50 protein-coding genes (2 of these 50 cut by a window edge) are annotated in these 57,671 nt (G+C 61.8%); 39 read left to right on the top strand and 11 right to left on the bottom strand.

What is annotated here, in order from left to right; all coding sequences use genetic code 11:
- A protein-coding gene (locus ACP15P_RS18725) for a nucleotidyltransferase family protein (RefSeq protein ID WP_424930009.1) crosses the window boundary here: on the bottom strand, nucleotides 1-710 show its 5' portion. Its footprint begins 322 nt before the window's first position; only the first 710 of its 1,032 coding nucleotides appear in the window; its start codon is at nucleotides 708-710; its stop codon lies off the left edge, out of view.
- Between the two features lie 219 nt (nucleotides 711-929).
- Here ACP15P_RS18725 and ACP15P_RS18720 point away from each other — a divergent pair, with 219 nt between their 5' ends.
- From ACP15P_RS18720 to ACP15P_RS18710, 3 genes are all read left to right on the top strand, one after another.
- A complete protein-coding gene (locus ACP15P_RS18720) occupies nucleotides 930-1,457 on the top strand; it encodes a dihydrofolate reductase family protein (RefSeq protein WP_424930008.1) in 528 nt (175 codons plus the stop codon).
- 311 nt (nucleotides 1,458-1,768) lie between these two features.
- A complete protein-coding gene (locus ACP15P_RS18715) occupies nucleotides 1,769-3,034 on the top strand; it encodes a PQQ-dependent sugar dehydrogenase (RefSeq protein WP_424930007.1) in 1,266 nt (421 codons plus the stop codon).
- Between the two features lie 11 nt (nucleotides 3,035-3,045).
- The gene (locus tag ACP15P_RS18710; RefSeq protein ID WP_424930006.1) at nucleotides 3,046-3,609 is read left to right on the top strand and encodes a c-type cytochrome; all 564 of its coding nucleotides are present in this window, start codon (nucleotides 3,046-3,048) and stop codon (nucleotides 3,607-3,609) included.
- A 211-nt stretch (nucleotides 3,610-3,820) separates the two neighbouring features.
- Here the strand turns inward: ACP15P_RS18710 and ACP15P_RS18705 are convergent, their stop codons facing one another.
- Both ACP15P_RS18705 and ACP15P_RS18700 read right to left on the bottom strand, forming a co-directional pair.
- Nucleotides 3,821-4,435, bottom strand: coding sequence for an isochorismatase family protein (locus ACP15P_RS18705; protein WP_424930005.1), 615 nt, complete (start codon nucleotides 4,433-4,435; stop codon nucleotides 3,821-3,823).
- 276 nt (nucleotides 4,436-4,711) lie between these two features.
- Nucleotides 4,712-5,260 (bottom strand): Crp/Fnr family transcriptional regulator, encoded by a 549-nt coding sequence (locus ACP15P_RS18700; protein WP_424930004.1) that lies wholly within the window; start codon nucleotides 5,258-5,260, stop codon nucleotides 4,712-4,714.
- 99 nt (nucleotides 5,261-5,359) lie between these two features.
- Here ACP15P_RS18700 and ACP15P_RS18695 point away from each other — a divergent pair, with 99 nt between their 5' ends.
- The 3 genes from ACP15P_RS18695 (at nucleotide 5,360) to ACP15P_RS18685 (ending at nucleotide 8,403) form a co-directional block, all read left to right on the top strand.
- Entirely contained in the window at nucleotides 5,360-5,908 is a 549-nt protein-coding gene (locus tag ACP15P_RS18695) for a hypothetical protein (protein WP_424930003.1), read from the top strand.
- A gap of 185 nt (nucleotides 5,909-6,093) precedes the next feature.
- A complete protein-coding gene (locus ACP15P_RS18690; protein ID WP_424930002.1) occupies nucleotides 6,094-7,299 on the top strand; it encodes a serine hydrolase domain-containing protein in 1,206 nt (401 codons plus the stop codon).
- A gap of 21 nt (nucleotides 7,300-7,320) precedes the next feature.
- A complete protein-coding gene (locus tag ACP15P_RS18685; RefSeq protein ID WP_424930001.1) occupies nucleotides 7,321-8,403 on the top strand; it encodes an AI-2E family transporter in 1,083 nt (360 codons plus the stop codon).
- A 286-nt stretch (nucleotides 8,404-8,689) separates the two neighbouring features.
- Here ACP15P_RS18685 and ACP15P_RS18680 read toward each other — a convergent pair whose 3' ends face one another.
- Nucleotides 8,690-9,562 carry a hypothetical protein gene (locus ACP15P_RS18680; protein WP_424930000.1) on the bottom strand — a complete coding sequence of 291 codons (873 nt, stop codon included), beginning with the start codon at nucleotides 9,560-9,562 and terminating at the stop codon, nucleotides 8,690-8,692.
- 798 nt (nucleotides 9,563-10,360) lie between these two features.
- Between ACP15P_RS18680 and ACP15P_RS18675 the strand changes: the two genes are divergently transcribed.
- Nucleotides 10,361-11,506: a fumarylacetoacetate hydrolase family protein gene (locus tag ACP15P_RS18675; protein ID WP_424929999.1), complete on the top strand. Its 1,146-nt coding sequence runs from the start codon at nucleotides 10,361-10,363 to the stop codon at nucleotides 11,504-11,506.
- 94 nt (nucleotides 11,507-11,600) lie between these two features.
- The gene (locus ACP15P_RS18670; RefSeq protein ID WP_424929998.1) at nucleotides 11,601-11,744 is read left to right on the top strand and encodes a hypothetical protein; all 144 of its coding nucleotides are present in this window, start codon (nucleotides 11,601-11,603) and stop codon (nucleotides 11,742-11,744) included.
- Between the two features lie 106 nt (nucleotides 11,745-11,850).
- On the opposite strand, the gene ACP15P_RS18665 is transcribed toward ACP15P_RS18670, so the two are convergent.
- Complete coding sequence (locus ACP15P_RS18665) at nucleotides 11,851-15,363, bottom strand: Calx-beta domain-containing protein (protein ID WP_424929997.1); 3,513 nt, start codon at nucleotides 15,361-15,363, stop codon at nucleotides 11,851-11,853.
- A gap of 404 nt (nucleotides 15,364-15,767) precedes the next feature.
- Here ACP15P_RS18665 and ACP15P_RS18660 point away from each other — a divergent pair, with 404 nt between their 5' ends.
- Together ACP15P_RS18660 and ACP15P_RS18655 are read left to right on the top strand one after the other, a co-directional pair.
- On the top strand, nucleotides 15,768-16,430 hold the full coding sequence (locus ACP15P_RS18660; protein ID WP_424929996.1) for a GntR family transcriptional regulator: 663 nt from the start codon (nucleotides 15,768-15,770) through the stop codon (nucleotides 16,428-16,430).
- Entirely contained in the window at nucleotides 16,427-17,467 is a 1,041-nt protein-coding gene (locus ACP15P_RS18655; protein WP_424929995.1) for an AbrB family transcriptional regulator, read from the top strand. Before ACP15P_RS18660 ends, ACP15P_RS18655 begins: the two co-directional genes overlap by 4 nt.
- A 3-nt stretch (nucleotides 17,468-17,470) precedes the next feature.
- Here the strand turns inward: ACP15P_RS18655 and ACP15P_RS18650 are convergent, their stop codons facing one another.
- The gene (locus ACP15P_RS18650; RefSeq protein ID WP_424929993.1) at nucleotides 17,471-18,631 is read right to left on the bottom strand and encodes a WD40/YVTN/BNR-like repeat-containing protein; all 1,161 of its coding nucleotides are present in this window, start codon (nucleotides 18,629-18,631) and stop codon (nucleotides 17,471-17,473) included.
- 153 nt (nucleotides 18,632-18,784) lie between these two features.
- Here ACP15P_RS18650 and ACP15P_RS18645 point away from each other — a divergent pair, with 153 nt between their 5' ends.
- A complete protein-coding gene (locus ACP15P_RS18645) occupies nucleotides 18,785-19,633 on the top strand; it encodes a site-specific integrase (RefSeq protein ID WP_424929992.1) in 849 nt (282 codons plus the stop codon).
- Here ACP15P_RS18645 and ACP15P_RS18640 read toward each other — a convergent pair.
- Together ACP15P_RS18640 and ACP15P_RS18635 are read right to left on the bottom strand one after the other, a co-directional pair.
- Entirely contained in the window at nucleotides 19,614-20,558 is a 945-nt protein-coding gene (locus ACP15P_RS18640; RefSeq protein WP_424929991.1) for a 1-phosphofructokinase family hexose kinase, read from the bottom strand. The genes ACP15P_RS18645 and ACP15P_RS18640 overlap by 20 nt on opposite strands.
- Before the next feature lie 56 nt (nucleotides 20,559-20,614).
- Nucleotides 20,615-20,800: a hypothetical protein gene (locus ACP15P_RS18635; RefSeq protein ID WP_424929990.1), complete on the bottom strand. Its 186-nt coding sequence runs from the start codon at nucleotides 20,798-20,800 to the stop codon at nucleotides 20,615-20,617.
- 123 nt (nucleotides 20,801-20,923) lie between these two features.
- On the opposite strand from ACP15P_RS18635, the gene ACP15P_RS18630 reads away from it, so the two are divergent.
- The 8 genes from ACP15P_RS18630 (at nucleotide 20,924) to ACP15P_RS18595 (ending at nucleotide 31,149) form a co-directional block, all read left to right on the top strand.
- The gene (locus tag ACP15P_RS18630) at nucleotides 20,924-22,087 is read left to right on the top strand and encodes an isovaleryl-CoA dehydrogenase (protein WP_424929989.1); all 1,164 of its coding nucleotides are present in this window, start codon (nucleotides 20,924-20,926) and stop codon (nucleotides 22,085-22,087) included.
- Nucleotides 22,087-23,694, top strand: coding sequence for a carboxyl transferase domain-containing protein (locus tag ACP15P_RS18625; protein ID WP_424929988.1), 1,608 nt, complete (start codon nucleotides 22,087-22,089; stop codon nucleotides 23,692-23,694). Before ACP15P_RS18630 ends, ACP15P_RS18625 begins: the two co-directional genes overlap by 1 nt.
- A 12-nt stretch (nucleotides 23,695-23,706) precedes the next feature.
- A complete protein-coding gene (locus tag ACP15P_RS18620) occupies nucleotides 23,707-25,716 on the top strand; it encodes an ATP-binding protein (protein WP_424929987.1) in 2,010 nt (669 codons plus the stop codon).
- A complete protein-coding gene (locus tag ACP15P_RS18615) occupies nucleotides 25,709-26,566 on the top strand; it encodes a hydroxymethylglutaryl-CoA lyase (RefSeq protein WP_424929986.1) in 858 nt (285 codons plus the stop codon). Before ACP15P_RS18620 ends, ACP15P_RS18615 begins: the two co-directional genes overlap by 8 nt.
- Complete coding sequence (locus tag ACP15P_RS18610) at nucleotides 26,563-27,351, top strand: crotonase/enoyl-CoA hydratase family protein (RefSeq protein ID WP_424929985.1); 789 nt, start codon at nucleotides 26,563-26,565, stop codon at nucleotides 27,349-27,351. Before ACP15P_RS18615 ends, ACP15P_RS18610 begins: the two co-directional genes overlap by 4 nt.
- Nucleotides 27,352-27,390: 39 nt before the next feature.
- Nucleotides 27,391-27,687, top strand: a complete 297-nt coding sequence (locus tag ACP15P_RS18605) for a chorismate mutase (RefSeq protein WP_424929984.1) — start codon at nucleotides 27,391-27,393, stop codon at nucleotides 27,685-27,687.
- Nucleotides 27,688-27,781: 94 nt separating this feature from the next.
- Nucleotides 27,782-30,205 carry a GcvT family protein gene (locus tag ACP15P_RS18600; protein WP_424929983.1) on the top strand — a complete coding sequence of 808 codons (2,424 nt, stop codon included), beginning with the start codon at nucleotides 27,782-27,784 and terminating at the stop codon, nucleotides 30,203-30,205.
- A gap of 14 nt (nucleotides 30,206-30,219) precedes the next feature.
- Nucleotides 30,220-31,149 (top strand): phosphotransferase, encoded by a 930-nt coding sequence (locus ACP15P_RS18595; protein WP_424929982.1) that lies wholly within the window; start codon nucleotides 30,220-30,222, stop codon nucleotides 31,147-31,149.
- Between the two features lie 4 nt (nucleotides 31,150-31,153).
- On the opposite strand, the gene ACP15P_RS18590 is transcribed toward ACP15P_RS18595, so the two are convergent.
- A complete protein-coding gene (locus ACP15P_RS18590; protein ID WP_424929981.1) occupies nucleotides 31,154-31,945 on the bottom strand; it encodes a DeoR/GlpR family DNA-binding transcription regulator in 792 nt (263 codons plus the stop codon).
- Nucleotides 31,946-32,159: 214 nt separating this feature from the next.
- Between ACP15P_RS18590 and ACP15P_RS18585 the strand changes: the two genes are divergently transcribed.
- The 20 genes from ACP15P_RS18585 (at nucleotide 32,160) to ACP15P_RS18490 (ending at nucleotide 55,954) form a co-directional block, all read left to right on the top strand.
- Nucleotides 32,160-33,101 (top strand): ABC transporter substrate-binding protein, encoded by a 942-nt coding sequence (locus ACP15P_RS18585; protein WP_424929980.1) that lies wholly within the window; start codon nucleotides 32,160-32,162, stop codon nucleotides 33,099-33,101.
- Between the two features lie 67 nt (nucleotides 33,102-33,168).
- On the top strand, nucleotides 33,169-34,197 hold the full coding sequence (locus tag ACP15P_RS18580; protein ID WP_424929979.1) for a quaternary amine ABC transporter ATP-binding protein: 1,029 nt from the start codon (nucleotides 33,169-33,171) through the stop codon (nucleotides 34,195-34,197).
- Nucleotides 34,194-36,233 carry an ABC transporter permease gene (locus ACP15P_RS18575; protein ID WP_424929978.1) on the top strand — a complete coding sequence of 680 codons (2,040 nt, stop codon included), beginning with the start codon at nucleotides 34,194-34,196 and terminating at the stop codon, nucleotides 36,231-36,233. Before ACP15P_RS18580 ends, ACP15P_RS18575 begins: the two co-directional genes overlap by 4 nt.
- Nucleotides 36,230-37,126, top strand: coding sequence for a phosphotransferase (locus ACP15P_RS18570; protein ID WP_424929976.1), 897 nt, complete (start codon nucleotides 36,230-36,232; stop codon nucleotides 37,124-37,126). Before ACP15P_RS18575 ends, ACP15P_RS18570 begins: the two co-directional genes overlap by 4 nt.
- On the top strand, nucleotides 37,123-39,567 hold the full coding sequence (locus tag ACP15P_RS18565) for a GcvT family protein (protein WP_424929975.1): 2,445 nt from the start codon (nucleotides 37,123-37,125) through the stop codon (nucleotides 39,565-39,567). The genes ACP15P_RS18570 and ACP15P_RS18565 overlap by 4 nt, the downstream gene beginning before the upstream one ends.
- Nucleotides 39,568-39,800: 233 nt before the next feature.
- Nucleotides 39,801-40,931, top strand: a complete 1,131-nt coding sequence (locus ACP15P_RS18560; RefSeq protein ID WP_424929973.1) for a TRAP transporter substrate-binding protein — start codon at nucleotides 39,801-39,803, stop codon at nucleotides 40,929-40,931.
- A gap of 63 nt (nucleotides 40,932-40,994) precedes the next feature.
- On the top strand, nucleotides 40,995-41,579 hold the full coding sequence (locus ACP15P_RS18555; protein WP_424929972.1) for a TRAP transporter small permease subunit: 585 nt from the start codon (nucleotides 40,995-40,997) through the stop codon (nucleotides 41,577-41,579).
- Nucleotides 41,576-42,994, top strand: coding sequence for a TRAP transporter large permease (locus ACP15P_RS18550; protein WP_424929971.1), 1,419 nt, complete (start codon nucleotides 41,576-41,578; stop codon nucleotides 42,992-42,994). The genes ACP15P_RS18555 and ACP15P_RS18550 overlap by 4 nt, the downstream gene beginning before the upstream one ends.
- Nucleotides 42,984-44,324 carry an amidase gene (locus tag ACP15P_RS18545; protein ID WP_424929970.1) on the top strand — a complete coding sequence of 447 codons (1,341 nt, stop codon included), beginning with the start codon at nucleotides 42,984-42,986 and terminating at the stop codon, nucleotides 44,322-44,324. Before ACP15P_RS18550 ends, ACP15P_RS18545 begins: the two co-directional genes overlap by 11 nt.
- A gap of 22 nt (nucleotides 44,325-44,346) precedes the next feature.
- A complete protein-coding gene (locus ACP15P_RS18540) occupies nucleotides 44,347-44,508 on the top strand; it encodes a hypothetical protein (protein WP_424929969.1) in 162 nt (53 codons plus the stop codon).
- Nucleotides 44,509-44,513: 5 nt separating this feature from the next.
- Nucleotides 44,514-45,473, top strand: coding sequence for a 2-hydroxyacid dehydrogenase (locus ACP15P_RS18535; RefSeq protein WP_424929968.1), 960 nt, complete (start codon nucleotides 44,514-44,516; stop codon nucleotides 45,471-45,473).
- An 8-nt stretch (nucleotides 45,474-45,481) separates the two neighbouring features.
- On the top strand, nucleotides 45,482-46,570 hold the full coding sequence (locus ACP15P_RS18530) for a GntR family transcriptional regulator (protein WP_424929967.1): 1,089 nt from the start codon (nucleotides 45,482-45,484) through the stop codon (nucleotides 46,568-46,570).
- 75 nt (nucleotides 46,571-46,645) lie between these two features.
- Nucleotides 46,646-47,899, top strand: coding sequence for a Gfo/Idh/MocA family protein (locus tag ACP15P_RS18525; protein WP_424929966.1), 1,254 nt, complete (start codon nucleotides 46,646-46,648; stop codon nucleotides 47,897-47,899).
- Nucleotides 47,896-49,443 carry a hypothetical protein gene (locus ACP15P_RS18520; protein WP_424929965.1) on the top strand — a complete coding sequence of 516 codons (1,548 nt, stop codon included), beginning with the start codon at nucleotides 47,896-47,898 and terminating at the stop codon, nucleotides 49,441-49,443. The genes ACP15P_RS18525 and ACP15P_RS18520 overlap by 4 nt, the downstream gene beginning before the upstream one ends.
- Nucleotides 49,444-49,490: 47 nt before the next feature.
- Nucleotides 49,491-50,756, top strand: coding sequence for an ABC transporter substrate-binding protein (locus tag ACP15P_RS18515; RefSeq protein ID WP_424929964.1), 1,266 nt, complete (start codon nucleotides 49,491-49,493; stop codon nucleotides 50,754-50,756).
- A gap of 65 nt (nucleotides 50,757-50,821) precedes the next feature.
- A complete protein-coding gene (locus ACP15P_RS18510) occupies nucleotides 50,822-51,763 on the top strand; it encodes a carbohydrate ABC transporter permease (RefSeq protein WP_424929963.1) in 942 nt (313 codons plus the stop codon).
- Complete coding sequence (locus tag ACP15P_RS18505) at nucleotides 51,760-52,590, top strand: carbohydrate ABC transporter permease (RefSeq protein WP_424929962.1); 831 nt, start codon at nucleotides 51,760-51,762, stop codon at nucleotides 52,588-52,590. Before ACP15P_RS18510 ends, ACP15P_RS18505 begins: the two co-directional genes overlap by 4 nt.
- 3 nt (nucleotides 52,591-52,593) lie before the next feature.
- The gene (locus ACP15P_RS18500) at nucleotides 52,594-53,613 is read left to right on the top strand and encodes an ABC transporter ATP-binding protein (protein WP_424929961.1); all 1,020 of its coding nucleotides are present in this window, start codon (nucleotides 52,594-52,596) and stop codon (nucleotides 53,611-53,613) included.
- Entirely contained in the window at nucleotides 53,610-54,557 is a 948-nt protein-coding gene (locus ACP15P_RS18495) for a carbohydrate kinase family protein (RefSeq protein WP_424929960.1), read from the top strand. The genes ACP15P_RS18500 and ACP15P_RS18495 overlap by 4 nt, the downstream gene beginning before the upstream one ends.
- Nucleotides 54,554-55,954: a sulfatase family protein gene (locus tag ACP15P_RS18490; protein ID WP_424929959.1), complete on the top strand. Its 1,401-nt coding sequence runs from the start codon at nucleotides 54,554-54,556 to the stop codon at nucleotides 55,952-55,954. Before ACP15P_RS18495 ends, ACP15P_RS18490 begins: the two co-directional genes overlap by 4 nt.
- On the opposite strand, the gene ACP15P_RS18485 is transcribed toward ACP15P_RS18490, so the two are convergent.
- Both ACP15P_RS18485 and ACP15P_RS18480 read right to left on the bottom strand, forming a co-directional pair.
- Complete coding sequence (locus ACP15P_RS18485; RefSeq protein WP_424929958.1) at nucleotides 55,946-56,962, bottom strand: LacI family DNA-binding transcriptional regulator; 1,017 nt, start codon at nucleotides 56,960-56,962, stop codon at nucleotides 55,946-55,948. The two genes, ACP15P_RS18490 and ACP15P_RS18485, sit on opposite strands and share 9 nt — an antisense overlap.
- Nucleotides 56,963-57,053: 91 nt before the next feature.
- Nucleotides 57,054-57,671: the 3' portion of an ABC transporter permease gene (locus tag ACP15P_RS18480; protein ID WP_424929957.1), read on the bottom strand. It continues 378 nt past the right edge of the window; 618 of the gene's 996 nt are visible here — the last part of the coding sequence; its start codon lies beyond the right edge, outside the window; the stop codon is at nucleotides 57,054-57,056.

Below are 57,671 nucleotides of genomic sequence, written 5' to 3'. Positions count from 1 at the left end.
TTGAGAAAATGCAGGCTCTGCGCACTCACCCCCAGCGCAGCCAGCTCCCGCACCCCCTCCTCCTCACTGAAGGACGGCGTGAGAAACTCGACCAGCGTCTGCCGGTCCGTCTGCCGCCAGCGCCACACCCGCCCGTCCCGGTCCACCGACGGCAGAGGCTCGAATTTCAGGTCGGAAAACACCCCCGCCAACGGCTCGTCCAGCCGGTCATCCAGCACGAGCGACAGCCGCTCAAAACTCGCAACGTCAATGTCATCGGTCATGGCGCTCTGGTCAAACCCGATGCGCACCCCCAACAGCCCCTCATAGGCCCGAAACGCCTGGGTACCCACCAGGGTGCCGCCGAGGCGAAACACCCCGGCCCGGGCCATGGCGGACACGATCTGACCCGTGCCCACATCGGACATCAGGTACCCCTCCGCCTGCAAAACCCGCATCAGCCGCGCCCGCTCCCGCGCCGACCGCTGGTCCCGCGCCCGCATCTCCCCATAACGGTCGAGCCGCGAGCGCAGCTCCGCACCATCCTCGCCAATATACCGGTCCACCGTCTCCGACCCGATCCGGTAATGGTCGTACCAGTAGCCCCGCCCGTTGATGATCTTCATCCGGGGCGTGCCCTTCAGCCCCGACACCTCCCGGTCCCGCAACAGCCGGAGCACCTCCGCCCAGGCCGCCGCACCGATGCCGCTGTGATAGTCATATCCGCTCATACCCCACAAAATAATTTGCGTGGGGTAAGAAAGTCAAGGAACGCGCGGCAACCTCTTACCGCTCCCGAAGGCCCGCCTCCACCCGGCAGCCTGTTGACCGGACACCAAAACTCTGGCTGGATAGACCCCAACCAAGGAGTGCCCTGCCAGTGATCAAATAATTTCCAACACCGTCGGAAGCCCAACGGCATCCAGGGAAATTATGAACAGGAGCACCTCATGCAGCCCATTATCTATGACGTTGCCGTCTCGCTCGACGGCTTCATCTCCGGCACGTCCGGGGACATCTCAAAATTCGCCCACGACGGACGCGTCGTCGACGACTACCTCAAGCGCCTCGGGACCTGTAAAACGGCAATCATCGGCCGAAAAACCTACGAGTTCGGCTATGGTTTCGGACTGGAACCCGGCCGAAACCCCTATCCCCACATGCAGACCACCGTGTTCTCCGACACCCTGAAGGTGCCGGAACCCGCCGAAATCCAGATTTGCCGCCGCCCGACCCCTGACGCGGTCAGGGACCTGGCGCGCACCGCTGATGGCCCCGTATACCTCTGCGGAGGCGGCGACTTCGCGGGCTGGATGCTGGAACAGGGCCTGATCACCCGGCTGATCCTCAAGCGCGCCCCCTGCGTCCTCGGAACCGGCACGCCCCTCTTCGGCGCCTGCGCCCGCCCCGTCAGCATGTCCCGGATCAGAACCGGGACTTACGAAAACGGGTATCTCCTCGAAGAGTTCGAAGCCTGATCAAGGTCGGAAAGCGGACAATCCGCCAAGCCCACCCGGGCACGGAACAGAGGGGCTCCAGCCCCGCCGTGCCCGCGCCGGGCACATGGAAAAGGTCAGGAAGAGTGATCCTAAAAGGAAGATCGAACCGAATTGCAACCTGGGTAAACGAGTTAGTCCAACCAACCCATGGTTCGGTCGCAGGATGGTCTTCGTGTCAAAACTTGTAAAAAAGTTGACAGCTACCGGATCGAAAAGCGAGTATTTTCCAGCGTGGGGCAAAGACGGCGCAAAAGCGTCAAACCACCTCGTAAGAAATATGGGAGGATAATATGACAAATCGGAAGATTTTCCCGAGCCTTCTGCTCGGAACGATGTTGGCTGGGCCGGTTATGGCTCAGGACAACATGAACAAACTCACCAATATGCAGAAGACGGACGCCACATTTACGTTCGTTGACCAGGAAGGCGACCGGGCCGAGGCACTCAGGGCGATCGTCGAGCACATCAATGTGCCCGATGGTTTTGAAGTCAGTCTCTATGCTGTCGTGCCGGATGCACGCTCAATGGCAATGGCGCCGCAGGGCACGGTACTTTTTGCTGGTACGCGAAAGGATAAGGTGTGGTCGATCGTCGACCGTGACCGGGATCGCGTAGCAGATGAGGTCAAGGACTTCGCACCCTCGATCACCTTCGATATACCGAACGGACCCTGTTTCTCTCCCGATGGATTCCTCTACATTGCTGAACGCAACCGGGTTCTCGTCTTACCCGCTGCGGAGTTCTTTTTCGAAGGGCCGGACCCTGCTGTCGGTGTGGTTGTTCCCCAGGGCGAACTGATCCCGGCGGAAGAAGAGAGCTTCAACCACACAGCCCGGGTCTGCGACATCGGTCCGGATGGCAAGCTCTACATCTCGCTCGGTCAGCCGCACAACGTGCAACCGGTCGACAAGATCGAGATGTACGACAGGATTGGAATCGGGGGCATCATCAGGATGAACACCGACGGTTCGGAACGCGAGGTTTACACTCGCGGCGTACGGAATTCGGTCGGGCAGGACTTCAACCCGGAGACAGGAGAGCTTTGGTGGACCGACAACCAGGTTGACGGCATGGGCGACGACATTCCGCCGGGCGAACTGAACCGTCAGACGGCCGCCGGGCAGCATTTCGGCTTTCCCTGGACCAATTCCCGCGTCGAAATCGTCTCCGAAGCTGATGCCCCGCGGCCTGAGGGTGTGGAGTTTATCGAGCCCCAGCTTGAGTTGACCGCGCATGCTGCCGACCTCGGCATGCGATTCTATCACGACGACAGCTTCCCTGCAGAGTACCATGGCGGCATCTTCTGGGCGCAGCACGGTTCGTGGAACCGTACCACTCCAGTGGGCGCGCGCGTGATGTTCACGGCGCTCGATCCTGAAACCGGCGATGCAACGGGGGCACAGGTGTTTGCCGACGGGTGGCTCAACGAGGACACGGGCGAATATCGGGGGCGCCCAATGGATATCGAGTTCCTGCCCGATGGCTCGATGCTGGTGTCCGATGATTTCGCCGGTGCGATATGGCGTATTGCCTATAATCCCGCAGCTGCGGAATGAGATTTGTCGTAATGACCATCCTCGGCGGGTTGATGCTCGCCGGGGGGACTCCGGCCGCCGCTGACGATCCGGCCGCCGGACGCAGGATTGCCAACATGTGCCGCACGTGCCATGGCATTGACGGGTATGCGCAGATCCCAATCGCGCCCCATATAGGCGGTGAACCAAAAGACTACCTGGAAGCCCAACTTATGGCGTTCAAGACCGGTGCGCGCGAGCACGAGATGATGTCTGTTGTAACGGCTGGCCTTTCGGCCCAGCAGATTTCGGATGTGGCTGCCTGGTACGCATCCCACGAAGCGATTGCGACACTGCCGGAAGGCGCACGTGAAGACGACGCTCCCGACGCCTGCGTTTCCTGTCACGGGGCCGATGGCATCTCCGTTCTTCTCGACGCGCCAAATCTGGCGGGCGAAGTGAATATTTACATCGACACCCAACTGAAGTCGTTTCGGAATGGGAAGCGGGAGCACGAGATCATGTCTGCGATCGCAGCGGATTTGACCGACGTGGAAATCCGCGAGGTCGCGGATTGGTATTCGAAAGTGCAACTGGAGATCCAGACCGCCGAATAGGCGCAAGGGCAGGTTTGTTTCATTTTGCGTGAGGGACAAAAAGCCGTCGCCGACAGCTTCTCGAACAAATGTGGATTTTCGTCCCTCACTTGTCCCGAAGTGATGCTGCAAATACGAAGCATCCAGCGGGCCTGGAAGTCGACAATGCGCAGTAAGCGGGCCTTTGTCGTCCGGCGAACAATGGCGACGACAGTCCACCAAACCCGGCCCTTCAGGCTAACAAGGCATCAAGCTCCCCCGATGTAACAAGGTTCGCGTACTTTTGCCGCATGTCGAAAAGGTTCGCCTCGTGAGGCCCCAGGGCGCGATCCCCGACACAGTCCGTTATGACGGTTGGCCGGAAATTGGCGCTGATCGCATCAACCACCGTGGCCCGCACACACCCGCTCGTGGTCGCTCCCGCCACGGCAACGGCATCCACGTTGAGACCGCGCAGCAGTGAACCGAGGTTGGTGTCAAAGAAGGCCGATGCCTGCGTTTTGCGGATGACGGTTTCACCCGCGCGCGGTTTGAGCATGTCGATCACATGGCTGGCCGGACTGGAGTCGGTCAGTTCACGCAGCCTTGGCACTTTCTCACACCAGATCCCCGCATCCGAGCCGTCATCGGCATAAACAATGCGCGTAAACACGACCGGCAGGTTCCGCGCCCGAAATGCCTCCAGCACGGGGACCGTTGCTTCCGCCGCGTCGCGTGTGTTCCCGCCCCCGAAGACCTCGGGATCAATGAACCCGTTTACAAAATCGACAATGATCAATGCGGTGCGCCGACCTTTGCCGATCATCCCGCCCATCTTCTGGTTTCGGTAGATGTCCGTATCGTTCATGGCGGTCCCCTCCCGCCGAAAAGCCTATATCGAACGCACCGGATTTCAAACGAAACCTCCACGCCAGCACCCCCCGAGCACGGAACAGGGGGCTCCAGCCCCGCCGTGCCCGCGCCGGTCCGGCCCCAAGGGCCGGCGCAGTCACGGCTCCACTCGTCGGCCAACATGTCTGAACGGAGACCGGTTGCTCCCAAACCGCGAAACGGTCTCGAAGCCCAATGACGGCTTCGAGCCTCTTTGACCGATGCTGCAAGACGCGCGAAAGTCAGCTTTCCGTCATTTGTAGCCGGTGCGTAAACGGCTCATGGTGACAGGTGTGATCCCTAAAAAGGATGCAATCAAAACATGGGGAAAGATGTCTTCGTAGCCGGGAAATGCCTGGCGAAACCATGTGAGCCTCTCAGCCCCTTTCAGCGCGGCGAGGCACCACTCCCGATCCACCTTCCGGCTTAGCGCGTCCCGTAGAACACCATTGGCCCAGTTTCGGATGGGTTCAGATGAAATCATCCGATCTGAAAGCAGATCGCTGTCGATCCTTGCGAGCCGCGCATCGGTTGTTGCCACAATGGACACGAGCGACACCCCGTTACGCGCCCGGGCAATATTTGGCGTGATAACGCAGGGACCCACATAAAACCCGACGCTGACTTCTTTGCCTTCTCGGTCACAAATACTGCTCACCAGGCACCCCTCCAAAAGAACGAACTCATCTGTTTCGGGTTGTTCCTGCCGGGTAAGGTGCGCCCCTTTGTCCAAACGCCTTGGTTTCCATTCAGATGCAAAACCGTCTGCGCAAGCCACATCTGACAGGTCGGGAGACTGCATCAGGAACGTCCGTAAATCCATCTCTGCGTGCCTTATCAAATGATAATGCGGGTGACCACATATGAGGGCATTTGTGCCACGGATCAGGGAGTTGGCAAAATGACGAACGGAATATTCGCAAAGCATATCGGAAAACTTGCGGTTGGCGCCGGGATGACAGGTGCATCGATCTATTTGCTGATGATCAATTTTACACTCGCCCATATCGAAGCGGTCTCAGGGCACGTCCCATTCGACATGCGTCCTTCCGGCTATGGCCCCGCTGAGGCGGCGACGCTTCTTGAAGCGTTGGGAGTGCAAGGGCGCGCGTATTATCTCAGTCACCAAATCGCTTTGGACACACTTTATCCACTCATGCTCACGTTGACCTTGATCGCCACGATCTGCTGGCTTGGGCAACGCATGCCAAACGGAAAACCTGTCCGCTTTGGCATTGCCCTTTCGGTGGGTAGCGCTCTGTTCGACTATCTCGAAAACCTCGGTATCGCAGCAATGATTTGGAGTTGGCCGGAGATTTCCGCTCCACTTGTTTATGCCACCAGCTCAGCCACAATTCTTAAATCCGCCTTAACAACCCTGGCTGTGCTCCTGACGCTTCTGGTGGGGTTTAAATGGACACGTCTCCCTGAAGCGGACGTTCGTCGGTAAGTGGACAACTGCAACTTTGTCCACGTTCCCGACGCTCAAAGCCCAAATGACCTGGCACGGTCACGGCTCCACCCCAACGCCCAAAACCCACACCCCCCAAATTTCCCCCTCCACCCCCCACAAAACATCCGCTACCCTCCCCACCACGGCACCACCCACACAGGCCACGTGAGGACCCCCGACCCGTGACACCAGCAGAGCGGATCTTCGGACGAACACTGGCGGGCCGGGCCCTGCGCGTCCTGGGCCTCCTGCTCACCGCCGCCGCGGGCGGCGCGGTCTGGCTGGTGTCGACCCTGGCGGATGAGGCCACACCCCTGTCGATCTCCTCCGACGCCACCACGCTCAAAGCCCTGATCGACGACTGGGCCGCGGACGGTGCCATCCCCGGCGTCATCCTGCGCGTCGACCGGAACGGCGAAACCCTCTACGAACACGCCAGCGGCACGCTGGCGAACGGCTCGGACACACCCGTCACCCCCGACACGCCCTTCCACACCGCCAGCGTTGGCAAGCTGTTCACCGCGGCCGCCATGCTGCGCCTGTCCGAGCGCGGCCTCGTCGATCTCGACGCCCCCGTGGTGTCGTATCTCGGGCGGGACAGCCTCGACAGCTTCCTCAACATCAACGGCCGCTTCTACGGCGCCCAGGTCACCGTCAGGCACCTGCTCGCCCACCGGGCGGGCTTCGGCAACACCGACAGCGACACCCGCTTCGCCCTGACCGTACTCCTGAACAAAAACAAAAAGTTCACGCCCGACGAGCTTCTGGCCATCGCCGCCCGCGTCCCGGCGGTGGGCCGGCCAGGCGAGCGCATGTCCTACGCCTCCCCCGGCTACTACCTCGCGGGCCTGGTGCTGGAGAAGGTCGCGGGCCGGCCCTACCACGAGGTCGTGCGCGCCGAGATCTTCGACCGGCTCGGCATGGGCGCCACGGTCGAAGCCAACGCCGAATGGGACCGCGGCTCCGACCACCTCCACCACTATGCCGGGCGCATCGACCTCTCGGAACGCGACCCGGGCTTCGAGTTTGCCGATGGCGGTTTCGTCACCACCGCGGGTGACATGGCGATCTTCGGCCAGGCCATCATCGACGGCAAACTCTTCGACGAGGCCGCCACCGCCCGCGCCTTCACCGCCCCCTGGCCCGGCGACGAAAACGAGACCTTCCACCAGGCCATGGGCCCCGGCGTCAAACGCGTGGGCAACCGGCCGGTGCTGATCTCCCACCGCGGCTACTGGGGGGTTTACTTCCTCGTCTACCCCCGCTCCCAAACCGTCGTCACCCTCACCCTCGCCCAGTCCCGCGCCGACACCAACGCCTTCTGGTCAGAGGCCCGCCCTCTGATCGAGGCGCTCGACGGCACCGACCTCGAAACGGGCGAAACCTGAACCGAAGGGACCCACGGCCTTATGCGGAATAACCCACTCCTTAACCTGGCGCTCGCCCTGTTCATTCTGCTGGCAACGGGGTGGCTGCTTTACATCGGGCGCCCCATTATCCTGCCGCTCGTCACCGCCCTGATCACGGTCTACGTGATGATCTCCGCATCGAACGCCCTGCACCGCCAGCCCCTGTTTCGCAGACTGCCCCAGCCCGTTCTGCGGTTCTTTCTGGTCACGGTGTTTGCCGGTGTCATCATGTCCCTGGCCGTGATCTCGGCGACCACCATCCGCGAAATCGCCTCCCTGGCACCGGTCTACGAGGCGAATATCGACGGTATGCTGGAAACGGTTGCCGTCCGGTTCGGTCTCGACCGCCAGGCCATGTGGGACGAGCTGCGCCAGGTCACCATCGAGGCCTTCAACCTGCGCACCCTGTTCCTCGGTCTGCTGGGCGGCTTCACCGATATTGGCGGCACCCTGTTCCTGATCGTTCTCTACACCGCATTTCTCATCAGCGAACGCGGCGGTTTCGAGACCAAGGTCGCCGCCGCCTTCAAAGCCGAGGGCCAGGCGCAAAAAGTCCTCGACGTCACCCGCACCATCAACAGCCGGGTCCGGGATTACCTGGCCATCAAAACCCTGATCAACGTCATCCTCGCGACCATTTCCTTTGTCGTGCTCTGGCTGCACGGCACCGACTTCGCCCTGTTCTGGGCGCTTCTGATCGGGCTTCTGAACTACATCCCCTATATCGGCTCCTATGTCGGCGTGTTCTTCCCCGTGGTGCTCTCGGTCGCACAGTTCGCCTCGCTCCCCATGACCCTGTCACTCACCCTGTTCCTGACCCTCGCCCAGGTCATGGTCGGCAGCTACCTGGAGCCGAAACTGGTGGGCCGCCAGGTCAATCTCAGCCCCATCGTCGTCCTCGTCGCCCTGTCCGTCTGGACAGCACTCTGGGGCGTCCCCGGCGCCATCCTCGCCGTCCCCATGACCTCCGTCCTGGCCATCATCCTTGCCAACTTCGAAGAGACAAAACCCTTCGCCATCCTGCTCGCGGACACCGTCACGGGTGCGGAGGAGTCGGGGGGCCGGGAGGGGACGCGACCGTAACACACGGCCCACCAGCACCCCTCCTGCCCACCGGACGGATGCTGCGCGCCGACTATTTCTTCATAGCCCCTGTCACTTTTGGAATAAGCCTTATCGCGGGAGCACTCCGGGGCTACTTCGGCCGCAACAGCCGGTGAGCGCGGCCTGCTGACCGGTAAACTTTTTTCGTCATCCGCTGCGGCTCCCCAGGATGGCCTGTCGTAGCCGAAAAACCCTCACCCGGAACGGACGAGGTTTTCGGGATCGCACCAGGATCCAACCGATCCGCGCTCTTGACCTGGTGTACTCATTCCAGCGGTTCCCTTGCGGGGACGTCATATTCAGGGGTGCGCTGCGACTGGATCCAGGCGCGGATCTGGAGGTCGAATGTAGCCATGTCTTCCGGCGGCACGACCGCATCGCTGAATTTTATGACAACACCAAGGTCGCCTTCGATGTTGTACCGGCTCTGGCAGTCACGTGATCCGCCCGGGTGGAAGGCACCGAAGCATAGCACGGCATAACGCCTGCCCTCGTATTCGGGGTGCATGCCAGGACGGGCGACAAGAAAGGATGTCCAATCACTCTGGTCCGGCAGATTGGGATCTTTTAGACGGCAATCCAGCAGGACGGGGGATACGTTCACCAAAACCCCCCTTTGCGTTGCAGGTTCGTCCTCTGCACCGTGCCGCCTGTTTCCGCTCGGTTCACCGCAATATCTCCTGAAAAATTTCAGATCCGAGTCCTGGATCACCACCGGCCCACCGCCACCCGGATTACTGATCAGCTGCAGCACCCTCGGATGCCATTCCGTATTGACCTGGGCATCCGATCCCAAAGGTGCCGTCGCCCGGTATGTAACCACGACGCCCTGCGACACGATGGGATGCAGCGGACACCCCTCCGGCTCGGACGGATCGGCGAATTCCTCATCCGGCCAGCCCGGACGCCCGCGGAAGAAAATGAAATCATACGCCGGAAACGCAAACGCCTGCCCGTTCATAAGCCGCACAAACACCCGCCCATCCGTGGGCGTGGCGCAGCTGTCCGGGTCATAGGTGATGCGCGTCGATGGTTTCGGCGTGCTTCGCACCGGCCCCGGATGAATGGAATCCTCATAAAACCACAACCCGGTGGTCACCAGGACAAAAACGATCGTGGCAATGATGACCTGTTTCACGGTTGATCACCAATAATCGCCTTTCCGCAAATCCTGTGGCCACGGGAAACCCCCATTGTTGAACTGACCTGCACGTAAGGCGCTGGTGCACCTGTCCAACCAGGTTCATATCCAGAACCAGTGTCTAACAGATCGACACTTTGGGTTTTCAATTTCACGCTCCGGGCATCACATTTCCTTCCGCAAATCCAATAGGCGACATCTCGCGGAAATCGAACGTTCGTGATTCAATGCAGTTAACCTGAGGCCGAAACTCCGGCTACATTTCTCCGGTGACCGGAACACTCCTCAAACCTTCGGTCTCCGGGTCGATCACCCTTACTGTTGGAGAGTTGCGATACCGCGACAAAGATACGAACGCTTCGTCTTTTGGAGGCGGCCGGTCCGGCTGAACCTCACGCAATACAAATTCCAGGCGATGGAGATTATGGCTGACGACAGGAGCCGCGCCATCGCCGGGAGTATTCCGACCATTCATTCAGCCGGCCTTTACCCCACAAACTAATTCCCGTGGGGTATTCCCCAACCCGTAATTTACCCCACAAAAAATAATACGTGGGGTAAAATCGAGGTTTTTTGGCCCCAAAACGGATCCAAATTCCTCCGTTTTGACCCGCAGAACCGGCCAAATCCGGCCCCAGGGGGGCCAGATTGCGCCATTCCGGCAGCAATCTGTGCCATTTGACTCACAATCTGTGCCACTTTTTGACCCAAAAGGACACCCAGGGCACCCATTTGACATTGCCCAAAAATTGCTCCGTAACTGCCCCCAAAACAAAACCCCAAGAGAGGAAAGCCATGCTTCCGAACCCGGAAACCTCCCCCAAACTTGTTGGCCGTGTCTGGCGTCCCGAAGCTGAAGGCCCCTCCGTGGTGATCGTCCGCGACGGAAAAGTCATTGATGTCACTGAACAATTCCCGACGATGAGCGACCTGCTCGATGCGAACATCGCCTCCGGGTTCGACACCCTGAACGGCGAGTTGCTCGGCCCCGTCGAGAACTTCATCCACGACCCCGCCGACATGCGCAACGGCTCCCTCAAGCCCTGCCTCCTCGCCCCCTGCGACCTCCAGGCCCTCAAAGCCTGCGGCGTCACCTTCGCCAAATCCATGACCGAACGCGTCATCGACGAACGCACCTCCGGCGACCCCGCGAGGGCCGATGAGATCCGAAAACGCATCGGAGAACTGATCGGCGGAAGCCTCTCAAACATCAGGGCGGGCTCGGAAAAAGCGCAGCAGGTCAAGGAGGCTCTGCAGCAGGAAAACCTTTGGTCTCAATACCTTGAGGTGGGTATCGGCCCGGATGCGGAGGTCTTCACCAAGTCCCAGCCCATGTCCGCCGTGGGCTATGGCGCCGAGGTCGGCATTAACCCGATCTCCAAATGGAACAACCCCGAACCGGAGATCGTGATGGTCGTTGACGGCTCTGGCACCATCGTCGGCGCCACCCTCGGCAACGACGTCAACCTGCGCGATGTCGAAGGCCGCTCCGCCCTCCTGCTCGGCAAGGCCAAGGACAACAACGCGTCGTGCAGCGTCGGCCCCTTCATCCGTCTTTTCGATGACCAGTTCACCATGGCCGACATCGAATCCGCCAGTCTTTCCATGACGATACGCGGAACTGACGGGTTTGAAATTACCGGCACCTCCAACATGTCCGAGATCAGCCGCACCCCCGCCGATCTGGTTTCCCAGACCCGCAACGCCAACCACCAGTACCCCGACGGCTTCCTGCTCTTCACCGGCACCATGTTCGCCCCCAACCAGGACCGCGGAGACCCCGGCAGCGGTTTCACCCACCACGAGGGCGACATCGTCGAAATCACCACCCCAACCCTCGGCACCCTGCGCAACACCGTGACCCGCTCCGACAAGGCCCCGCCCTGGAAATTCGGGACGCGCGCCCTGATGAGGAACCTCGCGAAACGTGGTTTTATATAGTTATACCAATGTATTAAAGGGGGCGAAGGGTCAGCACGTATGAGGATGAGGAACACGCCTGACGTTGCCCCCACTGCGGCGGAAAACCGTGTTCATGCATGTCAGGTTCAATCGCAAAAAGAACCCGCGCCTGTTGCCCTCGTCATGGGTTCATCTCTGCGGCGAGTGCAACTTCATGGCCTACCTGTCCGGCGATCCGGAGATCGACCGGGATGCGCCAAACGTGCTGGACATGTGAAACACGGGGCAGGACGAGACCCGCTCCGTGCCCATGTTTCGCGTCCAGTAACCGCGCCGACGGCACCTGGATCGGATGTTCGGCCATCTGAGACCGTAGCTGTCATTCACACGAACAAAAAGTCATCCCGTGACAGGTCGTCAGCCTCAACATCTTCCAAAACAATTGTTGTATCGGCGAAAGAAACTACCGCACCGGCCCGGTTCTCGGAGATGTCGAGATCCCTGAACGCATTGGCACCCTTGTTAATTTTGATAACATCATTTCCCAAATCAAAATCCGTTATCGTGTCCCGTCCATCCGACTTGCCAAAGATAAAGACGTCATCACCGTTTCCGCCGGAAATCTTGTCCTTACCCTTGCCACCTTCGATACGATCGCTGTCATTCCCGCCGCTTATGGTATCGTCGCCCTCGTCACCGAGCAGCTTGTCCTTACCGGACCCGCCTTTCAGCTTGTCGTCACCTTTTCCGGCAACCAACGTATCCTTGTGCTTGTTGCCATAAAGACGGTCGGCCCCTTTTCCTCCCTTAAGCACATCATCTCCGTCTCCGCCTTTCAGCGTGTCTTTTCCCGAGCCTCCGAGAATGATGTCGTCGCCGTCCTTTCCGCTTGCCCTGTCATTTCCACCCATAACGACAATAACGTCGCCAAAATCGGTGCCGGTCGTCACGTCCGAACCCTTTGTTCCTGCAATGGAACCGTCGTGGATGGTGGCAACGCCAATTGACGTATTGGTCAAAAAGTCCGGCGCATCGATCGACAGGCTGAAACTCTCGGTTTTCTCGACGTCAGCATCCGGTTTGATTTTCACAACCAAAGATGCGGTGGACTGGCCTTCGACAAAACGGATCTTGCCGGACGCGGGTTTGTAGTCATCGCCGGCTTCCGTGGAGATATCGATGGTTTCATATTTTACGCTGAAGTTTTTCGGGGCGGGTCGGGAAAGTGATATTTCAAACTCTACTTCGCGCGGGTCCGAACCGTTTTCGACCACGGTTGGGCTTGAAACGAACAGAGCAAGCGGATCTGTCGAACCATCATCGCTCAGTATCCAGCTTGCACTTTGTAATGATGGCGCGTTGTTGGCAAAGACCGCCCCATTGTTGGTGTTAAACAACTCCAGCACAATAGTCTCATCAGGCTCGGCATCCTGTTCCGCGTTAATGCGAAAATACAGCTCCTTGGACCTCTCGCCTTCCGAAAAAGTGAGGGTTCCGCTGTTCGAATACGGATATCCATCCGCATCGCTGGAACCGTACAACCCGGCAGTCCCGGTCCCTGACAGAAATCTGTATTCGACGCTCACATCGTCAATCGCAGGCTCCGACAGCGTCACCGTCCATCTCAGATAATTGTAATTTCCCGAGTCACCTTCCATTGTCGATGAACCCTGCACGGAGACTACGGGCAGGTTGGTCTCCGATCCCGCGTCGTCGTCCAATATGATGGCCTCACCGAAACCTGTCTCAGCCACAATGTCCGGTGTATCGAAGGCCAGCGTGAAGCCCTCGTCGGCTTCAACATGCCTGTCACCATATATCGTTACGCTAACGGACGCGCTGCTCTGGCCTTCGCTGAATTTGATTTTCCCGCTTTTTTCCTTGAAATCCTCTCCAGCCTTCGCTGAACCATCAACGGTTTCGTATTCGACAACGAAATCCTCAGGCGCAGGCCTTGAGAGAGACACTTCGAAAACCGCCGTTCGTCGTCCGGAGTCACCCTCCATTACCACGGGGCTGGCCACGTACAGAGCCAGCTTGTCAGCTGAACCATCGTCGCTCTGGATCCAGGCGGACGATCGCAGGACGGGCATATCATCCGGAAGGACCGCACCACCCGTTGGATTGTATACCTCCAGCAAAATCGACTCATCCGGCTCGGCATTCTGTTCCGCGTCAATTCGCAGGAACACCGTCTTGGACTGTTCGCCGGGTTTAAAAGTAACGGAACTTACAGTACTTGACGAATAGGCATCACCACCACCGTTAGAGCTGTACACAAGATCGCCCGTGCCCGACACATATCGGTAGTCCACGGTAACCGTGTCTGATGCCGCTTCAGACAAAGTGATCGTCCAGGCCAGGAAGTCAGAGTCGGAAATGTCACCCTCGATTGACCTCGTTCCCTGAACCGACACGCTGGGACCCGATGTCGATGCTGCCGTGTCGTCATCGAGTATGGTGGCTTCGCCAACCGTTTTTTCGGCGACCGTGTCCGGGGCGTCGACGACCAGAGTAAAGGTCTCGTTGGGTTCAATGTCAGCATCACCGATTATGGCAATCGCTACGGTTGCCGAAGTCTGGCCCTCGGAAAAACTTATCTCCCCACTAAGCGCTTCGTAGTCTTTTCCTGCCCTTCCGGAACCGTTAACCGTTTTGAAGTCGACGGAGAATGCCTCGGTAGCCGGGCGAGAAAGAGAGATCTCAAAGACCGCCTCCCGGTTTCCGTTGTTTCCCTCGGTTACAACCGGACTGGAGACAAACATGGCCTGATGATTGGTCGAACCATCATCACTTCTGATCCAACTCATGGTCCGCATGACCGGCACGCCGCCCGCAAGAGAGGCACCTCCGGTTGGATTGTAGACTTCCATGACAATGGCTTCATCAGCCTCTGCGTCATCATCCGCCACGATGCGCAGGTCTATGGTCTTGGATTGCTCCCCCTCGGCGAAAATTACCGTACCTTCAGTCCTGGAGACATAGGCATCCGGATCGCCGTAGTAGCTGTTTCCGAAAATTGCAGTACCGGACACAAACCTGTAGCTTACCGTGACAGGATCAGCGGGTGCCTCGGAGAGTGTCAGCGTCCAAACAAGTTCATTGTAACTTGATCCATCACCTTCGATCGAATAGGAGCCGGTCGCCGATATCGAGGGCATGTTGACGTCTGCTGCCGCGTCGTCATCAAGGATGACCACCGGTTCAACGGTGGCCTCGGAAACGCCATCGGGTACATCAATCGAGAGAGAAAAGCTCTCGTCGGACTCGATTTTTGTATCACCGAGAATGTCGACGCTGACAATCGCGGTGGTCTGGTTGGGTGCAAAACTTATCGTGCCGGTCTTCGCCTCATAGTCTTCTCCAGCAATGGCTGAACCGTCTACGGTCGAATAATCGAAGGAAAACCCACTTGGCGCGGGTTGTGAAAGCGAGATTTCGAATTCCGCGGTCTGTTTGCCGCTGTCTCCTTCAACAAACCTTGGACTGGCGACATAGACGGAAAGCTTGTTGCCACTTCCATCATCGTCCCTAATCCAGTTAATGGACCGCAACAGAGGACCAAGGGACTCGAAAGTGCCTTCTCCGGTAGGATTAAACAATTCCAACAGGACAGCTTCATCCTGTTCAGATTCGGAATCCGGGATAACTCTCAACGAAAGCGTCTTGATCTGTTCGCCTTCTGCAAAGGTGACACTACCGGTGGTTCGCGACGCATAGGCATCTCCGTCAACGTAATAGTTAGTACCGACGAGGGCGGAACCGCTCAAATACCTGTAGTCGATTGAAATCGGATCTACAGCTGGTTCGGACAACGAGATTGTCCACTCAAGATAATTTCTCGCGGAACCGTCACCTTCAACCGCGTATGAACTGTCAACCGAAATAGTCGCCATGACTTCCTCCCAGAATGTCTTGAATTCCGGAATGTGTCACGAGTGGAACATCGGAATTCCATTAAATCGCTTCGTGTCAATTCTGTGCAGTGCTGGAATCGGCTCGGGTAAAATCAACCGCGGAATGCGGGCAACCAAAAATTCACAAAAGCATTAGACGAATAGAAAATGCCCTTACCGATAATAACAATGCCAAACACTATAATGAACCTGAGTCCGATCGGAACTTTCTCAGGTATTTACACAAATTCCAACACCTAATTTCTGTTTCAAACGTTTCTCCACTTTGGCAACGCAACTGGCGTGCCAAACCCGGGTGCCCAACACTCCAAACGCAAAGGACAGCACCTGTTTGACATTCCGCGCCTGCGGCCCTATCTCTATTGTATCCAAAAGGATGCAATATGGACAAACCAATGCCCGAACCGGACATCAAGGACCTCTCGCAGGGTGGGATTGCCTATGAAAAGCTGCTCGCGGCCATTCGGTCGGGTGAGTACCAGCCCGGCGACCGCCTGCGGGAGCTGGAGGTGGCGGATCGGCTGAAGCTGTCGCGGACGCCAGTGCGGGAAGCGCTGCGGCGGCTGGAGGCCGAGGCGATCATTGAGCACCGTCCGCGCATCGGTGCGGTGATCCGCAAGCTCGATCATACTGAAGTCGTTGAACTTTATGAGATGCGGGTGGTTCTGGAACGCACCGCCGCCGGCATGGCCGCGAAGCACGCGAGCGAGGCCGAGACCGATGAAATGGAGGCGATCAACAAAGCGCTCGCCGCGTCGGTGTCGGACCGTCAGAAGGCCGTCACGCTCAACCAGGGGTTCCACCGGTGCCTCTATCTCGCCACGCGCAACCGGTTCCTGCTGGAATCCGCGCGGGCGCTCAACAACGCCCTGATGCTGCTCGGCCCCACGACGCTGGCCGATGAGGAGCGGATCAAAGCCGTCTGTGCGCAGCATGCGGACATTATCAACGCCATTCGCGCCGGGGACGTGGAAGCCGCTGAAAAAGCAGCGGAAAACCATCTTCAAACCTCCCTGCGCCAAAGGCTGAAAGCGATGCGGGAATGATCCGATATCTCACACCCATTTTGATTGCGGCCATTGGCGTGGCCGTCTTCATCTCCCTCGACCTGCCCCTGCCCTGGCTTCTGGGCCCGATTTTCGCCTGCCTTCTCGCGGCCCTGTTCGGCGTGCCCATGAAGGGCAACAAGACCCTGAATGACGGGATGCGGACCATTCTCGGCGTGGCGGTCGGTGCGACCTTCACCACCGCGCTGGTGGCCTCCATGGCGGCCATGTGGCCCACGCTGCTGATGATCCCGGTCATGGTGGCCTGCATCGGGGCCGTGGGCGTTCCGTATTTTCAGCGGATCTGGGGCTATGATTTTGCCACCAGCTACTATTCGGCCATGCCAGGCGGGCTTCAGGACATGCTGGTGTTTGGCGAGGAGGCGGGCGGCAATGTGCGGACGCTGTCGCTCATTCACGCCACGCGGATCATGGTTGTCGTCGTGACGCTGCCGTTCCTGCTGCAATGGGTGTGGGACGCGGATCTGAGCAATCCGCCGGGCGATCCGCTCCTCACGATTGAGCCGTTTCAGCTGCTCGTGATGGTCTTTTGCGGCATCGCGGGCTGGCGGCTGGCGAAGCGCGTCGGCATGTTCGGCGCGTCCATTCTGGGCCCGATGATCCTGGCCACGCTGATGTCGCTCACGGGCATTCTGCAGCACCGTCCTCCGGCGGAGGCCATATGGGCGGCGCAGTTCTTCATCGGCATGACGGTCGGCACGAAATACGCGGGCGTGACCATCACGGAGGTGCGCCGGGATGTGACCGCCGCGCTTGGCTACTGTGTTTTACTTCTTATCATCACGGCGGTTTTTTCCGAAATAGTTCAGTTACTTGACCTGGCACCGCCGCTGGAGACCATTCTGGCCTTTACCCCGGGCGGGCAGGCTGAAATGACGGTGCTTGCCCTGATCGTCGGGGCGGACATGGCCTTTGTCATCGCGCATCACGTGCTGCGGGTGATCATCGTGATCCTGGGCGCGCCGCTGGCGGCACGTCTGTTCGCAACCAGGGCGCCGGACGGGCCAAAGGCCTGAGCGTCAGGCCGTTTCCAGCACCTCAACGGCCAGGATCGTCGGCAGGTGACGGGCGATTTCAGCCCAGCTGTCGCCCTCATTGGTGCTGGCGAAAACCGATCCGCTGTTGGTGCCGAAGTATATGCCGGCCGGATCGGCGGTATCCCCTGCCATGGCCTGGCGCAGCACCGTGAAATAGCAGCTTTCCTGCGGCAGCCCGTCGCGCAGATCCTGCCATGTTTCCCCCCCGTCGCGGGACCGCCAGACGGCTGCGGCGGCATCCGGCGGGAAGCGGCCGATGCTGTCACCGTTCAGGGGCAGGGTCCAGATGGTCTGCGGATCGCGGGGATGCACCCGGATGGGAAAGCCGAAGGTCGAGGGCAGCCCCGCATTGATATCCTCCCAGCTGCGCCCGCCATCGCGCGAGCGCCAGACCCCGTGGTGGTTCTGCTGGTAGAGCAGGTCGCTTTCGCCTGGCGCGCGCATCATGTTGTGGACACAGTGGCCGGTCTGGCCGTCCCGTGGCGCGGCCGGATGGTCGTGTCCAGCGCAGGCCTCAGCGTTGGACAGACGGTTGCGCCGCTCCCAGGAGCCGCCGCCATCCTCGGTGGCGAACACGCCCGCCGCCGAGATGCCAAGCCACATTTTGCGCGGGTCGCCCGGATCGGCCACAATGGTATGCAGCACCAGTCCGGCCGCCCCTGGATGCCAGCTGTCGGCGGAGGGATGCTCCGAGAGGCTTTTGACCTCTTCCCAGGTGTCGCCACCGTCGCGGCTCGTCAGAAGTTTTGCGGGCTTGGTTCCGGCGTAGAGCACACCGTCGAAATAGCCCATCGACCAGATCTGCGAAAACTCCGCGCCGAAGGGCAGCGGCTCCCCGGTCCAGCCGATCATTTTGGCGAAATCGGGATCGTTCGCGGCCCAGTCGTCCATTTGCCCGGACGTCAGCCGCGTGACCTGCCATGATGCGCCGCCATCACCGGTTTTCCACACACCCGCGCCGGACCATTCACCGCCGCCCCCGGCCCAGACGGTGCCGGTGTCCGGGTCGCCCGCCAGGTGATTGATCGGCCAGCCGTCGCAATGGGGGCCGGTGATTTTCCAGCCCGTCCGGTCCGCCTCCGAGGTTATGAAAAACGCGCCCTTGGTGGTTCCCACCAGAACCGTTGTGCCGCCGGATGCCATCCTCCGCTCCTCCCGTTGCCCGGCCGCATGGTACCACCAAATCCGAAAATGACCTAAGAATTGCTGCCCCGGGCCGTCTCCGTGGCTAAAAAACCGGTGTTCGCATGTCCAATAAGATTGCAAAGGCGCGGGGTAAAAATATACTCCGCGCCCATGAACACGGATGCAAAGACCGCAGCAACTGGCTCGCGGAACACTTCCCTCGCCTATCGGGCGGACTGGACCCATTTCAGCGCCTGGTGCCGGCGACGCGGGGTTGCGCCCCTGCCGCCTGATGCGGGGTGGATTGCACGATACCTGGAGGACTGCGCCGAGCCGGACCCGACCGGACCGGGCCGGGTCGCCGCGCCGCTGTCCCTGGCAACGATTGAGCGGCGGCTGGCGGGTCTGGCCTGGCATTGCCGGCAGCGCGGGTTTCCCGTTGACCGCGCGGATGACCGGATCGTGGAGGCCATGGAGCTGGTCCGGGAAAAGGCGGCGCGACCGCCACGCAGGACCGAGGCCCTGATGGCGGAGGACATTGCCGCGATGGTCGAAACCCTGTCGTTTTCCCTGCGGGATCTGCGTGATCGGGCGATTTTGCTGCTGGGGTTTGCGGGCGGCTTCCGGCGCACGGAGATCGTGGCGCTGGACGTCCCGCGGGAGTTTCAGCCGGGCGCGAAATTCGTGATCCTGGGCGTGCCGGACCGCTCGGGACTGCGGGAGGTGCGCGTTGATCGTGAGGCGCGCGAGCGGGCCTGCCCGGTCGCGGCGCTGGAGGCCTGGCTGCATTACGGACGGCTCACGCACGGCCCGCTGTTCCGGCGGATCAGCCGCGACAACAAACGCGTGCTCGACCAGCGGCTGTCGGACCGGCATGTGGCGCGGCTGATCAAACGCACCGCCGTCGCCGCCAATATCCGACCCGACCTGTCCGACCGCGAGCGCGAGGCGCTGTTCTCCGGGCATTCGCTTAGAACCGGCCACCTGGCCAGTCAGGCCGTTACAGGGGCGTCCGGGTAACCTGGGTCACGAAACGCTCCACATCGTCGCGCAGGCACAGGGCCGTGCCGGGCGTTGTCACTGCCGAGGCGGCCGAGGCGGTGCCCTGGATGCAGGCCTCCACCGGATCGGCGTTCTGCGTGAGTGAAAGCGCGTAGCCACCCACGAAGCTGTCCCCCGCCCCGACCTTGGACAGGGGAACGACGAAGGGCGGGCGGGTGAGGCCGGTCCATTCGGCGCAGGTGATCACCGTACCTTCCGCCCCTGCCGCGATCATCACGATCTCCGCGGCTTTTGCGGCGCGCAGTTCGCGGGCGAGTTCCGCGACCTCCTCGATCCGCAGCAGGGGCCGGTCGGAAAGCTCACGCGCCTCCTCAAGATCCATGCGCAGTGTGAACAGCTCCGCCCCCGCGCCCGCCACCCGTTCAAGTGTCGCGCCGGAGGTGTCGAGGATCATGCGCGCCCCGGCGGTTTTGACTTCCGTATTCAGCGAGAGGAAAAACTCCTCGGGCAGGCCAGGCGGGGTCGAGCCGGAAGGGATCACCAGGTCACCCTCCCGCACGTTGTCCATGATGGTGCGCCGCGCGGTTTCGCAGTCCTCTGCCGTCCAGGCCGGTCCTGGCATCATGTAGCGGTACTGAAGCCCGGTGGCCGCATCCCGCACGGTCAGGGACTGGCGGGTGTCGTAGTCGATGCCCAGCGACACGGGCTCCAGCCCCTCGCCGCGCAACTCGCGCACCAGCATCTCACCGGTCGGACCGCCATAGGCCACCAGCATCCGGCTGGTCCCGCCCAGATTGGAGATGGCCCGGCTGACATTCACGCCGCCACCGCCTGGATGCACCAGGGGCGGGCCACAGCGCAGCTTGCGGTCGGGCACAACGGCCGGGGCCTCGGTGGAGAGATCAAGCGCGGGGTTAACGGTTATGGTCAGAATCGATGTCATTGCGTCCATTCCTGTCTGACTGTTCCGGGAGGTTGTGGCATTCCAGGAAGGACGGGTCAAACGGGGTGGGGGTCGTTTCGCGGGAAGAGGCCGATGCCGTTGATCCAGCCCGGCAAAGGCGCGGTGCCGCCGCAACCGCTCACGCCCGGCGGCAACGCCGGGCAGCGCTGACCTCCCCCATGGGAGGCGCTGGCGCGCCACCCGAGGTCCGCGATGCCCTCATCGATTATCCTCCAGTTCAAAATTGATCATCCCCCGGCACCCCACCAATGCGTTCCAAAGATATTTTTCCCCTCCCGGTCAGGGAACGGCTGGTCAAACGGGGCGGAAAGCCGTCTAATCGGCAAAAAACTGGGGAGGATTCCGTGTTCAACGCTTCCATGAGTTTCGACCTGGGCGAGGATGTGAACGCCCTGCGCGAGGCAGTGCACCGCTGGGCCCAGGACAGGGTCAAACCCATTGCCGCCGATGTGGACAAATCCAACAGTTTTCCGGCGGATCTGTGGCGGGAGATGGGTGATTTGGGCCTTCTGGGCCTGACCGTGCCGGAGGCCGATGGCGGCACCGGCATGGGGTATCTGGCCCATGTCGTCGCGGTGGAAGAAATCGCGCGGGCCTCGGCCAGCGTGTCGCTCAGCTATGGCGCGCATTCGAACCTCTGCGTCAACCAGATCAACCTCAATGGCAACGCGGAGCAGAAAGCGAAATACCTGCCGCCGCTGATCTCCGGCGAACACGTGGGCGCGCTCGCGATGTCCGAGGCGGGCGCGGGGTCGGACGTGGTGGGCATGAAGCTGCGCGCCGAGAAGAAAAACGACCGGTTCGTGCTGAACGGCAACAAGTTCTGGATCACCAATGGCGGTGAGGCGAACACGCTGGTGGTCTATGCCAAGACCGATCCCGATGCCGGCTCGCGGGGGATTACGGCCTTTCTGATTGAGAAAACCATGCTCGGTTTCAGCCAGTCGACCCATTTCGACAAGCTTGGCATGCGCGGGTCGAACACGGTGGAGCTGGTGTTTGAGGACGTCGAGGTGCCGTTTGAGAACATCCTTGGCGAGGAAGGCCGGGGCGTGCGGGTGCTGATGTCCGGTCTCGACTATGAGCGCGTGGTTCTGTCGGGCATTGGCACGGGGATCATGGCGGCCTGTCTCGATGAGATCATGCCCTACATGGCCGAGCGCAAACAGTTTGGCCAGGCCATCGGGGATTTCCAGCTGATGCAGGGCAAAATCGCGGACATGTACACCAAGCTGAACACCGCACGGGCCTATGTCTATGAGGTTGCACGGGCCTGCGACCGCGGTACGGTGACGCGCCAGGATGCGGCGGCCTGCGTGCTCTATGCCTCCGAGGAAGCCATGACCGTGGCCCACCAGGCGGTGCAGGCCATGGGCGGGGCCGGGTTCATGAATGACAGCCCGGTCAGCCGGATTTTCCGGGATGCAAAGCTGATGGAGATCGGCGCGGGCACGTCGGAGATCCGGCGCATGCTGATCGGGCGGGAACTGATGGGAACCATGCGGTAATGGCGGTCCTCTCGTCATCCGCCTCGCCCGGTTCGGCCACGTTTGCCGCCAATACGGCAGCGCACGAGGAGGCCATGGCAGTGGTGCGTGAGGCCGCCGACCTGGCCCTGGCCGGCGGCGGGGAGAAGGCGCGTCAGAGGCATCTGGACCGCGGCAAGATCCTGCCACGGGAACGGGTCGCGCGACTACTCGATCCAGGCTCGCCATTCCTGGAGGTCGGCATGTTCGCGGCCCACGGCATGTATGACAGGGCGAGCCCGTCAGCCGGGGCGGTGGCGGGTGTGGGGCGCGTCAATGGCCGCGAGGTCATGGTCGTGTGCAACGACGCCACGGTGAAGGGCGGCACGTATTACCCGATGACGGTGAAAAAGCACCTGCGCGCCCAGGAGATCGCGGAGGCAAACTACCTGCCCTGCGTTTACCTGGTGGACAGCGGCGGGGCGAACCTGCCCAACCAGGATGAGGTCTTTCCCGACCGGGACCATTTCGGGCGCATCTTCTTCAATCAGGCCAATATGAGCGCGAAGGGCATCCCCCAGATCGCGGTGGTCATGGGTTCCTGCACGGCGGGCGGGGCCTATGTGCCAGCGATGTCGGACGTGACGATCATCGTGCGCGACCAGGGCACGATATTTCTGGCCGGTCCGCCGCTGGTGAAGGCCGCCACGGGCGAGGTCGTAACGGCGGAGGATCTGGGTGGCGGCGATGTGCACACGCGCCTGTCCGGGGTGGCGGATTACCTGGCGGATAATGACACCCATGCGCTGGCGCTCGCGCGGGAGGCGGTGGGAAATCTCAACCGGGTAAAGCCCGCGCAACTGGACATACGCACGCCGGAGCCACCGGTTTATGACCCGGCGGAGATCACCGGTATCGTCCCGGCGGGTCTGCGCACGCCCTATGACGTGCGGGAGGTGATTGCGCGCACGGTGGATGGCTCGCGATTTGATGAGTTCAAGATGCGCTACGGCACCACTCTCGTCTGCGGCTTTGCCCATGTGATGGGGATGCCGGTGGGTATTCTGGCCAATAACGGCGTGCTGTTCTCCGAGGCCGCGCTCAAGGGCGCGCATTTCGTTGAGCTTTGTTCCCAACGGAAAATTCCGCTGGTATTTTTGCAGAACATCACCGGTTTCATGGTTGGCCGGGCCTATGAAAACGCCGGGATAGCGAAGGACGGCGCGAAGCTGGTGACGGCGGTGGCGACGTCGAAGGTCCCCAAGATTACCTTCCTGATCGGTGGCTCTTTCGGGGCCGGAAACTACGGCATGTGCGGACGCGCCTATTCGCCGCGCTTCCTTTGGACCTGGCCCAATTCACGGATTTCCGTGATGGGTGGGGAACAGGCGGCCGGTGTGCTGGCGACGGTCCGGCGCGACGCGATTGAGCGCGGCGGCGGGTCCTGGTCGCGGGAGGAGGAGGCCGACTTCAAACAGCCCACAATTGACCAGTTCGAACACCAGGCCCACCCGCTCTACGCCTCGGCGCGGCTCTGGGATGACGGGATCATCGACCCGCGCAAGACGCGGGAGGTCCTGGCCCTGTCGCTGTCGGCCTGTCTGAACGCTCCGGTTGAGGACACGTCGTTCGGCGTGTTCCGCATGTAGGAGGGCGCGGGCATGTTCAGTAAAATCCTGATCGCCAACCGTGGGGAGATCGCCTGTCGCGTCATGGCGACCTGTCGGCGCCTCGGTGTCAAGACGGTGGCCGTGTATTCGGATGCGGATGCGGGCGCACGGCATGTGGCGATGGCGGATGAGGCGGTGCATATCGGCCCGCCCGCGGTGGCTGAAAGTTACCTCCAGGGTGCGCGGATCATTGATGCGGCCCTCGCCACCGGGGCGGAGGCCATCCATCCGGGTTACGGGTTCCTCTCCGAGAACCCGGATTTCGTGGAGGCCGTGGGCGCGGCCGGGCTGGTGTTCATTGGCCCGGATGCCGCGGCCATCCGCGCGATGGGGCTGAAGGACGCGGCCAAGGACGTGATGGCGAAAGCGGGTGTGCCGGTTGTGCCGGGATACCACGGAGAACACCAGGAGCCGGATTTCCTGGCCGAGCAGGCGGAGGCGATTGGCTACCCCGTTCTGATCAAGGCGCGTGCGGGCGGTGGCGGCAAGGGAATGCGGCTGGTCGAACGGCCGGAGGAATTCGCGCGACAACTCGAGGGCGCGCAGCGGGAGGCGCAGGCCAGTTTCGGGGATCCGGTCTGTCTGCTCGAGAAATACGTGACCTCGCCGCGGCATATCGAGATCCAGGTGTTTGGCGACGGCTATGGCAACGCGGTGCATCTGTTCGAGCGGGACTGCTCCCTGCAACGCCGCCATCAGAAGGTCATCGAGGAGGCCCCTGCCCCCGGCATGTCCGACGCGGTACGCGCGGCGATGGGGGAAGCCGCGGTAAACGCGGCGCGGGCCATCGGGTACTCCGGAGCCGGGACGGTGGAGTTCATCGCGGACGGCTCGGGCGCGCTGCGCGAGGACGGGTTCTGGTTCATGGAAATGAACACGCGTTTGCAGGTCGAACATCCGGTGTCCGAAGCAATTACCGGTCTTGATTTTGTGGAACTGCAGCTTCGCGTCGCCTCCGGGGAACCGCTGCCCTTTGAGCAGGATGATCTTGCCATTGATGGCTGGGCCTTCGAGGCGCGGGTCTATGCAGAGGACGTGCCGAAAGGGTTTCTGCCCGCCACCGGCAGTCTTGCGCATCTGTCCTTCCCGGCGGCGGCCGAGTTTGCGCCGGGGGAGACCCGCATCGACAGTGGCGTGCGGCAGGGCGGTGAGATCAGCCCGTGGTACGACCCGATGATTGCCAAGGTGATCTGCCACGGACCGACGCGGGAGACGGCGCTGAACCGGTTGTCCCAGGCTTTGGAGGCCAGCCATGTCGTGGGCTGCGTCACCAATCTGGAGTTTCTGGGCGCACTGGCCCGGCATGCCGGGTTTGCAGGGGGCGAGGTCGATACGGGACTGATCGCGCGGGACCTGGACGGGTTGATGCCGGCGCGGGACGTTCCGCCCGAAATGACCGCTCTGGCCGCGCTCCAGGCGGCGGGTCTGCTGGACGGGCCGACGGGCGACGACCCCTGGGAGCAACTGACCGGCTGGCGGCACTGGGATGCGGCGCGGGTGCATGTGGACCTGGTGCATGCCGGGGAACCGGTGCAACGGGACATCACCATTCTCGCGCACGGGCATTTCCGGGTGGACGATCCGGCGGAAGGCGGGGGCGTTGAGCTTCGTGTCGCAGCCGTATCGGGGACCACCTGCGCGGTTACGGTTGCGGGTAAAACACTGCGCGCGAATGTGATCAGGGCCGGTCATATTGTTTCGGTCAATCAGAGCGGGCGCAGTGTGGAGTTCTCCGTGCCCGATCCGCTGGCGTCCTCGGTCGACGATGCAACGGGCGGAAACGCCATAACAGCCCCGATGCCAGGACTGGTGAAAGTGGTCTCCGCCGGGGCCGGTGAGAGCGTCAAACGCGGCGACGGGCTGGTGGTGCTGGAAGCCATGAAAATGGAGCACACCCTGACCGCACCGCGCGACGGAACCGTGGCGGAGGTCATGGTGGCCGTGGGGGACCAGGTCAGTGACGGGACGGTCCTGGTCGTGCTGGAGGCCGGGGATGAGTGAGCATGTCACCCTGTTCGAGATGGGCCCGCGCGACGGGTTGCAGAACGAGAAGGTGATGATCTCCACCGCCGACAAAATCCGGCTGGTGGACATGCTGACGGCGTGCGGCATCGAGAAGATCGAGGTCGCAAGTTTCGTAAATCCGAAAGTCGTACCGCAGATGGCCGACGGGGCGGAGGTTCTGGCTGGGATCAACCGGCGCGAGGGCGTGGTGTATTCCGCGCTCACGCCCAACCTGCGCGGTTTTGAGCGGGCGCTGGCCGCCGGTGCTGACGAGGTCGCGGTGTTTGCCTCGGCCTCGGAAGGGTTCAGCCGACACAATATCAACTGCTCCATTGCCGAAAGCCTGGAGCGGTTTGACCCGGTGATGGAGGCGGCGCGACAGGCGGAAACTCCCGTGCGCGGCTATGTCTCCTGCGTCGTCGAATGCCCCTATGACGGGCCGACGCCGCCGGAGAACTTGGCCAGTGTTGCGCGAAAACTGATGGAGATGGGCTGTTATGAGATCAGCCTCGGGGACACCATCGGTGCGGGCGTGCCGGAGACGGTGGCACCGATGCTCAAAGCGGTGCTGGGCGACATTCCGGCATCACGGCTTGCAGGTCATTTCCATGACACCAGGGGCCGTGCGCTCGACAATATCGCGTGTTCGCTCGACCACGGTCTGCGGGTGTTCGATGCCTCGGTCGGGGGGCTTGGCGGATGTCCGTTCGCGCCGGGATCGAAGGGAAACGTGGCGAGCGAAGCGGTTGTCGATCTGCTGCACGACCGGGGCTTTGCGACCGGCATTGACCCGGACGCTTTGCGGGAGACGGCGGCTTTCGCCAAGACCTTGAGGAGTGGGGAATGACCGAGTGGCAAACGCTGGATGTCAACCTGGATGACCGCGGGGTGGTCTATGTCACGCTGAACCGGCCGGAGAAGCGCAACGCCCTGTCGGCGCGGATGATCGAGGAACTTACCGAAACCGCCTCGGTCTTTGGAGGTGACAGCTCGATCCGGGCCATGGTCCTGTCCGGCGCCGGCGAGACATTCTGCGCAGGTGGTGATCTGAACTGGATGCGCGAGCAGATCGACGCGGACCGGGAAACGCGGATGCGGGAGGCGCGGCGGCTGGCGATGATGCTCAGGGCGCTCAACGAGATGCCGGTTCCCCTGATCGGCCGCATTCATGGCGCGGCCCTGGGTGGTGGCGTTGGCATGGCCTGTGTCTGTGACATTGCGCTCGCGGACCGGGAGACGCGGTTCGGTTTGACGGAAACCCGCCTTGGCCTGATCCCCGCGACGATTGGGCCATATGTCCTCGCGCGGCTTGGCGAAGGCCGGGCGCGGCGGGTGTTCATGTCCTCCGCGATTTTTGGCGCGGACAGGGCGGTCGAGCTGGGCATGGTAGCGGCGGCTGTGGACCCGGACGGTCTTGACGAGGCCGTTGAGGCCGAAATCCGGCCCTACCTGTCGGCGGCACCGGGCGCTGTGGGACGGGCGAAGGCCATGGCACGGGCACTTGGGCCGGCGATTGATGAGGCGGTTATTGACGGGTCCATCGAACGTCTGGCCGACGCATGGGAGACCGATGAGGCAAAACAGGGCATTTCCGCGTTTCTTGACCGTGCAAAGCCGCCCTGGGTGTCGTAAACAGGGTCCTGGTAATTCCAGTACAGGGTGAAAAGCATAATGGACCTCAGACCTCCCGAAGCCTGCACCTCCATGGCGGAACTGCGGAAGGAAATTGACGCGCTCGACGAGAGCCTCGTCAAAATGCTGGCGCTGCGCAGCACCTATATCGACCGGGCAATCGAGCTGAAACCAGACGAGGGTATCCCGGCCAGGGCCAACGACCGCGTCGAGGAGGTCGTGCGCAGGGTTCGCGCCGCCGCCGACCGCAACGGCCTCGACCCCGCACTGGTTGAAACGCTCTGGCGCGACCTGATCGAATGGTCCATCGCCCGCGAACAGGAAAAAATCAGCTAGAGCCCGCCCGGGCATACCATCGCAATACGTCTATTGTTTTGTGTCCAAACATTCCCCATTCTGAGCCGGTTGCGGCAGAGGGAGGGGAGCGCAAATGGCAAAACACGCGGCGAAACACCTGATTGTTGGTGGCGGGATCATTGGCTGCTCGACCGCGTATCACCTTGCCCGCAATGGCGAAAAAGATGTCGTTCTGCTTGAGCGAGCCCACCTGACCGAGGGGGCGACGTGGCATGCCGCCGGCCTTGTCGGGCAGTTGCGCTCATCACGCAACACGACACGGATGCTGCAAAAGTCGGTTGCCATGTATGACCGGCTGGAGGCCGAAACCGGCATGGCCTTCGACTGGAAGAAGGTCGGATCGCTGCGTCTGGCGGCCACTAGGGAGCGCATGCTTGAGGCGAAGCGGCTGGCCACCATGGCGCGCAGTTTTGGGCTGGAGATGAACATCATTTCCCCCGATGAGGCGTATGATCTGTTCCCGCTGATCGACCCGGCGGGGTTGGAAGGGGCGGCCTTTATTCCGTCCGACGGGCATGTGGACCCGGCAAGCCTGTGCCAGGCCATTGCCCATGCTGCCCGGCAGGACGGGGCCACAATCCGGCAGGGCGTTGAGGTTCTCGACTTTGAAGTGCGCGACGGGCGTATCACCAGGGTCATGACCTCGGAGGGCGGTTACGAGGCCGAGGTTGTCGTTTTGGCGGCGGGTATGTGGAGCCGGGAGCTGGGGCGGAAACTTGGCCTGCGGGTGCCGGCCTGTGCTGTGGAACATCAGTATATCGTCACCGAACCCCTGTCTGACCCGGAAATGGTCAAAAACCTTCCCAGCATGCGCGATCCGGAGCGGCTCGTATACTACAAGCCCGACGCCGGTGGGCGCATGGTTGTGGGCGGATATGAGGACGACACCCTGCCCTTCGGCGACCGGGGCATTCCGGGCGATTTCGTACGGCAGTTGCTACCCGACGATCTCGACCGTTTCGCGCCACTGGCCGAGCTTGCGGCGCAGGTCACACCGGTGCTGAACGAGGTCGGCATACGCCAGGTCATCAACGGGCCGATCCCGTACTCCGCAGACGGTGACTTTGTCATGGGCTGGGCGCCGGAGTTTGACAACCTGATGATGGCGACCGGGTTTCTCTATGGCATCGCCGCGGGAGGTGGTGCGGGTGAGATGATCGCGGAATGGATTGTGGAAGGGCGGCCCTCGCTTGACCTTTGGCCCCTCGATGTACGGAGGTTCGGCCCGCATCACGGCACCCGGGCCTTCATGTATCCCCGCGCGATTGAGCATTACGCGCATCATTACAAGATGCGCTATCCCGGTCAGGAAGCCAACTCGGCCCGTGGTCTGCGTCGTTCGCCGCTCCATGACACTCTGAAAAGCAAAGGTGCTGTGTTTGGTTTCAAGAACGGTTGGGAACGCCCCCTGTGGTTTGCGCCGGAGGGCGTTGAGCCGGTGGACCAGCTGGATTTTCTCGACCCCGGCTGGCACCGGTTCGCGGCGGAGGAACATCGGATCGTGCGGGAGAGTGTGGCCCTGATCGACCAGACGAGTTTCGCGAAATTCGAAATGTTTGGGCCAGGGACCCTAGACGTCCTGCAGCGGCTGGCCGCCTGCAACATGGACCGTCCGGTGGGCAGTGTGATTTATGCACAGCTTTGCAACGAGCACGGCGGTATTGAAGCGGACCTGACGGTCACACGGCTCGGTCCCGACCATTTCTACATCGTCACCGGGTCCGGCTTTGGCACCCATGACAGCGACTGGATCCGCCGTCATATCCCGAAGTCCTCAGGCATCCACCTGATCGAGGTTACCTCGGCGCGGGCGGTCATCAACATCTGTGGTCCAAAAGCCCGCGACGTGCTGCAGAAGGTAAGCGAGGAAGACCTTTCGAACGCCGTCTTCCCGTTTGGTACGGCTCGGGAGATCACGGTCGGGGCCGCACCGGTCCGGGCCGTTCGTATAGGGTTTGTCGGTGAACTGGGGTGGGAGCTGCACATTCCCATGGAGTTCGCAGCGTATGTATATGAGACGCTTTGGGAAGCCGGCGCGCCATATCGGATCCGCGATGTGGGCTACCGCGCCATCGACAGTCTGCGGCTTGAGAAGGGCTATCTCTACTGGTCGGGCGACATTTCACCGGACTCAACCCCGGTTGAGGCGGGCCTGGGGTTCAGGGTTCACCTGAAATCAGGCGGGCCGTTCCTGGGGCGGGATGTCCTGGCGCGTCAGAAGGAAAACGGACCGGACCGGCGACTTTGTACCTTTGTCAGCGATGCCAAACTGCCCCTGTTCGGAGGCGAGGCAATTCTGTTGGGCGACCAGGTCGTGTCGCTCGCGACCTCGACCGGGTTTGGGCATACGGTGGGACAGAGCATTCTGTTCGGATATCTGGAACGGGAGCTTTGGGATGAGACGGGCTTCGAGGTCGAGGTGTTTGGTGAACGGCACAGCATTACCAAAACCGTCGGGCCTCTTTACGACCCGACAAACGAGAGACTGAAAGCGTAGGGAGGACATGGATATTGGAGGAAAATCGGGACCGGGTGATCGGGGAACTTCGGCAGCTTGAGGCATTTGCAAACATTCCGGAGGCGGAAATAAGGGTCACCCGCATGGGTGGTCTGACGAATCTGGTCTACCGCGCGGATGCACCGGGAGAAAGCGTGGTGGTGCGCATTCCTGGCGAGGGAACGGAGGAATACATCGACCGAAAGGTTGAGGCCCACAATGCCGAGGCGGCATGGCGGGCAGGGATTTCGCCGAAGGTCCTGATGGTGACACCCGACTCGGGAGTGATGATCACGGAAACCATTCCGAATGTCACCACCATGACACCCGCAGGGTTCGCGGAAATCCCCGGAGCAGCTGAACGTGCCGGCAAAGCGATGGCGCAGCTGCACGGGTCCGGTCAGAGGTTTGATTTCCACTTTGAGCTGTTTGCGATGATCGAGGACTATCTGGGCGTACTCGGGAAGCGGGACACCACCCTGCCCGAGGGATACCACGAAACGGTCAAGGCCGCGGAACCGGTCAAGGCAGCCCTTGCCGCGCATCCCGTGCATCTCGCGCCCTGTCACTGCGACCCGCTTTCAGAGAACTTTCTGGATGACGGTGCAAAGATGTGGATGGTCGACTGGGAATATTCCGGGATGAACGACCCGCTTTGGGATGTGGGCGACCTGGCCGTTGAGGCCGAACTGTCGCCGGAGGGTGAAGCGGAGTTGTTGCAGGGATATTTCGGCCGCGACGCGACGGATTTTGAGATGGGACGGTTTGTGATCTACAAGGCGATGTGCGATCTGCTCTGGACGCTTTGGGGTCTGATCCAGCACTCGGACGGCAACACGGCGGAGGATTTCTGGGCCTATTCAACCGGACGTTTTGATCGGTGCAGGGCGCTGATCAATTCTCGGGAATTTTCAACGCACGTAGCCAATGTGGCAAAAGGCTGACGCGTCAGCCGGGGTCGGATACCACGATCTCCATGCCCCATTTCTCAGCGGCCGCAAGTATGTCCGGCGGCGGGGCGGCCTCGGTAACGAGACAGTCGACCAGTGACGGCTCTCCAATGACAATGGGGGCTTCAACGCCAAACTTGCTGGCGTCGGCCGCGATGATCCGGCGGCCGGCGTTTTTCATAATAAGCCGGGAAAACCGGGCCTCTTCCAGATCAAACAGCGAAAATCCGGCGGCAGCGGTGATCCCGGCGGAGGAAAACACCGCGTAGTCGGTGTTGAAATTTGCCGCGAACTCCATCGCGTCATGGCCAAACGCGCCGCCATCATGGGCGCGCAGTTCGCCTCCCGCCATAAACACCCGGTTGTCGTTTACCGTGGCAAGACGCCAGGCTACATAAACACTGTTCGTGACGATCAAAAGTCCGCGCCTTTCACGCAGGGCATCGGCAATATGGGCCGTGGTGCTGCCGATATCGAGAAACAGCGAGGACCCGTCCGGGATCATGTCCGCAACCGTCCTGGCGATCCGGCGCTTGGCGGCGGTGTTCTTGCCAAAACGCTGGTGAAAATCACCCTCGGCCTCGTGGGCATTATCCGCCGCGCCCTGAAGCCGCACACCCCCGTGGGTTTTTTCAACCAGCCCGTCCCGCGCCAGCCCACGCAGGTTTCTACGAACGGTCTCATCCGTAACCTTGAGCGTTGCGGCGATGGCCTGAACGCGCATGGACCCCCCGGCCTGGCGAAGCGCGTCGAGGATTTCCTGCTGTCTGTGATTGGCTCTGACGTCCATGCTTCCCCGGTTTTGGGCAGGCTGATCAAATTGCCCGTATTACACTGTCTACCTGTTCATGAATCGGGCAAAAACCACAAAAAGCAACATTTTAGTTCGAACTATCCAAAATTTTTGGAATTTTCGTTGCTTTTTCGTGAATTTCGACAAATCATGACCTGCCCCACCACAAAAAAATGACGAACGGGCGCAAGACCAGCAAGGAGGCTGACCGATGAATCCTACGAAAATGATGACTGCGGGCGTGCTGCTCGCCCTCTCGACGGCAGGAGCGTCCGCGGAAGTAGAATCCACCGACCCGATAAAACTCACCACACATGACTGGACCGGCCAAATCATCACCACGACCCTGATGGGCGAAGTGCTGAAGGATGCGGGATACAATATTGAATATGTCCAGGCGGACTACATTGCCCAGTTTGCGGGCCTGAAAACCGGTGACCTCCATGTTGCAATGGAGATCTGGGAGACCACCGGCAAGGAAGCCATGGACGAGGCGATTGCCACGGGGAACGTGGTCAGCGCCGGACCCACGGGGATGAAAGCGATCGAGGAATGGTGGTATCCCGCCTATATGGCCGACCGCTGCCCTGGCCTGCCGGACTGGGAAGCGCTGAACGACTGCGCGGGCGAATTCGCCACGGCGGAAACCGCGCCGCTTGGCCGCTACCTGGGCGGTCCAGTGACCTGGGGTGGCTTCGATGAGGAGCGCATCGAGGCCCTCGGGCTGGATTTCGAGGTCGTCCACGCGGGGACCGATGCCGCCCTGTTCGCGGAGCTTGAAGCCGCCTATCAGCGCGAGGACCCGATTGTGCTGTGGATATACTCCCCGCATTGGGCACCGGCAAAGTATGAAGGCGAGTTCGTCGAGTTCCCGCCCTATTCCGAGGAGTGCTACAACGATCCCTCGGTCGGGGTGAATCCGGATATGGCCTACGATTGCGGCAAGCCGCGCGGGGACATTTTCAAGGTGGCCTGGAGCGGCGTGGCGGAAAAATGGCCGGGCGCGTCCAAAGCGATTGAGGCCTTCCACATCACCAGCGACGAAATGGGTGGCCTGGTTTCCGAGGTCGACCTCGATGGCAAATCCGTGGACGAGGTCGTGGCCGCCTGGATGAGCGCCAACGAGTCTACCTGGAAATCCTGGATCCAGTAAACGCCGATACCTACCGGATGGCGCGCGCCGCCATCCGGTCAAGACTTTCCGAAGGATACGTACCAACATGTCAAGCGAGGTCCTGCTCGACTGCAAGGGTGTCTGGAAGCTGTACGGCGCCGACCTGCAGACATTCCTGACGCGCCACGCAAATGCGCCGTCTGATCAGGACCTTGCGGATCACAACATTATTGGTGCCGTGCGGGGCGTGGATGTGGCCATCCGCAAGGGCGAGATCTTCGTGATCATGGGCCTGTCCGGGTCAGGCAAGTCGACGCTTGTGCGCTGTCTGTCGCGTCTGATCGAGCCAAATGCCGGCACAATCGGCTATGAGGGTCGTGATCTTCTGGCCATGTCGGATGCGGAACTGATTGAGGTGCGGCGGCGCAAGATGGGCATGGTGTTCCAGCATTTTGCGCTCCTGCCCCATCTGACGGTTTTGCAAAATGTGGCATTCCCGCTCGAGGTTCAGGGAGTTGACCGCAAGCGCCGGGAGACCGACGCGATGCGTATGATTGAAACCGTCGGCCTCTCCGGGCGGGAGGGCAACTACCCGCGGCAGCTTTCCGGCGGCCAGCAGCAGAGGGTGGGCATTGCCCGGTCACTCGTCACCAACCCGGAGCTTTGGTTCCTCGACGAGCCGTTCTCCGCACTCGACCCGCTTATCCGACGTGAAATGCAGGACGAGTTCATCCGGCTGCAGTCCATGCTGCGCAAGACCATTGTCTTCATCACCCATGACTTTGACGAGGCCATTCGCCTCGCGGATCGGATCGCAGTCCTGAAAGACGGACGGATTGAGCAGACGGCAACACCGGAGGAGCTGATGACCAATCCCGCCACACCCTACGTAGCCGAGTTCACCCGGCATGTGGACAGGGCGAAGGTCGTTCGGCTGCAATCCATCATGACACCGTTTACCGGCGACGGACCCTGGTCCGGCGCGCTCCCTGGCAAACTGACGGTCGCGGAAACGGTGGCGCAGATCGACGCGGGAGAACATCCGTTTCAGGTGCTGGATGACGCCGGGAAACCCGTGGGCATGGTCAGCGCCCGCCAGGCCATCGACGTCATGATCGGCCGACCCGCACAATGAGCGACGAAACCGTCAATATGACACCGGTGATTGAAACCGGGAGACCGGAAAAAGGCTCAGGGGGCGCCTGGGTGTTCTGGACGGTTCTTTTCGCCGCCACCTGGGCGCTCTCCACCTGGTCGTTTGCGCTATACAAGGCTCTCGATGCCCGCTGGATCATTCGCTTTCCTGCCAGATTTGCCCTCAACCTGGACACCTGGATCACGGATGCGGTCAACTGGCTGGTCGAGGACCTGAGTTTCGGCCTTTTCACATTTCGGGACACGACACGGTTTCTCGCAGCGATTATTGAAGCCCCCTACGACATTGTGCGCGCCCTGCTGATCGACGGGTTTCAAAGCGGTCAGGGGCAACAGGCGGTGGAGATGTTCCCGCCACTCAGTTGGCTTGCGGTCATCGCCGTGATGGTGGCACTGGCGCGGTATGCGCGGGACTGGAGCCTGGCGGCACTGGTCGGTGGGTGTTTCGCCTATCTCGCCATATTTGGGCAGTGGGAGAGTGCCATGATCACGCTGGCCTCTGTCCTTATTGCGGTGCCAATCGGTGGGGTTGGCGGGTTGCTGCTGGGGGTCGCGTCCTACCGGTCCGACCGGTTTGAGCGTGCGCTCCGGCCGGTGCTGGACCTGATGCAGACCGTGCCGGTTTTTGCGTATCTCGTCCCAATTCTCGTGCTGTTCGGTTTTGGACCGGTGGCAGCACTGATCGCCACGGTGATCTACGCCATGCCGCCCATGGTGCGGAACACGACGGTAGCCCTGCAATCCGTACCGGAAGAGGTCATCGAGGCCGGGCGCATGATGGGCTGTGGGGAACGCCAACTGATGTGGAAAGTGCTGATCCCGACCGCGTTGCCCTCGATCATGGTAGGCGTCAACCAGGTCATCATGCTGACACTGAACATGGTGATTATTGCCTCGATGATTGGCGCCGGGGGCCTGGGGTATGACGTTCTGACCGCGCTACGCCGTCTGGATATTGGCGGCGGCATTGAGGCGGGTGTGGCAATTGTGGTCATGGCGATTGCGCTTGACCGCCTGAGCCAGGCCTTTGCCGAGCGACGCCTGCGTCCACTGCCGGACCCGTCCCTGCCACTTCACCGGCGCCATCCCCTGGCAACGGGAACCCTGGCCGTGGTGGTTCTGACGACCCTGTCGGGTTTTTTCGTGGACGGGCTGCGGACCTATCCGGAAGCCCTGACCGTCACCACCGGTGACTTCTGGGCCACGGGTATTGAGTGGATCAATGTGAACTTCTTCGATGCGATCGACGCGGCCAAAAATCTGCTGCTGACCTGGGTCATGCTGCCGGTCAAACAGTTTTTCTCCGGCATTCCCTGGTTCTGGGGCATCGCCGTCGTCGGCCTCGCGGCAGGCAGGCTGGGAGGCTGGAAGCTCGGTCTGATGGCTGCGGCCATGATGGCGTTTATTGCGGCCTCCGGTCTTTGGGGGAAGGCCATGACGACCGTCTATCTCACCACGGTTGCCGTGTTTCTCGCGAGCCTGATTGGCATCCCGCTTGGCATCTGGGCCGGGCAAAACGCGCGCGCCAACTCGATCCTTGGCGCCATTATCGACACGCTTCAGACCCTGCCAAGTTTTGTTTATCTGATCCCGGTGGTCATGCTCTTTCGCGTCGGGGATTTCTCGGCCCTCATTGCGATGGTGCTTTATGCACTTGCGCCCGCCGTGCGCTATGCGGCGCATGGCATCCGCAGCATTGATCCCGAACTGATCGAGGCCGGGCGGGTTTCAGGCTGCACAAGGAGACAGATGCTGCGCCGGATCCGGGTGCCACTGGCCGCGCCTTCGCTCCTGCTGGGGCTCAACCAGACCATCATGCTTGCCCTCTCGATGCTGGTTATCACAGCTCTGGTGGGCACGCGCGACCTGGGCCAGGAGGTCTACATCGCGCTCACCAAAGCCAATGTCGGCCAGGGCCTCGTAGCTGGCATCTCTGTTGCCTTCATCGCCATCATTGCCGACCGGGTGGTGAACGCACTTGCACGCTCCACGCGGGAAAGGCTCGGGATAAAATGACGCTTACCGATACCTTGCGCAGCCGAATCGCCTCCCTGCCCTGTTTTGACGCACCGGCAGGGATTGAGCCACTTGGGGGCGGGATCACCAACATCAATGTCACGGTCGAGGACGGGGACCGGAAATACGTGGTGCGTGTGGGCAGTGACATTCCAGAGCACGGAATATTGCGCTGGAACGAACTTTCGATTGCGAGGGCCGCCGCGGCCTGTGGCCTGTCACCCAAGGTGCGTCACGCCGAACCGGATATCATGGTGATTGACTATGTCGACGCGGAACCACTTGAGGAAGCCGACCTGCATGACGAGACCACACTCCGGGACACGACCGCACTGATCCGTCGGGTCCATGATGAGGTCACGCAACAGCTGCACGGTCCGGTCCTGGCCTTTAACGTGTTTCATGTGCTGAATACCTATGCGGCATTTCTGCGCGACCGGAAATCCACCCATATCCCGCTGATCCCCGATCTGATGAATGATGCGGCCAGACTGAAATCGGCCGTTGGTCCGGTGGATCTCGTACTGGGCCACAACGACCTTCTGCCCGCCAACATCCTGCGCGGCAAAAATGGCATTTGGTTGGTGGACTGGGAATATGGCGGTTTCAATTCACCGCTTTTCGATCTGGGTGGGCTTGCCACCAATGCGGACCTGCCGCGCGACGCGGAACTTATACTGCTTACCACCTATTTCGGGACCGAACCGGACACTGGGCTGTTGCACCGATACGACGCCATGAAATGCGCGTCGCTCCTGCGTGAGACCATGTGGAGCATGGTGTCGGAAATCACGTCAGAGATCGAATTCGACTATTCCGAATACTCCGCAAAAAACCTCGAGCGGTTCCGGACCGCCCTGACCGACTTCAATGCCAACGGAGACCGTACATGACGGACTTTCCCACCAGCGCCCGCGCCGTCATCATCGGTGGCGGAATTATCGGCTGTTCCACGGCCTATCACCTCGCCAAGCTCGGCTGGGACGTTGTGCTGCTTGAGCGGAGGAAACTGACCTCCGGCACGACATTCCACGCGGCGGGTCTCGTGGGACAGCTTCGGTCGAGCGCCAACATCACACAGATGCTGGGATACTCCGTCGATCTCTACAAATCCCTGGAAGAGGAAACCGGTCTCGGGACGGGCTGGAAAATGAATGGCGGATTGCGGCTTGCCTGTAATGAGGAACGCTGGACGGAAGTAAAACGCCAGGCCACCACCGCTCATTCCTTCGGTCTGGAAATGCAGTTGATGAGCCCGAAGGAGGCACAGGACCTTTGGCCGCTGATGACGGTGGATGACGTGGTCGGGGCCGCGTTCCTGCCCACGGACGGGCAGGCGAACCCGTCGGACATTACCCAGGCTTTGGCGAAGGGTGCCCGGATGGCCGGCGCGCGTATATACGAGGACACGAAGGTTCTCTCGATCAATGTCGAGAAAGGCGTGATCAAATCGGTTGAGACCGAAAAGGGTCGTATAGAGACGCCTGTTGTGGTTGCCTGTGCCGGTCAATGGACCCGGGCGCTGGCGAAAACCGTGGGCGTCAACGTGCCCCTGGTTCCGATGGAGCACCAGTACATGGTGACCGAGCGGATTGAGGGCATGCCCGCGAATCTGCCGACCCTGCGTGATCCGGACAGGTTGACCTATTACAAGGAGGAGGTCGGCGGTCTGGTCATGGGCGGCTATGAGCCAAACCCCAAACCCTGGGCCACCGACGGCATTCCACCGGGGTTTCACTACACCCTGCTTGACAGCGACTATGACCATTTCCAGCAGATCATGGAACTGTCCCTCGGCCGTGTCCCCGCGCTTGAAACGGCCGGCATCAAGGAACTGGTCAATGGGCCCGAGAGCTTCACGCCGGATGGCAATTTCATTTTGGGAGAAGCGCCGGAGTTGCGGAATTTCTATGTGGGTGCGGGGTTCAACGCTTTCGGCATCGCATCCGGCGGGGGGGCGGGCATGGCACTCGCGGAATGGGTTGCACGTGGCGAGCCGCCCTACGACCTCTGGCCAGTGGATATCCGTCGGTTTGGCCGCCCGCATTTTGACGATGACTGGATCCGCAAGCGAACGGTCGAGGCCTATGGTAAACACTACACGATGGCCTGGCCGTCGGAAGAACATGACAGCGCCCGCCCCTGCCGCAAATCTCCGCTTTACGAGCTTCTGAAGGCCGATGGCGCGGTGTTCGGTGAAAAACTCGGCTGGGAGCGGCCAAACTGGTATGCCGATACGGCGGCGGGTGAGGTTCAGCACGACATTTACAGCTTCCAGCGCCCCAACTGGCACGAGGCCGTGGCGCGGGAGCACAGAGCCGCGCGCGAGGCCGCGGTTCTGTTCGATCAGACCTCTTTCGCCAAATTTGCGCTGAAAGGCCCGGATGCGGAGGCCGCGCTCAACTGGATCGCTTCCAACAACGTGGCGCGACCGGTTGGGTCGCTGATCTACACCCAGATGCTCAATGACCGGAGCGGGATCGAATGCGACCTGACGGTCGTACGCGTCGCGGAAGACGAATTCTACATCGTGACCGGCACCGGCTTCGCGACCCACGATTTCGACTGGATTTCGCGGAACATTCCCGAAGGCATGAATGCCCAGCTTTTTGACATTACATCCGGTTCTGCGGTGCTGTCGCTTATGGGCCCGAAATCCCGCGACATACTCCAAGCCGTCACCCGTGCCGACGTGAGCAACGCCGCGTTCCCGTTCGCGACATCGCAAATCATCGGAATCGCGGGATGTCCCGTTCGGGCCATGCGTGTGACATATGTGGGTGAACTGGGCTGGGAACTGCATCTGCCGGTTGAATATGCCACCGCCGTGTACGCCGCACTTCATGAGGCCGGCGCAAAACACGGGCTGCGCAATGCCGGATACCGGGCCATTGAAACCCTGCGACTCGAAAAAGGCTACCGGGCCTGGCCGTCCGATATTGGCCCGGATCAAACCCCGGACCAGGCCGGACTTGGCTGGGCAGTGAAAATGAAATCCAATATCGACTTCAGGGGGCGCGCAGCCATCCAGGAACAGCGTACCAAACCGTTGCCCAAGATGCTTGCAACCTTCACGGCGGACCCGGAGGTGGTGCTCTCCGGCAGGGAAACCATTTACCGGAACGGGGAGCGGGTCGGCTGGCTGAGTTCGGGCGGTTTTGGGCATACGGTCAACAAATCAATTGGTCTTGGATACGTTCGCAACCCGGAGGGCGTCACCGCGGACTACATCCGCTCCGGGTCCTGGGAGCTTGAGGTTGCGACCGTGCGGGTTCCGGCGGAGGCCACACTCGACCCGCTCCATGACCCAAAAATGCAGCGCGTAAGGGCCTGATCCAATTCGCGGGGCCTGAGTCCTCCTCTTTCCCCCGCCGCCCGACCGAAACCGACCCTACAACCGGATGTTGAGTTCGGGCGGGGCAGGCTGTGGAAATTGCTGACAATTTCGTTTTGTGATGGAAATGGAGGTTGCGCGGAACGGTCAGGCGGGTAACGTTACGGCGCTAGTATACCACCCGGACAACAGGGTTGGGCCGGGCGGAACGTGCCCAAAGGGAGGAAAATTCAATGACTGAGAAACCAAATCTGGACCGCAGGTCCTTTCTGAAGAAGTCGGCCCTGGCCGGTGGTGCGTCCGCCGGCGGCGTGCTGGCCGCTCCGGCGGTTCTGGCCCAGGCGCCCATCGTGATGAAGATGCAGACGTCCTGGGGCGCATCCAATATCTGGGACGAGTTCGCCAAGGACTATGCCCACCGCGTTGAGGAAATGTCCGGTGGCCGCCTGAAAATCGACGTGCTGCCCGCGGGTGCGGTTGTGGCCGCGTTCCAGGTGCTTGATGCCGTGAATGACGGCGTGATCGACGCCGCCCATTCCGTGCCGGTGTACTGGTACGGCAAGAACAAGGCCGCATCGCTCTTCGGCACCGGCCCCGTGTTCGGCGGCTCGGCGACCACGATGCTGTCGTGGTTCTATGAAGGTGGCGGCGCGGAACTCTACCGCGAGCTGACCCAGGACATCATGGGGCTCGACGTGATCGGTTACATGGGCTTCCCGATGTTCGCGCAGCCCTTCGGCTGGTTCAAGGGCGAGGTCAACACGGTGGCGGACCTTGACGGGTTCAAATACCGCACCGTGGGTCTGGCCGCCGACCTTCTGACGAAGCTTGGCATGTCGGTCGCACAGCTGCCGGGCGGTGAGATCGTACCGGCGATGGAGCGCGGCGTGATCGACGCGTTCGAGTTCAACAACCCGTCCTCGGACAAGGATTTCGGTGCGCAGGACGTGGCGAAAAACTACTACCTGTCCTCCTATCACCAGGCGTCGGAGAGCTTCGAGTTCCTGTTCTCCCGCACCTTCGTTGAGGATCTGGACCCGGATCTGCAGGCCATCCTGAAATACGGCGTTGAGGCGGCGTCCACCGCCAACACGGCGAAAGCCATGCGGCGCTATTCGGACGACCTTCAGTGGCTCCAGGATGAGGCCGGTGTGACCGTTCACCGCACCTCGACGGAGATTCTGGACGCGCAGATCCAGGCCTGGGACGAGCTGATCCCGACACTGGAAGAGGATCCCTTCATGAAGAAGACCCTCGACAGCCAGCGCGAGTGGGTTGAGAAGGTCGGCTTCTACGAGCTGATGAACGCACCGGATTACGCTCTGGCCTACGAGCACTACTTCCCGGGCAAGCTCAAGCTCTGATCCAACCGGCAATAAAGCCTCCGGTGACCTCACCGGGGGCGTTTTCCGCTAAACGGGGGCGAAATGATTGGCTTCATAAAATTCGCTGACAGCCTGTCGGCGTGGTTCGGCAAGGCGTTCGCCTGGCTGATTATTCTCATGTCGGTCGGCACGGGATATGAGGTGTTTGTGCGCTACGTGCTCAACAGCCCCACGGCCTGGGCGCTGGACGTGTCCTTCATCATGTATGGCACGCTATTCATGATGGGCGGGGCCTATACCCTTTCCCGGGGCGGGCATGTGCGGGGTGATTTTCTCTACCGTCTCTGGCAGCCGCGCACCCAGGCCAAGGTCGATTTCGTTCTCTACATCCTGTTTTTCTTCCCCGGCGTCACGGCCCTCATCCTCGCCGGATGGAAATACGCCGCCCGATCCTGGCAGTACGGTGAGGTCTCCGTAAACAGCCCGGCCGGGGTTCCCATCTACCAGTTCAAAACCGTCATCGTCGCGGCGGGTATCCTGTTGTTTATTCAGGGGCTCGCCCAGGTCTGCCGCTGCATCCATGCCATGCGCACAAATGTCTGGCTTGAGGCCGACGAGGACGTGTTCGAGACGGAGGATCTGCTCATGAAGCAGGTCAACGAGGCCGAGAAAGGGCATACGCCGTGACCGACCCCCAAATCGCCCTGATGATGCTCGGGCTGTTCATTGTCTTTGTATTTCTCGGATTCCCGATTGCCTTCACGCTCATGGCCATGGGCATCGGCTTTGGCTACTACGCCTATTTCGACGAGCGCCGGATGTGGCGCGATTTCAACCGTCTGGAGGAGAACGCCGGAAGCTGGGAACAATGGTCGACCTGGTTTGAGGGGTTCTTCAACAACCGAATATTCGACCTCTTTGTGAACCAGACCTTCACGGTGATGTCGAACGAGGTTCTGACCGCCGTGCCGCTGTTCCTCTTCATGGGCTATATCGTGGAGCGGGCCAACATCGTTGACCGCCTGTTCTCGACCCTGAACATCGCGTCGAAAAACATGCCTGGCTCCATGGGTATTGCGGCCCTGATCACCTGTGCTTTGTTTGCGACCGCGACGGGCATTGTGGGTGCTGTTGTGACGCTGATGGGTCTGCTCGCCCTGCCCGCCATGCTCAAGGCCCGCTATGAGCCGTCCTTTGCCAGCGGCATTATCTGCGCGGGCGGAACGCTTGGCATTCTGATCCCGCCGTCGATCATGCTGATCGTCTACGCCGCCGCCTCCAACGTCTCGATCGTGCGGCTCTACGCGGCCGCTTTGCTGCCTGGTCTGACGCTTGTGGGACTGTATCTGGTCTATATCGTGGGCCGGTCCATCCTTCAGCCCAGTGTGGCGCCGAAGCCCACGAGTGAGGAAGTCCCCGACATGCCGATGGGGAAGCTGATGCTGATGATCGTCACATCGTTCCTGCCGCTCGCGTTCCTGATCTTCGCGGTTCTGGGGTCGATCCTGTTTGGACTGGCGACGCCCACCGAGGCCGCGTCCATCGGGGCGCTTGGCGGCATGCTGCTGGCCGTGCTCTACCGCGCCATGACCTGGCAGAGGCTGCGGGAAAGCGTGTATCTGACCGTGCGGACCACCGCGATGGTCTGCTGGCTCTTCGTGGGCTCCTACACCTTCTCGGCCGTGTTCTCCTACCTTGGTGGCGAGACCGTGATTGCCGAGTTCGTCGAGGGGCTGAACCTGTCACCAATCATGTTCCTGATCCTGGCGCAGCTCATCATTTTCCTGCTGGGCTGGCCGCTGGAATGGTCGGAGATCATCATCATCTTCGTACCGATCTTCCTGCCGCTGCTGGCGTTCTTTGACATTGATCCGCTGTTCTTCGGCATCCTGGTTGCCCTGAACCTGCAGACCAGTTTCCTGACGCCACCCATGGCCATGTCGGCCTATTACCTGAAGGGGATCGCACCGCCGGGCATCAAGCTGACGCATATCTTCAAGGGCGTGATGCCGTTCCTCTTCTGCGTCATCCTTTCCATGGTCCTGATGTATGCCTTCCCGCAGATCGTGTTCTACCTGCCGGAGCTGTTTTATGGAGGGTAGCCTGCCCACATCCGGAACGCCCGACACGGTCGATCTGCGCGACCGGCTGGCGAGCGGGGCCTTGAGCGCGGTCGACCTGGTGGAGATCTGCATCGCGCGGATCGAGGCCCGCGAACCGGAGGTTCAGGCCTGGGCCTGGTTCGACCCGGAATTCGCGCGGCACCAGGCGCGCGGTCTGGACGCCCACCGCAAATCCGGCCGCCCCGTCGGCCCGCTGCACGGTCTTCCCGTTGGGCTGAAGGACATCATCGACACCGCCAAAATCCCAACGGAAAACGGCTGTCCGGTGGACGCGGGCCGGATTCCGACGGCGGATGCCTGGGTGGTTGAGCGTCTGCGCCAGGCTGGCGCGGTGATCATGGGCAAGACCACCTCGACGGAACTTGCCTATCTGCACCCGAGCAAAACCCGCAACCCGCACGACACCGGCCACACGCCGGGCGGTTCATCCGCCGGGTCCGCGGCCGCGGTGGCGGATGGCATGATCCCGCTGGCCGTGGGAACGCAGACCGGCGGATCGGTCATCCGTCCCGCCTCCTATTGCGGCGTGACCGGGTTCAAGCCGAGTTTTGGCGCCATTCCCCGTCGCGGCATTCTGATGCAGTCGCACACGCTCGACACGGTTGGCGTCTTCGCCCGCGATCCGCTCGGCACCGCCCTGATCGCGGACGTGCTTTTCGGCCATGATCCGGCAGACCGGCAGACATCGCTCGCCCCGGCGCCCCGCCTGCTGGAAACCGGGCGGTCGGAGCCGCCCCTGAAACCGGTCTTTGCCTTCGTACGCCCGCCTGGTTGGGATGATGCGCATCCGGACGTCCATGCAGCCTTTGGCGAACTGGTTGAGGCACTGGGCGACCAGGTCTTCGAGGTTGATCTTCCATCCCTTTTCGACAGCGCCGCCGAACAGCGTATGATCGTCAATTTCGCGGAGATGTCGCGCTACTACTACCGCTATTTCCGCGATGGTCTCGACAGGCTCGGCCCGGAGACCGTCAAGGCACTGGAGACCGGCAACGCGATCCCCGCACGGGACTACCTGGCCGCGCTGGACTGGCAAAAGCTCCTGAACGCCGCGCTCGAGGAGATTTTCGAACGCTGCGACGCCATTCTCTGCCCCTCCGCCACCGGCCCGGCTCCGGAGGGCCTCGGGAGCACCGGCAACCCGATCTTCAACGGGGTCTGGACCCTTTGCGGCACACCGGCCATCAGCCTGCCGCTGCTGACCGCCTCCAACGGACTGCCGCTGGGCGTGCAGCTGGTGGGGAGCCCCGGTAATGACGGGCGACTGCTGCGCTCCGCGAACTGGCTCAACACCTGGGCGGATCAATGAAACAAACGCGATTGGACCTCACATGAACCGGATACTCGCCCTGTTTGCTTTCGTCATTTTCGCGATATTCGTCGGCATCCTCGCCTACCGCGTGCCGAGCCCGGACCTGGTCGCGGTGATCGTCCTGACACTCCTGCTCGTGGGCTACGACTTCCTGACATCCAGCGGCAAAAAGCGGGACTGAGCCTTATGTCACGACCGGTCATCTGGATCCCGCGCAGGCTCTCGGACGCCACACTGGACCGCGCCCGCCGCGACTATGAGGTGATCCTCAAGGATGAGGACACGGCCGGCACCGCCGACGAGATCATCGCCTTGAGCGCGAAGGTCGACGGCATGATTCCCTGCCATTCCGAGCATTTCAGCGCCGATGTGGTCGGCCGCCTCGACCCGCGCCTGAAGATCGTGGCGAACCATTCCGTGGGGCTCGACCACTGCGACATTCCCGCCCTGAAATCGAAGGGCATCACGGTCACCAATACGCCCGACGTTCTGACCGATGCCACGGCCGAGCTTGCCATGCTGCTGATGCTCGGCGCGGCGCGTCACGCGGTTGCGGGCGACCGGGTTGTGCGCTCCGGCGCATGGGATTTCTGGTCGCCGGCCTTCATGGTCGGAAAACAGGTCACGGGCTCCCGCCTCGGCATCGTCGGCATGGGTGGCGTGGGACGCGCCCTGGCCCGCAAGGCCCGTGGGTTGGACATGGAGATCCACTACCACAACCGCACAAGGCTCGCCCCCGAACTGGAAGGCGGCGCGACGTATCACGACAGTCTCGACAGCCTTCTGGAGGTGTCGGATTTCCTGTCCCTGAACTGCCCGGCCACGGCCGAGAGTACAGGCATGATGAATGCCGAACGCCTGGCGAAACTGCCGGCGGGGGCGGTTCTGGTGAATGCCGCACGGGGCAGCCTGGTGGATGAGACCGCCCTGGTGGAGGCCATTGAAAGCGGTCATCTTGCCGCCGCAGGTCTCGACTGCTTTGTCACCGAACCGGGCGGGAACCCGGATTTCGCCCGCTTCGACAACATCTTCATGATGCCCCATGTAGGCAGCGCCACGGTCAAAACCCGCGACGCAATGGGCTTCCGCGCCCTGGACAACCTCGACGCCTTCTATCGCGGCGAGACACCAGGGGACGCTCAGTAGCCGCCCCCATGAAGCGCACGGCCGTCGACGACAAAATCCGCGATGCCGTCCTCGAACTGATTGCCGGGGGAAAACCAGGCCAGAGACTGCCGCGCGTTCGCGATCTGATGGCGCGGTACCACACATCCCAGCGTGTGGTGCAACGGGCCCTTGCGCCACTGCGCGAGCAGGGCCTGGTCTCGATCCGGCGTGGTGCGGGGCTGACCATTGCCGATGGCCCGGCCCCGTCACGTGAATACGATTCCGACTGCCAGATCCTTTACCGCAGTTCCGAGAGCCGTCTCGCCCGCAACCTGCTGATGGAACTGGTGAAACGCCTCAAACGCAGCGGCCTGCGCGTGGGCATGATTGGGTTCACGGATGAAATGGCGGCTTTGGAGAAACTGAAAGCACGTGGCCAGGCGAGGTGCTGTCTCCTGCAGACCAACTTTGAGATTGTCTCCGTCAGGTTTCTCGCCGGCATCATGGATCACGCGGACCGGGTTGTCATCGACGGCGTCTCCGTCACTGGTATTGATGCGGATGTGATCGGCACCAACTGGCGCGAGGCGCTGTCCGTGGCCTACCGAAAGCTGCGCGAGCGTGGCCACGAACATATTTCGTTCCTCACATCCTCCCACGGTGCCCGCCAAATCGCCATGGCGCGACGTGAATTCGACCTCCTGAGCGGATGGACCGGGCCAGATCCGAACCCGCAGCTGTTCCAGGTCGATCGTCTGCCCGGTTCCTACCGGCCGGAGGACGTGCTCCGGGCTCTGCCGGTTGCTGCCGATACCGGTCCGAACCGCCCAACCGCGCTGATCATCTGGGGTCTGGTGGATGGCTACATGCTGGATGCGGCACTGAGAGAGCGGGGCATCCGGCCGGGCAGTGGCTTCAGCATCCTGCTGCTCGGCAGTATCGACATGCTGTCCGAACACGTGGACCAGTTCGATGTGGTGGGGAACTCGAACGCTGAAAAACTCGATCTGTTTGAGCGCGTCGTGCGCGCACGGATTAATGGTGACGCCTCGGACGCGCGAACCCACTATTTTCCCATCTATCACCTTGAGAACGGCTCGATTGAGGTTCTGTCCCCGGATGACCAAATCGGCTGACTGAATATAATACCTCTATTTCCCAACATTATACTCACATACAGTCAACCCAATTCGGGTGTCAGTGGGACTTGCATGAAGAATCAGGAAACGACCGGAGTGGTGATCGTCGGCGCTGGCGAGCGGGGTGTTTACTTCATCGGAAGCCGTATGGCCGAAGCCGCCGCCGACACCGACCTGCGCATCACCGGGGTGGTGGACCGGCTGCCCGACCGGGCAACCCTGGCCGCCCGCCACCTAGAGGAGGTCTACGCCGGCGCCGGTGTCAGCCACCCGGTCCGGGTCTATGCCTCGATGGATGAGGCGATGGCCGATCCGGCCGTGAAAATGGTGATCGTCACCACCCATACCGACAGCCACCGCGAGCCGGTTCGCCTGGCCGCCGAGGCGGGCAAACGCATCTACCTCGATAAGCCCATCTCGGTCTCGCTTGAGGATGCCAACGCCATTGCGCGGAGCGAAACCGCGTCGGGGCAGCCCGTGATGATGGGCTTCACCCGCCGCTATGAGCGCCCCTGGATCGAGGCGGTCAAGCTCGCCCATGGCGACCGGATCGGCACGCCCCGCATGGTACTGTTGCGCTCGGTCATTCCCTACACCCGGTATCTGCAACTCTGGCATCGCGACCAGGCCCGGTCCGGGGGGGCTCTGAACGACAAGGGCTCCCACCATTTTGATGTGCTGAACTGGATCGCCGATGGCGCCAGACCGGTCAGCGTCACCGCAACCGGCGGCCGGTCGGGCATTTTCGCACCGGATCCAGATGCGCCCGTCCGCTGCCGCGATTGCGACCGCGACTGTCCCTACCGCCGTCACGAGACACTGATCGACCGGTTTGAGGGCGTCGGGCGCGTGCCAAACGAAAGCTGGACCACAGCCCGCGACATTCTCGACCGCAACGACACCTGCGTTTACCAGCCTGGTTCGGACATAGACGATCATGCCGTTGTCACGGTCCGCTACGACAGCGGCCTGGTCGCCACGCTGTTCTTCAGCATTTTCGGCCCCTGGTCGGAGGATCAGGAGACCCTGGAAATCGTGGGCGACAGCGGAAGGCTGCGCATGGAGCGCCACAGCGGCGAGATCGACCTCGTCGAAAATCACGGCCGCGCCCGCTCCACAATACGCTTCCCAAATCCGGACGCCGGCTCCTCGCATTTCGGTGCGGACCGGGAGGTCGTGCGCCGCATGAGCCGCTTCATGAAGGGTGAACTGCCCCCCGTCGGCGTTGCGGAGGGTGTCGCCTCACTCCGCCTCGTCAGAGCCGCGCAGATCAGCCTGCGCAACGGCTCCCAACCCGTCGACCCCCTGGCGGAGGACCTGACATGATCAACGCTCCCCTGCCCCCGCGCCTGCGGCCTCTGGCGAATGACCTGGACCTGCAGCCCTTCTACGGCGACATCCACAACCATTCCGATCTGTCCTACGGTCACGGACCGTTTCCGGACGCGCTGAAAAAGGCGGCCCTCCAGCTCGATTTCGTCTCGGTCACCGGCCACGCGCACTGGCCCGACATGCCGGTCGACGACCCCTCGGTCGCGCATATCGTGGATTTCCACATCAAGGGTTTCGCGAAACTGCGCGCCGGATGGAACGATCATTTTGACGTTTTGCGCTCGGCGGAAAAGCCTGGCGCGCTTGCCGTTTTTCCGGGCTACGAGATCCACTCAAACGCCCATGGCGACTACACCATCGTCCTGGCCGACCTGGACGGCGGCCCGCTTTGCCTCGAGGATACGCCGGAAGAACTGAAGAACGCCCTACGGCAGACCTACGGTGCCCGGGCGATGGCGTTTCCCCATCACATTGGCTACCGACAGGGACGGCGCGGCATAAACTGGGACACCTTTGACCCGGAGCTGTCCCCGTTTGTGGAAATGAATTCCATGCATGGATGCGCCGAACGCTCGGAATCTCCGCGCGGCTACCTGCACTCGATGGGTCCGGTCGACGGTCACTCCACGATGGCGCACGGCCTCGCGTTAGGCAAAGTGTTTGGCATCGTCGGGAACACCGATCACCACAGTGGGTTCCCTGGCTCCTGGGGCCACGGGCGCATGGCGCTCTATGCGCCTTCCCATGATCGAAACGCGTTTTGGGACGCCATGCTGGCGCGGACAACCAACGCGCTGACCGGCGACCGCATACATCTGCTTACCGCCATCAACGGAACCATTCAGGGCGGTGTGATCCCCGCGACGGCAGACGCCACCCTCAACATTGAGGCCGTGGCCGGCGGCGCCATCGACCATATCGACGTCATCCGCAACGGGCGCCTGGCGCAGCGCATCAGCCCCACGCTCACGCCGTCTCCGGTTGACCCGACGCAGCCAGATGAGACGCTCATCCATCTTGAGCTGGGCTGGGGGGCGCGCGGATCATCCCACCACTGGGACGGCAGCCTGGAGATCAGCGGGGGGGAGATGCTGGCGGTTGAACCCCGGTTCCGGGGGCCGGAAATCGTCTCGCCGCTGGAAGGCGAGGACACCGGACACCCGCTGCCGCGGATTTCCGCGAGCGGCAACCAGGTGGATTTCGCCGTGACCGCCGAGGCCAACCCCAACAACACCACCTCCGCGACCCAGGGCCTCATGGTGCGCGCGCGGCTTGACGCCGACGCCGTCATCCGGCTCCGCTTTGACGGACAGACCGTCGAGGTTCCAGCCTCGCGGCTCTTTGAGGGCGCCCTTTCGGGCAATCTCGGCCCCATCGACACGCCCGCCTGGCGGCTGCATCAGCTGCCCAGGCCCGAAGAGTGGCAGTGGACCGGCGACATACCCCTCGGCACGCTGGAGCAGGGCGAATCGGTCTATGTCAGGCTGCACCAGGACAGCGGACAGATGGCCTGGACCTCACCGATTTTCGTAAGATGAAACCAAAAAACACACATCAACAGGACAACCCAACAAGGAGGACTGCAATGAAATACAAAGGGAAACTTCTCGCGGGTATCGCCGGACTGGCCGTGCTCGCAACCGGAGCGGTGGCCGAGGATCTGACAATCGTGCACGGCTCGGTCGGACGCGACCAGGAAGTTCTGCGCGGCCAGCTTGACCGCTTTGAGGAGGAAACGGGACACAGCGTCACAATCGTCTCCATGCCAGAGAGCACCTCTGACCAGTTCGGCCAGTACCGCCTCTGGCTCTCCGCACAGTCGAGCGACATCGACGTCTACCGCATGGACGTGATCTGGGCCCCGCAGATGGCCCAGCATTTTGTCGACCTCACCGAGCCCATGGCCGACATCATCGACCAGTTCGTGCCCGCCGCGGTCGAGAGCCAGACGGTTGACGGCAAGCTCGTGGCCCTGCCGCTGTTCCTCGGTGCACCCGCGCTCTACTACCGCTCGGACCTGCTGGAAAAACACGGAGAGGACGTGCCGGAAACCTGGCAGGAAATGACCGATACCGCGCAGAAAATCATGGATGCCGAGCGGGCCGAGGGCAATTCGGACATGTACGGTTTCGTCTTTCAGGGCGCGGCCTATGAGGGTCTGACCTGCAACGCGCAGGAATGGGTCAACAGCTTTGGCGGTGGCCGGATTGTTGAGCTTGACGGCTCGATCGGGATCAACAACCCCAAAGCGGCGGAAGCCCTGAACCTCGCGGCAAGCTGGGTTGGCGGGATCGCACCCGAAGGCGTTCTGAACTACAAGGAGGAGGACGCCCGCGGCGTGTTCCAGTCCGGCAACGCGGTCTTCATGCGCAACTGGAACTATGCCTATGCGCTGGCGGCGGGCGATGACAGCCCAGTGAAGGACACGTTCGCGGTAACCACCCTGCCCGATGGCGGTGAGGGCACATCCTCGGCCGCAACCCTGGGCGGCTGGAACCTCGGGGTTTCGGAGTATTCCGAGCACAAGGACGCCGCGATTGAGCTTGTCCGCTACCTGACCAACTACGACAACCAGAAGGAACGCGCCATCGTCACCTCCCGGCCGCCAACCCTCATGGCCGTCTATGAGGACGCGGACGTGGCCGAGCAGCAGGAGTTCATCCCGCTGTGGAAGCCCGTGGTGGACAACGCCCTGCCACGTCCGTCAGCGGCAACCCTGCGCAAATACAACGAGGTCTCATCCACTTTCTGGACCGCCGTTCACAGCACCCTGTCCGGTGACGGCAGCGCCGAGGACAATCTCGCGCGGCTCGAGGCCGAGTTGACAAGGCTGCGCGGTCCGCGCTGGTAATTACCGGCGGACCACACGCATCCGGGCCACAACCGGCCCGGAGCAAAACAGGGGAAAGGATCAAAATGGGCAAATCCCGGTCGCTTCTGTCGCGGACGAGAACACGTTCGGCCTGGCTTTTTCTCCTGCCCATGCTTGTCACGCTGTTCGTCGTCGCGGCCTGGCCTCTGGGCCGCACGATCTGGTTCAGCTTCACCGACGCCTCGCTGGACCTCATGGCCGACGCGCAGTTTGTTGGCATCCGAAACTACCTGGAATACGTCAAATTCGGCGATGAGGACGGCCAGTATTACGGCCTCCTCGCTGACGCCCGCTGGTGGCGGTCGGTCTGGAACACAATATACTTCGCGGTCGTCTCCGTCAGCTTCGAGACCCTGTTCGGCCTCGTCATAGCCCTTGTCCTCAACCAGCAGTTCCGTGGTCGCGGCCTCGTGCGGGCCGCCGTGCTGATCCCCTGGGCCATTCCCACCATTGTCTCGGCCAAAATGTGGGCCTGGATGATGCATGACCAGTTCGGCATCCTGAACGACATGTTCCAGCGCCTGGGCCTTATCTCCGAACCGGTCGCCTGGACCGCCTCGCCCGACACCGCCATGATTGCGGTGATGATCGTGGACATCTGGAAAACTACACCCTTCATGGCGCTTCTGATCCTCGCGGGGCTTCAAATGGTACCCCAGGACATTTACGAGGCCGCGAAACTCGACGGCGTTCCCGCCTTCCGCACCTTTCGCCGGGTGACACTGCCCCTGATCCTGCCCGCGATCCTCGTGGCGGTTGTTTTCCGCACGCTCGACGCCCTGCGCGTGTTCGACATCATTTACGTGCTGACCCCGAACATCGACGCCACCCGCACCATGTCGGTCTATGCCCGCGAGAACCTGTTCGACTACGACCAGTTCGCCTATGGCTCGGCCGCCTCAACGCTGCTCTTCCTCGTCATCGCGATCATTACCATCACCTTCATCATGGCGACCCGCATGGATCTGGAGGGCAAACGCTCATGAAAACGCCCCTCTGGAAACGCATCGGGTTTTACGCGGTCGTGGCCGTGATCGTCCTGCAGGCCCTCTTCCCCTTCTACTACGCCATTCTCACCTCGCTCGAGGACGGCCAGGCCCTGTTCGACGTGAATTACCTGCCCGCCGCGCTGGATTTCGTGAACTACCGGACCATGCTGACCCAGGGCGTGTTCGGCAGACAGATCCTCAACTCGGTGTTTGTGGCAACCGTGGTTGTGATCCTCTCCCTCGCACTCGCGGTCACGGCGGCCTATGCGCTCTCCCGCATTCAGTTCCGCGGACGCGGCCTGCTCCTGCTCACCGTTCTGTCGGTCTCGATGTTTCCGCAGATAGCGGTGCTGTCGGGGCTTTTTGAGGTCATCCGGTTCTTCGGCCTGTTCAACTCGCTCTGGGCGCTCGTTTTTTCCTATATGATCTTCACCCTGCCCTTCACGGTCTGGGTGCTGACGACCTTCATGCGCAACATGCCGGTGGAGATTGAGGAAGCGGCCATCATGGACGGCGCCTCATCGCTCACCATCATCCGCCGCGTTTTCCTGCCTTTAATGTGGCCGGCCATGGTCACCACCGGGCTTCTGGCGTTCATCCATGCCTGGAACGAGTTTCTCTTCGCCCTGACCTTCCTGTCCACCGACAGCCAGCGCACGGTCCCCGTCGCCATTGCGCTCATCTCGGGCCGGTCGGAATTTGAGATCCCATGGGGCAACATCATGGCGGCATCGGTGATCGTGACGCTGCCGCTCGTGGCGCTCGTACTTGTTTTCCAGCGAAAAATCGTCTCCGGGCTGACCGCTGGCGCAGTAAAAGGATAGGTCATGGCAAAGGTCGAACTGGTCAACGTTTCGAAATCCTATGGCGATGTCGAGGTGCTGCGCGACATCAATCTCGCTTTGGACGAGGGCGAGTTCGTGGTCTTCGTCGGCCCATCCGGCTGCGGCAAATCCACGCTGCTGCGCATGATTGCCGGTCTTGAGGACATCACCGGGGGCGAACTTCTTATTGGCGGGGAGCCGATGAATGATGTCCTGCCGGCCAAACGCGGCATATCCATGGTGTTTCAGAGTTACGCCCTCTATCCGCACATGAGCGTGTTTGAGAACATGGCCTTCGGCCTGGAGCAGGCCAAACTGTCGAAACCGGAGATCCGCGAGCGTGTCAAAAAGGCCGCGACCATGCTCCAGATCGAACCGCTTCTGGACCGCAAACCGAAACAGCTCTCCGGCGGCCAGCGTCAGCGCGTGGCCATTGGCCGCGCCATCACCCGCGACCCGAGGGTATTTCTCTTCGACGAGCCCCTGTCCAACCTCGATGCGGCGCTTCGGGTCGACACACGGCTTGAGATCGCTTCCCTGCATGAACGCCTGACCGGGACGACGATGATCTATGTGACCCACGATCAGGTTGAGGCCATGACGCTCGCCGACCGCATTGTGGTTCTGAACGGTGGCGTGATTGAACAGGTCGGAACGCCGATGGACCTTTACGAGAACCCGGCCAGCCAGTTTGTCGCCGGTTTCATCGGCAGTCCAAAAATGAACCTCCTGACCGGACCCGTCGCCGAAAACGAGGGGGCCGCAACCTACGGCATCCGACCCGAACACATCCGCTTTTCACGGGATGAGGGCCTGTGGACCGGCCGGGTCGTGCTGACCGAACGGCTGGGCAGCGACACGTTCGTGCACGTGAAAACCGAGGGCGTGGGCATGGTCAATGTCCGCATCGAAGGCCGCGCCGACATTGAGCAGGGCGAAACGGTCCATCTGACCCCGGATCCCCGGTCCGTTCATCTGTTCTATGCGGACGGTACGCCGCTGTCGCGGAAATTCATGCAATGACCGCCAGACCGAACCCCGCGCCGATTGCGGTGATAGGGAACGCCAATCTTGATCTCGTCGGCGGGATGCTCGACCACTGGCCGGAGCAGGGAACCGAGACGTTTCTCGACCGCTCCGACAGCCGGATCGGCGGGTCGGCGGCGAATACCGGCCTAGTTCTCCAGCGCCTCGGCGCGGTGTCCGGGCTGATTGCTTCCGCCGGTTCGGACATGATCGGAGACATGATCCGCGGCGCTTTCAACGGCCCGTTCGACCGGATTGCCGATACGGCCGGAGCCAGTTCGGTGACCTTCGGCCTGCTGCATGGCGGGGCCGAGCGCAGCTTCTTTTCAACACCTGGGCATCTCGATGCATTCGGTGAAGCCGAGATCCACTCGGGCCTAACGGACTGGCCCCTCAATGGCGCGTGGGCCCTGCTGTCGGGCAGTTTCGCCCTGCCCCTCGTCCGGGATAAATCCTCAGAACTTCTGGCCCATCTGCACGTCCGGGGGGCAAAAACCGCGATAGACCCCGGCTGGCCCGACGGTGGCTGGACCGCGGCCAACCGTGACCGCGCCTGGGACTGGGTGGGGCTCAGCGACCTGGTCCTGCTCAACGACAAGGAACTGCTGGGCCTGACCGGACAGTCAGGGCTTGGGGACGCCCTTGCTACGGCGGAGACGCGCCTCGACCCTTCCACCACGCTGATCGTCAAATGCGGCCCCGACGGCGCGATCAGCCTGTACGCGGGCCAGCGCCACAGCGCCGACAGCCCCGCCGCCGGAATTTTCGACACCATCGGAGCCGGTGACGCCTTCAACGCCGGATACCTCGCCGCCCTTCAGGCCGGCTACAGCGCGCCCCAAGCCCTGCACGCGGGGTGCAACGTGGCCAGCGCCGTCATCCGTGAATTTCCACGTGGCAACGGGCCTGTATCGCTGCCGCCGCAGAGGGGTGCCGCATGAACATTCTGCTGATGATCGCGGACGATCTGGGCCGCATGGCGGGATGCTACGGCGACCCCTGCATTAAAACGCCGCATATCGACGCACTGGCCGCAGAGGGCACGCGCTTCGACATGGCCTTCACCTCCACCGCCTCCTGCTCGGCCAGCCGTTCGGTCATCTATACGGGTCTGCACACGCACGAGACGGGCCAGTACGGCCTGCATCATGGCTACCACCATTTCATGACCTTCGAGGACGTGCCAACCGCTCCGGCGCTGCTGAACAACGCCGGATACCACACCGGAATCATCGGCAAGGTCCATGTCGGACCGCGCGAGGTCTACCCCTGGCAACACCGCGAGGAGAGCCGCACCCGCGACGTTCAATGGGTGGCCGACCGGACCCGCGACTATCTCTCCAAACGAAAGGAGGAAGCCCAGCCGTTCTTCCTGACCGTGGGCTTCATCGACCCGCACCGGGACGGAACCCGCGGCGGCTTTGGCAACGAAGAATTCGGAGACCTCGACCCGGTCGTGTCGCCGGATGCGGTTCATGTGCCGCCATTCCTGCCCGACATTGGCGAGGTCCGCACCGAGTTGGCCGAATACTACCGTTCCGTCCATCGTCTCGACCGTGGCATCGGCATGATCCTGGAAGCGCTGTCGGAACTGGGTCTGGCCGATGACACGCTCGTCGTCTTTCTCTCCGACAACGGCGCGCCCTTCCTGAACTCAAAAACCACCCTGTTCGATGCGGGCGTCCACCTGCCCCTTATCATGCGCAAACCAGGCCAGAAGGCGGGAATTGCCAACCCCAACCTGGTGTCCTTCACCGACATCCTGCCGACCTTTCTCGACGTCGCGGGCGCCACGCCCAATCCCGACAAACGCCAAGGCCGCTCCCTGCTTCCGATCCTTGAGAAAACCACGGAGCAGCCCGGCTGGGACCGGGTCTTCGGCTCCCACACCTTCCACGAGGTCACAAACTACTGGCCCACGCGGTTCATGCGCACGGCGCGGTACAAATACCACCGAAACGTCGCCTGGCAGCTGGATTTCCCGTTCTCCGGCGATCTCTACGGCTCGCTCTCGTGGCAGGGCATTCGCCGCCAGGACCCGGTCATGATCGGGGACCGTCCGATCAGGGATTACCTCCGCCGCCCGCCGGAAGAGCTGTACGATCTCGACGCGGACCCCGGCGAGGTCAACAATCTCGCGGATGATCCCGCGCATGAGGGTCTGTTGCACGACTGTCGCGCAGCACTGGAGGACTGGCAGAAACGCACGCGCGACCCCTGGCTTTACCGCGACGGGGTTTCCGTAATGGCGGTGGAACATCACCTGTCCCACGGCCTGTCCCTCCCGGACCGTTTCGATTTCGACCCGGACGACCCGGCGCCACAGGCGTCAGACTGACCCCCGCTCCACCAGCGGGCATTCGATCTTGAGCTGGACCGGCGAGGTGTTGTGGCCGCCCGCCATCTCGATGAGGTTTTCCGCCGCAATCTCGCCCATCCCGTAATGGGGCAACAGGAGCGTGGTCAGGGGGGGATGCGTGTGTTTGGCGCATTCACGGTCGTCGAAACCGATCACGGCAACATCCTCCGGAATGCTCAGCCGCGCCTCGTGCAGCGCATCGATGCAGCCCACCGCCATCAGGTCATTGCCGCAGAATATCGCGTCCGGGCGCGGGTCGAGGGACAGGAGCTCCCGCGTCAGGTCATAGCCCCGCGACGTCTCCCAGTTCCCCGATTTTACCAGCGCCGGATCGTAGGCGATGTCATTGGAGGACAGCGCCTGGCGATAGCCCTTCAGCCGGTCCCGCGCCGCATCGACCCCCTGCTGGCCGTTGATGAAACCGATCCGCCGGTGCCCCGCATCGATCAGCCGCTGCGTCGCCAGACGCCCGCCCAGCACATCGCCTGGAATGATCGAATGCAGCCGCCGCGGCACGTCATAGCAGTTCAGCAAAACCGTGTTGTGGTCGTAAAACCCCCGGTTGGGACTGACCCGCCGTGTCAGAACCGTGCCGTAGATCAGCCCGAGCAGAGGCAGGCTCTGCAGGTGTTCGAGTATCGCACCCTCATTGTCGCTGTCGCCGTTCGACACGGCCAGGAAAATCCCCATGCCAAACTCAAGCGCCTTGCGCCGCGCCCCGTCGAAGGCCATGCCCATCCACGGGTCGCTCGACAGCTCATCCGCCACAAACCCGATGACCGACGGGTTGCCCGGCGCCGGGCGGTTGGACCGGCGCGGCAGGCGGTAGCCAAGCTCATCCGCCGCCGCCCGCACCCTCTGCCGCGTCGCGTCGCTCAGTTTCGCGCCGGGACTGCCGTTCAGCACCAGGGAGACCGTCGCCTGGGAGACGCCCGCGTGTGATGCCACATCCATCATCGTCGGGCGCATTCGGCGGTCGGCTGGCATACTGGTCTAACGCTCCCTGTGCTGTCCGGTCAGCGGGTACTGGTCCTCATTGGCAGGCCCCCTGCCCCAGCGGTGTGACGGCGTCAAGCATCTAGTCGCTCGCCCGCATGCGCCGGATCCGGTCAAACGTGACAGCGATGATGATGAAACTGCCGATAAACATCCCTTGCCAGAAGGCCGAAATGCCGAGCAGAATGAGCGAGTTTCGGATCACCTCGATGAGCAGCGCCCCGATCAGTGCACCCACCGCCGTGCCCTCGCCTCCGGCCAGGTTGGCCCCGCCGATCACCGCCGCGGCAATCACGGTCAGCTCCATCGCCTGGCCCAGGTTCGTGGTCACACTGCCCAGCCATCCGGCCATCAGAATGCCGGCAATGCCCGCGGTCAGGGCCGAAAACATGTAGATCGACACCTTGATCTGCTTCACCGGAATACCGGTCAGGGTCGCGGCCTGCTCATTGCCGCCGATGGCGAAAATATACTGCCCCCAGCGCGCCCAGCGGAACACCAGGCTCATGACCAGCGTCAGGATCAGCAGCACATAGAGAGGATGCGGCAGACCAAATGTCGATCCCCCGCCGATCCACAGCAGAAGGTCATGGTCCGGCCCGAACTCGTAAATCATCTTGTTATTCGACAGCACCATGGCCAGTGACCGCGCCGCCGACAGCATGCCCAAAGTCACCACGAAGGCCGGAATGCCCACATA

The organism is Amaricoccus tamworthensis (genome assembly GCF_049800875.1).
GTDB lineage: Bacteria > Pseudomonadota > Alphaproteobacteria > Rhodobacterales > Rhodobacteraceae > Amaricoccus > Amaricoccus tamworthensis.
This window is presented reverse-complemented; position numbering and strand designations above follow the sequence as displayed.

Coding starts and splice junctions, on each gene's coding strand:
- ACP15P_RS18720 (WP_424930008.1), top strand. CDS start 930: ATGCAGCCCATTATCTATGACGTTGCCGTCTCGCTCGACGGCTTCATC.
- ACP15P_RS18715 (WP_424930007.1), top strand. CDS start 1,769: ATGACAAATCGGAAGATTTTCCCGAGCCTTCTGCTCGGAACGATGTTG.
- ACP15P_RS18710 (WP_424930006.1), top strand. CDS start 3,046: ATGACCATCCTCGGCGGGTTGATGCTCGCCGGGGGGACTCCGGCCGCC.
- ACP15P_RS18705 (WP_424930005.1), bottom strand. CDS start 4,435: ATGAACGATACGGACATCTACCGAAACCAGAAGATGGGCGGGATGATC.
- ACP15P_RS18700 (WP_424930004.1), bottom strand. CDS start 5,260: ATGCAGTCTCCCGACCTGTCAGATGTGGCTTGCGCAGACGGTTTTGCA.
- ACP15P_RS18695 (WP_424930003.1), top strand. CDS start 5,360: ATGACGAACGGAATATTCGCAAAGCATATCGGAAAACTTGCGGTTGGC.
- ACP15P_RS18685 (WP_424930001.1), top strand. CDS start 7,321: ATGCGGAATAACCCACTCCTTAACCTGGCGCTCGCCCTGTTCATTCTG.
- ACP15P_RS18675 (WP_424929999.1), top strand. CDS start 10,361: ATGCTTCCGAACCCGGAAACCTCCCCCAAACTTGTTGGCCGTGTCTGG.
- ACP15P_RS18670 (WP_424929998.1), top strand. CDS start 11,601: ATGCATGTCAGGTTCAATCGCAAAAAGAACCCGCGCCTGTTGCCCTCG.
- ACP15P_RS18665 (WP_424929997.1), bottom strand. CDS start 15,363: ATGGCGACTATTTCGGTTGACAGTTCATACGCGGTTGAAGGTGACGGT.
- ACP15P_RS18660 (WP_424929996.1), top strand. CDS start 15,768: ATGGACAAACCAATGCCCGAACCGGACATCAAGGACCTCTCGCAGGGT.
- ACP15P_RS18655 (WP_424929995.1), top strand. CDS start 16,427: ATGATCCGATATCTCACACCCATTTTGATTGCGGCCATTGGCGTGGCC.
- ACP15P_RS18650 (WP_424929993.1), bottom strand. CDS start 18,631: ATGGCATCCGGCGGCACAACGGTTCTGGTGGGAACCACCAAGGGCGCG.
- ACP15P_RS18645 (WP_424929992.1), top strand. CDS start 18,785: ATGAACACGGATGCAAAGACCGCAGCAACTGGCTCGCGGAACACTTCC.
- ACP15P_RS18640 (WP_424929991.1), bottom strand. CDS start 20,558: ATGACATCGATTCTGACCATAACCGTTAACCCCGCGCTTGATCTCTCC.
- ACP15P_RS18625 (WP_424929988.1), top strand. CDS start 22,087: ATGGCGGTCCTCTCGTCATCCGCCTCGCCCGGTTCGGCCACGTTTGCC.
- ACP15P_RS18620 (WP_424929987.1), top strand. CDS start 23,707: ATGTTCAGTAAAATCCTGATCGCCAACCGTGGGGAGATCGCCTGTCGC.
- ACP15P_RS18615 (WP_424929986.1), top strand. CDS start 25,709: ATGAGTGAGCATGTCACCCTGTTCGAGATGGGCCCGCGCGACGGGTTG.
- ACP15P_RS18610 (WP_424929985.1), top strand. CDS start 26,563: ATGACCGAGTGGCAAACGCTGGATGTCAACCTGGATGACCGCGGGGTG.
- ACP15P_RS18605 (WP_424929984.1), top strand. CDS start 27,391: ATGGACCTCAGACCTCCCGAAGCCTGCACCTCCATGGCGGAACTGCGG.
- ACP15P_RS18600 (WP_424929983.1), top strand. CDS start 27,782: ATGGCAAAACACGCGGCGAAACACCTGATTGTTGGTGGCGGGATCATT.
- ACP15P_RS18590 (WP_424929981.1), bottom strand. CDS start 31,945: ATGGACGTCAGAGCCAATCACAGACAGCAGGAAATCCTCGACGCGCTT.
- ACP15P_RS18585 (WP_424929980.1), top strand. CDS start 32,160: ATGAATCCTACGAAAATGATGACTGCGGGCGTGCTGCTCGCCCTCTCG.
- ACP15P_RS18580 (WP_424929979.1), top strand. CDS start 33,169: ATGTCAAGCGAGGTCCTGCTCGACTGCAAGGGTGTCTGGAAGCTGTAC.
- ACP15P_RS18575 (WP_424929978.1), top strand. CDS start 34,194: ATGAGCGACGAAACCGTCAATATGACACCGGTGATTGAAACCGGGAGA.
- ACP15P_RS18570 (WP_424929976.1), top strand. CDS start 36,230: ATGACGCTTACCGATACCTTGCGCAGCCGAATCGCCTCCCTGCCCTGT.
- ACP15P_RS18565 (WP_424929975.1), top strand. CDS start 37,123: ATGACGGACTTTCCCACCAGCGCCCGCGCCGTCATCATCGGTGGCGGA.
- ACP15P_RS18560 (WP_424929973.1), top strand. CDS start 39,801: ATGACTGAGAAACCAAATCTGGACCGCAGGTCCTTTCTGAAGAAGTCG.
- ACP15P_RS18555 (WP_424929972.1), top strand. CDS start 40,995: ATGATTGGCTTCATAAAATTCGCTGACAGCCTGTCGGCGTGGTTCGGC.
- ACP15P_RS18545 (WP_424929970.1), top strand. CDS start 42,984: ATGGAGGGTAGCCTGCCCACATCCGGAACGCCCGACACGGTCGATCTG.
- ACP15P_RS18540 (WP_424929969.1), top strand. CDS start 44,347: ATGAACCGGATACTCGCCCTGTTTGCTTTCGTCATTTTCGCGATATTC.
- ACP15P_RS18535 (WP_424929968.1), top strand. CDS start 44,514: ATGTCACGACCGGTCATCTGGATCCCGCGCAGGCTCTCGGACGCCACA.
- ACP15P_RS18530 (WP_424929967.1), top strand. CDS start 45,482: ATGAAGCGCACGGCCGTCGACGACAAAATCCGCGATGCCGTCCTCGAA.
- ACP15P_RS18525 (WP_424929966.1), top strand. CDS start 46,646: ATGAAGAATCAGGAAACGACCGGAGTGGTGATCGTCGGCGCTGGCGAG.
- ACP15P_RS18520 (WP_424929965.1), top strand. CDS start 47,896: ATGATCAACGCTCCCCTGCCCCCGCGCCTGCGGCCTCTGGCGAATGAC.
- ACP15P_RS18515 (WP_424929964.1), top strand. CDS start 49,491: ATGAAATACAAAGGGAAACTTCTCGCGGGTATCGCCGGACTGGCCGTG.
- ACP15P_RS18510 (WP_424929963.1), top strand. CDS start 50,822: ATGGGCAAATCCCGGTCGCTTCTGTCGCGGACGAGAACACGTTCGGCC.
- ACP15P_RS18505 (WP_424929962.1), top strand. CDS start 51,760: ATGAAAACGCCCCTCTGGAAACGCATCGGGTTTTACGCGGTCGTGGCC.
- ACP15P_RS18500 (WP_424929961.1), top strand. CDS start 52,594: ATGGCAAAGGTCGAACTGGTCAACGTTTCGAAATCCTATGGCGATGTC.
- ACP15P_RS18495 (WP_424929960.1), top strand. CDS start 53,610: ATGACCGCCAGACCGAACCCCGCGCCGATTGCGGTGATAGGGAACGCC.
- ACP15P_RS18490 (WP_424929959.1), top strand. CDS start 54,554: ATGAACATTCTGCTGATGATCGCGGACGATCTGGGCCGCATGGCGGGA.
- ACP15P_RS18485 (WP_424929958.1), bottom strand. CDS start 56,962: ATGCCAGCCGACCGCCGAATGCGCCCGACGATGATGGATGTGGCATCA.